Below are 54,831 nucleotides of genomic sequence, written 5' to 3' on the forward strand. Positions count from 1 at the left end.
GCCGCGTGCTCCAGGTCGTGCGCGGGTATGCTTCCTGGATCGCGGCCAGGCACTCCCAATGGATGCTGGCGTCATAACCGTTCAACAAACCGGCCTGGGCCAGGGCCCAGCTGCCGGTACACACCGAGCCGACCCGGCGCAGCTGGCGCTGGCGGCCCTGCAGCCAGGTCAGCAGCGCCGGCGTCACCGAGCGCTGCGGCGCAACACCACCGCAGACCACCAGCCAGTCGAGCCTCAGCGGTGAGTGAGCGCTGGCATCCGGCGTCACCTGCATACCGTCGCTCGCCCGCACGGGTGCCCCGTCCATGGTCATCACGTACCAGCGGTTCTCGATGTCGTTTTCAGAACAGATTGACGCCTTCGCGCCCTCGAAATGCCGGACGATATATCCTGCTTACCGGTCGGGCCCGAGCGCCGATACAGCCGATGCCTCGATTTCTCTGACGCGCTGCCGATCCTCCTCGAGCACAAGCCCCTGATCGAATCGCTTGATCACTAGCGTCATGTGTTCGCGGGCAATACGCTTGATGTGGTCGTCGCCCACCGCGGCCAGGGCTTTCAGCGCCTTCTGCAGACGAATGCCGATCTCGACCGTACTGGCACCGTCGCGAGCGATGGGAGTGAAAAAGTCGTCGAACAGATCCGCGCTGTCGAGCGCCTCGACGTAGACATGACGCACTGGCCGAGGCTTCTCTTCGATGCTGCCGGCGGCGTGCTGCAGCCAGGGGGTGAACACTCTCACCCCGCAGCCGATGACATCGATCGCCGTGCCGGGATCGTTGATCCCCGGTGAGAGCGCGCGGGAAGCCACCTCCGACAGCACGATGAGGCCAAACCGCGGATCCTGCTCGAAGCGTCGCGCCGGCCCGACGGTGAAGGCGCTCGTGATCTTCTCGGCACGCTCGTCGCCCAGCTTTGGCGTCAAGGCCAGCACCGCCTGGGTATCGACGAAGGTGCCCGGCAGCGCCTGGACATAGATCGACTCCGCCGCATCCTCCGCCAGCGAATCGAGCAGCGGCATATCGATGTGCTGCACGTAACCCACCTTGCCCGCCCGCACCGGCACCAGATCCGGTGGCAGGGTCGCCGGCATCGCCTGGCCGCCCAGGTAGGGATTTTCCATGCGCCTCTCGAACGCGCCGCGGGCAGCGGTTTCTATCTTGCCGATGGTGTCGCGGACCCGCCCCAGGCGGGTGAGATAGCCGGCCCACTTGATGAGCTGATAGACCACCAGCACGATGACCACGAGGGTGGCAGCGAACAGGAGCGTGCGGCCGTCTTCGTCGTAGATGCCGGCCGCCAGCGCGACGATGCCGACCAGGCTGAACAGAAAGGCGCCGATGAAGGTCGCCAGGGTGTTCTGCGTGACCCGATCCTCGATCAGCAAAAGCGTCGCCCGCGGGCTGACATTGCTGGTCGCCGAACCGTAGGAAGTGACCATGGCGCTCAACGAGAAGGTCGTCACCGCCAGCATGCTCGACGCGATGATATTGAGAATGCTGTCCACCGCGCTCGCCCCGACGCTGACCACCGCGGGGATGCCCAGCCAAGGCGTGGCGACCCAGGCGATCAACGCCGTGACGACGCCCGCGAGCGAATAGAGTGATGCGCGATACCACAGCGAACGATGCATTCGTCGCCACATCCATTGAAACCGCCCTGTCATCTCGCCCCCTGTCCACGAATCGAATCACGCCAAGTCTACGTCAAACGGGCCAACGGCGACCCTTTTGCCGAGGCTGGTCTATTCTGATCTCGAACCTGTTCCGCCACCGACGGCGGACGACATCGATCGGTTCCGGCAAAAGGAGCTTGCCATGACCACGACCTCCCCCCGGCGGGCGACCCGTCATCGCTGCGGCAAGGGTTTCACCTATCGCCTGCAGAATGGCAAGACGATGACCGACAAGGCCTGGCGCGACTGGATCGGCTCGCTGGCAATTCCACCGGCCTGGCGTGACGTCGAGATCGTGCTCGACAAGCGTCACCACATCCATGCCACCGGTCGCGACGCGGCCGGTCGCAAGCAGTACATCTACAACGCCAAATGGCGCGAGAAACGAGAGGCACTCAAGTTCGATCGGATGATCGAATTCGCGCAGCGCCTCACGCCCATGCGCCGAACGACCGGCCAGCACCTCGCGCTCGACGGCATGCCGCGGGAGAAAGTGCTCGCCTGCATGGTGAGGCTGATCGATGGCGCCTATTTTCGCCCCGGCAGCGAGCGCTATCGCGAGGAGAACCACTCCTACGGCCTGACCACCATGCGCTCGAAACACCTGACCATCGAAGGTGACGAACTGATCTTCGACTACCAGGGCAAGAGCGGGCAGCAACAGCACCGCGTGGTGGAAGACGAGCGTCTGGCGAAGATCGTCGCCGAGCTCGACGACATTCCCGGCTACGAGATATTCAAGTACTTCGACGCAGACGGCCACAAAGTCCGGGTCGACAGTCATGATCTCAACGACTACATCCATGAGGTCATGGGCGAACGCTTCAGCGCCAAGGATTTTCGTACCTGGGCCGGCACCTCGATCGCCGCATTGGCGCTGGAGGAGGTCGGCCCGGGCGAGAACGACAAGATCAACGAGAAAAACGTTCGCCAGGCCGTCGAGCGGGTCGCCAGGACGCTGGGCAATACGCCGAGCATCGCCAAGGCAAGCTACATCGATCCGCGTGTCGTGGAGAGCTATCTCGACGGACGCACGCTGGATCATTTCCGCAAGCTGGTGGAAACCGAACTGGAAAAGGACGACGAGCTGACCGGGCCGGACGAGCGCGCGATACTCAATCTGCTGCAGAGCCGGCTCGAGGCGAAGCGCTGACGATAACGGCGGGCACGACTTATCGGCAATCGACGCCGGCACGCCGGCGATGCTAAAAGGAAAGTTTGTCTATCAAGCTCTCTTCATAAAGATAAGGAAAGCGCCATGAACCCAGCCGAACCTGCTATCGATACCGTCGTCTACGCCGCCAACGCAGGCGACGGAACCATCGGCAGCTATCGCCTGGATCGCCAGACCGAACGGCTGATCCCGCTGGCCACGACAGAGGCGGCCGAAAACGTCATGCCGTTGGCCATCAGCCCCGACAAGCAGACGCTCTACGCCGCCATCCGCAGCGATCCGCTGCGCGTGCTGAGCTATCGCATCGAAGCGGGCACCGGCGCCCTGACCCCGCTCGGCAGTGGCGCGCTCTATGGCAGCATGGCTTATATCGCGACCGATCGCTCCGGGCGTTACCTGTTGGCGGCCTCCTACGGCGGCAATCTGGTCAGCGTAAGCCCCATCGATGACAACGGCGTCGCCGGCGATGCCACGCAGACATTGGAGACCGGCAGCCGCGCCCATGCGATCCTGGCCACGCCGGACAATCGCCATGTCTTCGCCACCAACCTGGGCGACGACCGGCTGGCCCAGTTCCATTTCGCCGATGGCGCCCTCGTCCCCAATGACCCGCCCGCGGCCAGCACGGCCGACGGCACCGGCCCGCGTCATTTCGTGTTCTCGCCCAACGGTCGGTTCGTCTATGTCCTGGGGGAATTCAGCGCTACCGTCACGACTTTCGAACTCGACGCGCAAAACGGAACCCTGACCCAGATCGCCATCTGCGAAGGGCTTCCCGAAGGGATGAATCTGGCGCCAGGCATGCCTCAGGAAGAGATTCCTGACGGCGACGAGACGCCACGCATCTGGGCGGCCGACCTGCACATCACTCCGGACGGCCGTCATCTGTACCTTTCCGAGCGCACCAGCAGCACGCTGAGTACGTTGCGGGCCAATCCGGATTCCGGCGAACTGCATTTCGTCGGTAACCAGCCCACCGTCAAGCAGCCTCGCGGCTTCGAGATCGACCCCACCGGCCGCTATCTGGTGGCCTCCGGGGAATTGAGCGATCACCTGGCGCTCTACCGCATCGAGCCGACCAGCGGCGAACTGGTTCATGTCAGCGACGCGCCGACCGGCAACAAGACCAACTGGGTGGAAATCGTTTCCTTCCCCTGAACGGAACGCGCCGCGCAGCGCCGCGTGAATGCGTTGGTCACGTGGCGCTGGTATACTCTGGCGCGACCGCAGGTTGTCGACAACTTTCGATCGTCGATGCCGCGACCGAGTTCAGATCGCGATGGCGCCCTTCACCAGGGTCTCGAAGGCCGCCATCGCGGTGCATCGCGCTCCACGGATCGAACCACCCATCGGTCCACCCAGGGAGCGCGACGCGCATTCACGTTTCCGTAAGCGCTCGACACTTCGTGCCATTGCCAAAGAGAGGTTAACGAATAGACATGTCCAATACGCCGAAGATCATCTATACCCTGACTGACGAAGCGCCTGCCCTGGCCACCTACTCTCTGCTGCCGATCATCGAAGCCTTCACCGGGACTGCCGGCATCACGGTCGAGACTCGCGATATTTCCCTGGCTGCGCGCGTCCTGGCGCAGTTCCCGGATCTGCTCAGCGACGAGCAGCGCGTCAGCGACGATCTGGCCGAGCTCGGCCAACTGGCCACGACGCCGGAAGCCAACATCATCAAGCTACCCAACATCAGCGCCTCCGGCCCCCAGCTCAAGGCCACGATCAAGGAGCTGCAGAGCCAGGGCTATCCCCTGCCGGACTACCCGGACGAGCCGAAGAACGACGAAGAGAAAGCGATCAAGGCGGCCTACGACAAGGCCAAGGGCAGCGCGGTCAACCCGGTGCTGCGTGAAGGCAACTCCGACCGTCGCGCGCCGAAGTCGGTCAAGAACTATGCCCGCAAATATCCGCATCGCATGGGCGAGTGGAGCAGCGAGTCGCAGTCTCATGTCGCCCACATGAACGAAGGCGACTTCTACGGTAGCGAGCAGTCCGCCGTGATCGCCAAGGCCGGCAAGCTCAAGATCGAACTGCAGCAGAAAGATGGCACCCGCATCACGCTGAAAGAAGGCCTCGCGGTCAAGGAAAGCGAAGTCGTCGACGCTGCACGCATGAGCAGCCGCCGCCTGCGCAACTTCATCGACAGCGAAATCAAGGACGCCAGGAAGCGCAACGTGCTGTTCTCGCTGCACCTGAAGGCAACCATGATGAAGGTCTCCGACCCGATCATGTTCGGCATCGTGGTCGAAGAGTTCTACAAGGACGTCCTCGAGAAGCATGCCGACGCCCTCAAGACGGCCGGCTTCAACCCCAACAGCGGTATCGGCGATCTCTACAGCGCCATCGAGTCGCTGCCGAGCGAACAGCGCGACGCGATCACGAGCGACATCGACGCCCTCTACAAAGAGCGCCCGCCGATGGCGATGGTCAACTCCCACAAGGGCATCACCAACCTGCACGTGCCGTCCGATGTGATCATCGACGCGTCCATGCCGGCGATGATTCGCGACTCCGGCAAGATGTGGGGCGCCGACGATCAGCTGCATGACACCAAGGCAGTGATTCCGGACCGTTGCTACGCCACGATCTACCAGACGGTGATCGAGGACTGCAAGAAGAACGGCGCCTTCGACCCGACCACCATGGGCAGCGTACCCAACGTCGGCCTGATGGCACAGAAGGCCGAAGAGTACGGTTCCCACGACAAGACGTTCCAGATTCCGGCCGACGGCACCGTCGTCGTCACCGACGAAAACGGCCAGACACTGTTCAGCCATGACGTCGAAGCCGGCGACATCTGGCGCATGTGCCAGACCAAGGACGCGCCGATCAAGGACTGGGTCAAGCTGGCCGTCAGCCGTGCCCGCGAAAGCGGCGCTCCGGCGATCTTCTGGCTCGACGCCAACCGCGCCCACGATGCCAAGCTGATCGAGAAGGTCGAGACCTACCTCAAGGATCACGACACCAGTGGCCTGGATATCCGCATCCTGGCGCCGGTCGAGGCCATGAAGGTCTCGCTGGAACGTATCCGCAAGGGCGAGGACACCATCTCGGTGACCGGCAACGTGCTGCGCGACTACCTGACCGACCTGTTCCCGATCATGGAACTCGGCACCAGCGCCAAGATGCTCTCCATCGTGCCGCTGATGAACGGCGGCGGCCTGTTCGAGACCGGTGCCGGCGGCTCCGCGCCCAAGCACGTCCAGCAGTTCCTGGAAGAGAACCACCTGCGCTGGGACTCGCTGGGTGAATTCCTGGCGCTGGCGGCCTCGCTCGAGCATCTCGGCAGCACCTTCGACAACGCTCGCGCCAAGATCCTGTCAGCCACGCTGGACCGCGCCAACGGCGAATTCCTCGACAGCGACAAGTCTCCCAAGCGCAAGGTCGGCGAGCTCGACAACCGCGGCAGCCACTTCTACCTGGCGCTCTACTGGGCGAAGGAACTGGCCGCGCAGACCGAGGACAGCGAGCTGAAGTCGCTGTTCGAAGAGATCGCCAGGACGCTCGGCGACAACGAGAAGACGATCGTCGACGAGCTCAATGCCGTGCAAGGCAAGCCGGTGGACATCAAGGGCTACTTCCACCCCAACGGCGAACTGGTCAGCGAAGCCATGCGTCCCAGCAAGACGCTCAACGCCGCGCTGAACAAGCTCTACCAGGCGTCGTGATCGACTGACCGGCTCGGTGTTGCCGAGCCGGTCATCGGCTCATCCTGCTTCGGCAGTACGAGACCAAGCAGTACAAGACCAAGCAGTACAAGACCAAGCAGTACGAGACCAAAAAGAAACGGGCCCGTGCCNNGGCACGGGCCCGTTTGCTTCAGCCGGTCTGCTGAGACGGCCTGTCGAATCAGTTGGCCGCCAGTGCCTCGGCCGGCTTGCCATCCTTGAAGGTCGGCACTTCCGGTTCGTCGACGGCGAAGAGGCCACCGCTCAGGCGGCGTACGCGCTTCATGAACAGCGCGATGCAGATCAACGTACCGATGGCAGCCACGACGTAACTCATCTGCAGCGACAGGCCGAAACCGATCGGTGCATAGGCGAGATAGGTAAAAGTCGCCATGGTCATGAACGTCGCCGGAATCGACGTGATCAGATGCGGTTTACGCGCCAGCACCAGGTACATGGTCGCAACCCACAGCGCGATGACGGCCGTGGTCTGGTTGGCCCAGGAGAAGTAGCGCCACAGCAGCGTGAAGTCCATGTGCGTCAACCCGTAGGAGACCACGAACAGCGGTGCAGCGATGAGCAGACGCTTCACCAGCGGACGCTGATCGATCTTCAGGTAGTCGGCGATGATCATGCGCGCACTACGAAATGCCGTGTCGCCGGAGGTGATCGGCAGCACGATGACGCCGAGAACCGCCAGCGTACCGCCAATGGCGCCCAGCATGGTGGTGGAAACTTCGCTGACCACCGCCGCCGGGCCGCCAGCCGCCAGCACGTCCGACAGCGACTGATCGCCATGGAACAGACTCATGGCGGCTGCCGCCCAGATCATCGCGATGACGCCTTCGGTGATCATCATGCCGTAGAAGATCTTGCGGCCATTGCCTTCGTTCTCGGTCGTCCGCGAAATGATCGGCGTCTGGGTAGCGTGGAAGCCCGACAGCGCCCCGCAGGAGATGGTCAGAAACAGCAGCGGGAAGATCGGAGCGCCCTGCGGATGCATGTTCTGGAACGACAGCTCGGGGATCGGCGCGCCAGTGAAGATCATGCCGAGACCGATACCCAGCGCGCTGAACAGCAGTAGCGCACCGAAGTAGGGATAGATGCGCCCGATGATCTTGTCGATCGGCAGCAGCGTTGCCAGCAGATAGTAGGCGAAGATCACCATGGTGATCAGCGTGATCGACAGCGGCGTCATGTTGGCCAGCAGTGCCGCAGGAGACGTCACGAACACGGTGCCCACCAGCAGCAGCAGCAGGATGGCGAAGCCGTTGACGACGTGCTTCATGACCTTGCCCAGGAACTTGCCGGCCAGTTGCGGCAGATGCGCGCCATGGTTGCGGATCGAGATCATGCCCGTCAGATAGTCGTGCACCGCGCCGGCGAAGATACAGCCGATCACGATCCAGAAGAACGCCACCGGCCCGTAGAGAGCGCCGAGAATAGGACCGAAAATCGGGCCCACACCAGCAATGTTGAGCAGTTGAATCAACGAGTTGCGCGTCGTGTTCATCGGCACGTAGTCGATGTTGTCGCGCATGGTGAACGCAGGCGTGCGGCGCTTGCGGTCGGTCACGAACACGCGTTCCACGAATTTTCCATACGTGAAGTAGCCCACTATCAATAGCAGGATCGATGCAATGAATGTGATCATCTAGGGTCCCTGGAGCAGAAAGAACGCCTTGTGGGCATCCGGCAGGTGCTTTTATCGGTACGTTTGGCGGACCGATAACGGTCGCGGCTTGGTTATCCGCGCCAATTTACGAAGAAGGCTAAGTAATGACATCTAGACTTTAGTGGCATAACCCCACCTCGCAGTGCTTGCCTAGCTTCGCATCGTCCCGCATGCTGAAGACCCTCCAGCGGCGCGGTTCGTCCTGCTTCGATGATCAATCTCTCTTTTTCGCTACCCCTGCCGACCTCGGTATCCCGCTCACTGGCTTCGGTATCCCGCTCGGTTGCCTTGTCCTTCCTGGTAGGCGGCATGGCGTCGATTCTGGCCGCACCCGCGGTCGCGGCGACACCACCAGCCTCATCCGACCTTCTGGCTCGTGCCGACACGGTGTCTCGGCTCACCGCGACATCGCTCGAGCGTCTCGCTCCGGATGCGGACCCGGATGTCATCGCCCTCGGGCTTGCGACCATGCAGTGCGCGCAGCGCCACGGCGTGGGCGAACAGGCACAGCGCCTCGCGGTCATCGATTACAGCCGTTCTTCGCTGACACCGCGTCTGTGGGTTTTCGACCTGAAGCACGACAAGCTTTTATACCGTGAAGTCGTGGCGCACGGCCAAGGCTCGGGCGGCGATATTCCGGACCGATTCTCCAATGAGGAAGGCTCGCATGCCTCGAGCCTGGGGTTGTTCGTCACTCGCCAGACCTATGAAGGCAAGAACGGCTACTCGCTGCGTCTGGACGGACTGGAACCCGGCTTCAACGACGCCGCCATGAGTCGCGCCATCGTGATCCATGGCGCCGATTACGTCGATCCTGAAAGCGGCGAACGCCAGGGCCGGCTGGGGCGAAGCTGGGGCTGTCCTGCCCTGCGCCCGGATGTCGCTGGTGACGTCATCGATGTTCTCAAGGAAGGCCAGTTCGTCTTCTCCTATTACCCCGAGCGGGAGTGGTTGATGCATTCGGCACTGGCGCAGTGCGCTCAGGCCCGTATCGACGATCGCGAAAGTCCTGACGACACTTTCCTCAGCTCGCGTTGACCCGATTCGCGCCAGCGGATTGCCAGACCGGCTAGCGCGTACGACATTGATAATGCGTACGACTCGAGAACACGCACGAGATCGAGAAAGAGAAGACCGTTGGGGGAGCCAGCATGTCGCGTCTTGGAACCATACTGCTACTGACCGCCGCCCTGCTGGTCTCGTCAACGAGCTTCGCGGTGCCCTTCTGGGGCGAGAAGCAGTCCAGCCCCGTCGACATACCGGTAGACCACCTCGCGCCGGGCGCCTGGATCTGGGGCGGCGACGACAAGCGCGGCGGGCCAATGGCCGTCATCGTCAGCCTGACCGAACAGCGCGCCTATGTTTATCGCAACGGCATCCTGATCGGTGTGACCACGATCAGCAGTGGTCGCGAAGGCTACGAAACGCCGACCGGTGTCTTTACCGTGCTGCAGAAAGACAAGGACCACCGCTCCAATCTCTACGGCAACGCGCCGATGCCTTATCAGCAACGCCTGACCTGGGACGGCGTGGCGCTACATGCCGGTGGCCTGCCGGGTTATCCCGAGTCTCACGGCTGTATTCATCTGCCGAGCGAATTTGCACGCCTGCTGTTCGATGCTTCCAATATCGGCATGACCGTTGTCGTGGCACAGGAGGGCCAGGCGCCCGTCTCCGTCGTTCATCCGGGCCCGTTGAGCCCCATCGACGCCGACACCGGTGCCGATATCGATATGCCGATGCTGGCCAGTGGAAGCAGTTGGCGCTGGGTCATGGATCCGCCCACCCAAGGCCCGGTCTCCATGGTATTGAGCCGCAGCGACCGCATGATCGTGGTCTATCGCAACGGCGTCGAGATCGGACGCTCGCGCGTCGAGCTTGGCCGCCCCGACATCATGACGGGTACCCGTGCCTATATCGTCGAGGGGCATTTCCAGCCCCCGAGCCCGCAGCAGAGCCTTCAAGAGAATGAAGCATATCTGCGTAAGCTACCCCTGCCGACGTGGATTGCGATTGGCGTACCGGGCTACGAAGCTGAAGCCGGCCAGGCGGTGCCGGCCGACATCGTCAATCAGGTGATCGTGCCGGAGGGTTTCAAACGGAAGGTGCTGCCCCTGCTGGAACCGGGCACCGTGCTGGTCGCCACCGACGCTCATCTCACCGCCGAAAGCAGTGGCGAGTCACTGCGCGTCATCGACAGCGTCGGCCCTCGCAGTTGGCTGGACGATGTCGCAACGCAGCGTCATGCCGGTACGGGCCGCTAGGGGCTTCGAGGCCGGTCAAGACGCGTCATGTCGTGCGACATTTATTCACTATGACATTCCTCGTGGATGGCATATGTTGATAGTCGCAAAGCAAGTCGGCGAGCCGCCGCGCGTCGACGATCAGAGACCAGGCGGTACCCGAGCGCTTTCGCTCGACGCTTTCACGACGGTGAGGTGCCCATGTTCAAGTCGCTGCTGGTCCCTATCGATGGTTCCGAGGATTCCCACATTGCGCTCAACGTCGCCTGCCAGTTGGCAGCACCGGTACAGGGGAAGCTATACCTGTTGAACGTTCGCGATCCCTACCCCCAGCTGCACGACGCCGAATTATTGAGTGTCGAAGCGGCGATCAAGGCTGCCTCGGTAGAGACTGCCAACCGGGAAGGCCGCGCCATTCTCGATGCCGCGCTGGATACCCTCCCCTCCTTCCCCGGCTATAACGGCGAGTTCGATCTCCTCGTCAAGCAGGGGTCGCCAGCGCGCGTTATCGTTTCCGAAGCCGAACGGCTGGGCGTCGATGCCATCGTGATGGGCAGCCGTGGCGTAGGACAGTTCAAAGGCCTGATGATCGGCAGCGTATCGCACAAGGTGACGCACGTTGCCAAGTGTCGCGTCATCTGTGTACATGAGACGCCGCACCAGCATGCCACTCGAGCGACCCATGAGTTCGTCGATGTCGACTGACCCCGGCGCTACGCGCGGGCGATATCATGGCGGTCTTGCGAAACATGACCCTCTGGCGCCATGGTCGATGAGACCAGAGCGTGCCGACAGGATTCAAAAGGAGAGCATTCATGGCTAGCGGCTGGGCGAAAGATGGCGCAGTGCAGGAGCAGATCGACAGCACCGTCGAAGACGGCATTCAGGAAGCCCGCCAACGACTGCAAAACCACGGCCCCAGCCTGGCGATCTGTGAAGCGTGCGAGGCGCCAATCCCGGAGGCTCGACGTCAGGCGGTACCTGGCGTTCGGCTGTGCATCGCCTGTCAGACTGAAGCGGACCGCCACCAGACCCATCGCACCAATTACAATCGTCGCGGTAGCAAAGACAGCCAGCTACGTTGACCGCTCCCCGATGGATCGCCGCCTGCACGATTGCCGAAAAAGCTTGCCGGCTCACGCTGGGCAATAAGCCAATATCTGTCAGCGGCAGCACGATGACTGCTGACAGGTATCGCGCTTTGCGACTGATTCGCTCCCCTCACTTCCCGCCTTGACCGCATGAGGATCGGATTCACGCCATTCTCGTGATGCCTCGCCAAGCACCCGCCACGCGGAATGCAAAAACAGTCCGGCAATGATCAGGCCGACCACCACGTCCGGCCAGCGCGTCTGGGTGGCACCAACCAGCACCGCTGCAATGATCACGCCCGTGTTGGCGATCAGGTCGTTGCGCGAGCAAAGCCAGGTCGAGCGCATGTTGATGTCGTCGCTGCGAAAGCGATAGAGCATCAAAAAGCAGATGCTGTTCGCCATCAGTGCAATCACCCCGACGACTCCCATCGCCTCTGCCGTGGGTGCGGCGCCCGCCACGCTCTTGTAGATGGCCTCGCCGATCACGGCGACACCGAATATCAGCATGAAGCCGCCCTTCACCAGGCTGGCCGTCGCTCTCTCCCGGTCGCTGCGATGCAGCGTATACAGCGTCAGCGCGTAGACGGTGGTATCGCCGAACATATCGAGCGAATCCCCCAGCAAGGCCGTCGAGCCGATGACCCAGCCGGCGATGAACTCGAACAGAAACATGAGCCCGTTGATCGCCAGTACGGCGTAAAGCACCTTTGCCTGACGCTCACGCAACAGGGCCAGTTCACTGGATTTGTTTTCGCAGCAGGCATCCATCATTACACTCACATTCATCACTCCTGATAGGATCGGGGTTATAGTCGCTATAGAGTCAAGCCGATGAATCATGCCTGTGCCACCCCGCCCGAGCCCTACACGATCGGCCAGCTTGCCAGGCTGACCGGCGTGAAAGCGGTCACCATTCGTTACTACGAGAAGGCGGATCTGTTGCCCGCCGCCACGCGTACGGCGTCGGGCTATCGGCTCTATTCGTCGGTCGAACGGGACCGTCTGCGCTTCATCAGGCGCTGTCGTCACCTGGGGCTGGGTCTCGACGACATCAGAGCGCTGCTGCGGCTCTCGGATGAACGCGAGGCCCCCTGCCACCAGGTGGATGCCATCATCCATCAGCAGCGCGAGCATGTCCGCGACCGCATTCGGGATCTCCAGGCGCTGGAGCAGGAGCTGGATCGTCTGGAAAGAGCCTGTCGGGCCGAGACCATCGGCGAATGCAAGATCATCGAGTCGCTGTCGCGACCCACCGAGCGCTGAAGGAACCCGATCCCATGCATTTCGATCTTGCTGACCTGCGCATCTTCGTTCATGTCGCCGAAGAGAACAGCCTGACGGCAGGCGCCCAGCGCGCGCATCTCTCGACGGCGGCGGTCAGTGGCCGAATCAAGTCGCTCGAGGCGCAACTGGAGAGTCGGCTGTTTTACCGCAGCAGCCAGGGGGTCGAACTGACGCCCGCCGGCGAGCGATTGCTGCAACATGCGCGCCTCATCCTGCGCCAGGTCGAGCGCGTCAAGAGCGAATTTTCCGGCTACGCCAGCGATACCGTCGGCCATCTGCGGATATTCGCCAACACGACGGCCGTCATCGAGTTCATGCCCGAGGTGCTCGCCGATTTCCTCGCGTCTCGCCCCGGCATCACTGTCGATCTGCAGGAGCGCCTGACCAACGACATCATTCGCGGCGTTCTCGACGGCACCGCCGACATGGGTATTCTCGGCATCATGGTCGGTGTCGACGTGCCCTCGCGGTTGAAGACCCTGCCGTTCAGCCGGGACAGGCTGGTACTGGCGACCCCGCTCGACCACCCCCTGGCCGAGCGCGAGGAAATCACCTACGAAGACGCCCTGGACTACCCGCATGTCACGCTGCATGAAGGCAGCACGCTCTTCCACTATCTGGAAAGCAAGGCGCTGGAGTTCGGCAAGCCGCTGCCGGTCAGGATTCAGGTGTTCGGTTTCGAATCGGCGTGCCGCATGATCGAGGCCGGCGTCGGCGTCGGGATTCTCCCGGAATCCTGCGCCTTGCGCTATCGGGACCACATGCGACTGAGCGTGCGCCACTTGAGCGACGCCTGGGCGTACCGGGAACGCAGCGTGCTGATCCGCGAAGATCATGTTCTACCCAGCTTTGGCCAGGAGCTGCTGGATATCATCACACAGTACCAGTCATCTCCGCCCCTCGCGGCGGCGCAACACGCGCCCGTCCAGCCATGAAAAAACGCCCCGCATTTCAGGTGCGAGGCGTCGGTACGGCGTGTCGTTCGTTCGAGATCAACTCAGCCGCTGCATGTAGTCCACGTAGCCGAAGGTCTTGACCGTGCGAATCTCCCGGCTCTTTTCGTCGATCCGGCAGATCGACGGTAACCGGATGCCGTTGAACGTCGTGGTCTTGACCATGGTGTAGTGCGCCATGTCGGTGAAGACCAAGCGATCGCCAATCTCGAGCGGCGCATCGAACGCGTAATCGCCGATCACGTCACCGGCCAGGCAGGTCGTGCCGCCCAGGCGATAGGTGTGCGCCTTCTCGCCAGGTCTGGCGGCACCGATGATTTCCGGCCGATACGGCATCTCCAACACGTCGGGCATATGCGCTGTCGCCGAGGTGTCCAGAATCGCGATGGGGCCGTCGTTCTCGACGATATCCAGCACGGTGCAGACGAGATAACCCGTGTTGAGGGCGATCGCTTCACCCGGCTCGAGATAGACTTCCAGATGCGGATAGCGCGACCGGAACTCGCGAATCACCCGTACCAGCCGCTCGACATCGTAGTCGGCACGCGTGATGTGGTGGCCGCCGCCGAAGTTTACCCAGCGAAGCTCGCCCAGATACTGCCCGAACCTGGCCTCGAACGCCGCCAGCGTCTCTTCCAGCGCATCGCTGTTCTGCTCGCACAGGGCGTGAAAATGCAGCCCCTCCAGCCCGACGAGATCTTCCGAGGAGAGATCCGCCGCCCGCGTGCCCAGACGCGAGCCCGCAGCACAGGGATCGTAGAGCGCAACCTCGCCGGTGGAGTGCTCGGGATTGACGCGCAGCCCGCACGATACCTTGCGCGGCGCCGCTTGCACGGTTTCGCGGAAATGACGCCACTGACGCGGCGAATTGAAGCTGAGATGATCGGCGTAACGCAGCACCACATCCATTTCCGGCGCGGTAAACGCCGGAGAATAGACATGCACCTCGCCGCCGAACGTCTCGGCGCCGAGGCGGGCCTCGTCCTGCCCGCTGGCGGTGGTCCCAACCAGATACTGGCTGACCAGCGGGAAGGTGTTCCACATGGCGAACCCCTTCAGCGCCAGCAGGATCCTGGCGCCACTGTCGGCCTGCACCCGGCCCAGCAGCTCCAGATTGCGGCGCAGCAAGGCGTCGTCGACCACGTAGGCCGGTGACGGGCAAGCGCTAATGTCGAAGGGATAGCCTTCGGCCTTGGAAATGTCAGTCATCTCGTGCTCAGGCCAGCGGGTCTTGGTCGGGGTCGAGCTCGACCATCTGCCACGGCAGCCCCATCTCGCCGATGCGCTCCATGAACGGGTCGGGGTCGAGCTGTTCGACGTTGAACACGCCCTCGCCTTTCCAGATGCCTTGCAGCATCAGCATCGCGCCCGTCACCGCCGGCACGCCGGTGGTGTAGGAGATCGCCTGGGATTTGACTTCCTCGTAGCACTTCTCGTGATCGCAGATATTGTAGATGTACACCTTGCGACGCTTGCCATCCTTGATGCCGTCGAGGATGACGCCGATGTTGGTCTTGCCCTTGGTGCGCGGGCCGAGCGAGGCCGGATCCGGCAGTACCTGCTTGAGGAATTGCAGCGGAGAGATCTCGACGCCATCGACCTTGATCGGTTCGATACTGGTCATGCCGACGTTCTCGAGCACCTTCAGATGCGTGATGTACTTCTCGGAAAAGGTCATCCAGAACCGAATGCGTTCCAGTCCCTTGATGTTCTGGGACAGCGATTCGAGCTCTTCGTGATAGAGCAGATACATGTCCTTCTCGCCGATGCCGTCGAAGTCGAACTTGCGCTTCTCGGCCAGCGGCGCGGTCTCGATCCATTCGCCTTTTTCCCAGTAACGGCCATTCGCGGTGATCTCGCGAATGTTGATCTCCGGGTTGAAGTTGGTCGCGAACGGATAGCCATGATCGCCACCGTTGGCATCCAGAATGTCGATGCGATGGATCTCGTCGAACAGGTTCTTCTGACCATAGGCGCAGTAGATGTTGGTCATGCCCGGATCGAAGCCGCAGCCCAGCGTGGCCATCGCGCCCGCCTTGGCATAGCGATCCTGGAACGCCCACTGCTCCTTGTATTCGAACTTGGCCTCGTCCGGATGCTCGTAGTTGGCGGTATCCAGATACGGCACGCCGGTCTGCAGGCAGGCTTCCATGATGGTCAGGTCCTGATACGGCAGGGCCACATGGATCAGAATGTCCGGCTTGAACGACTCGATCAGCGCGACCAGGGCTTCGACGCTGTCGGCATCGACCTGGGCGGTCTGGATCGGACGCGGCAACTGCTCGGCGATCGCCTTGCACTTGGCTTCGTTGCGGCTGGCAAGACAGATCTCGCTGAACACCTCGGGATGCTGTGCACACTTATGGGTCACGACACCACCGACGCCGCCGGCACCAACAATCAGGACTTTGCTCATGAATTCCTTCCAGATCGGGAAAAGTCAACAGTGATAAGGTCTTATCGGTAGTGGTCAAGGGCTTGTCAAATAAGTGGGCAACTCTTCAGCGCACCCCGACCCGATGCCACCCCGGTCTTGGTCCCCCGCCCGATCCACGGGGGACCGTCGAGAGGCCGCAGATAATGACCTCGTCAGAGACTGGCCTCAAGACTTTTTCGCGTCAAATGTCAGCGGATTTCAGTGGCGGCTCGTGACCACCGTATTGGGCGCCAACGTCCGGGCAATGCCATGCCTCCCGGCGCCTCTCAACCACGCGGCCCGAACAGTATGACACCTGCGCCGACCAGACAGATCGTCGCACCGGCCACGTCCCACCGATCGGGCATGCGCTGTTCGACAACCCATAGCCACAATAGCGACGTGAGTATATAGACGCCGCCATAGGCGGCATAAGCGCGGCCGGCGTAGTCGCTATCCACCAGGGTCAAGAGCCAGGCGAACAGCATCAGGCCCATGACGCCGGGAACCATCCACAGGGGCGATCGATCCAGCCGCCACCATGCCCAGAAGGCGAAACAGCCGGCGATTTCTGCCACTGCCGCGGCGAGATAAATGAGTGGGGTCAACACAGCGAACGGCCCATGTGGTAACGAGCAAGACACTTTCCAGTCTCATTCACGATCCTGCAAGCTCCGTTGGCTGGTGTACCGATAGCGAAAAGCTCGCGCGTCGTTGCCCGTTTCAAGCGACGAGTACACGATGAACTCAAACGGCGACCCCGGCCTGGCGCCGGGGTCGAAAGCCATCTGTTGGCAAACCATTCGGGGGCAGGTCTCAACGTCGACCGAGAAGAATCCCCAGAAAGACGCCTACGCCGCCAGCAATCGCCAACGCGCTGATCGGGTTCTTGACGGTAGCTTCACGGACTTCGTCGAGCTTCTCGCCGTAATTGGCCTGCAACTTCCCCGCAGTCTGGCGCGCCTTGCCCTCGTGACGCAGGTCGTCATCTTCGGTGAAGCTGCCGACAGCTTCCTGAGCATGGCCCTTGAGCTCTTCGGTGCGTCCTTTCACTTGATCTTCGTACATCTCGGCTCCTTGATCACGGTTATTGCAGCGGAGTCGTTCCGCTGATCCTTGAGCATAGTTGTCTTGCGGGATCTCGACAAAATTCTCCGATCGGCAATGAACCGTTCTCCGACCGCGTCGTGTCGGCAAACCCGATTACGCATCCATTGCCAGACGCCAATGCCGAAAACGACCAGACAGCGACGGACGACCCGGTTACGCTAGCCGCGATCACGTTCGGAGACCCTTTCGACATGCCATTATCATCGCTTGGCCGCCTGCTGCTGCTATCCGCTCTATGGGGCGCCAGCTTTCTGTTCATGCGTATCGCAACGCCAGCACTAGGGGCGTTCCCGACCGCCTTCTTTCGGGTGTTCCTGGGGACGCTGGGGCTGGTGATGATCCTGGTGCTCCTGCGCACGAGCTGGCGCTTCGACGGCAAGTTCAAGGCAACGCTGGCGATCGGCATGATCAATTCCGGCATCCCGTTTGGCATGTTCTGCATTGCGGCGCAGTATCTGCCCGCCGGCTATTCAGCGATGCTCAACGCCTCGACACCGTTGATGGGTGTCGTTATCGGCGCCATCCATTTTCATGAACCACTGACACGAGATCGACTGATAGGGGTTGCGGCGGGAATGCTTGGCGTCGGTGTGCTGGTGGGCACCGGCCCGGTGGCGATCAGCGGTGGACTGGTGATCGGCGCTGGGGCCTGCCTGGTGGCGGCTGGCTGCTACGGACTCAGCGGGTTCCTGGTGAAAGGCTGGATCGCGCAGCGAGGCGGCCTCGACTCCCGCCTGATCGCCCTGGGATCGCAGCTTGGTGCCACACTGCTGCTGAGCCCTTTCATGGTCGCGCAGTTATGGCTGGACGACAGTACACGCCTCTGGTCGTCGGCCAACGTCTGGTGGGCCGTCGTGGCGCTGGGCCTTGCCTGTACCTCTTTGGCCTACCTGCTCTACTTCCGGCTCGTCGAAGCGCTGGGGCCGATCAAGCCGCTGACGGTCACCATGCTGGTGCCGATGTTCGGGGTATTGTGGGGCACGCTCTTTCTCGGCGAGCAGGTCACCTGGGCCCATGCTGTCGGCGGTCTGTTCATCGGGATCGCGCTCTGGCTGATCCTGTTCAAGCGTCATCGGAGCCAGCCGGACTCGCCCAAGCCGGGCCTCAAGATTTCAGTGAACGATGCACATAGAGGTCATAGCGACTCGTCTTCCCCTCGATGACGTGCTGCGGCGGCGGCCCCTCGATGGGAGGCGCCTTGCGGGGGCGCTTGACCACCACGCGATGCGTGGCGACATCCAGCGCCGCTTCCAGCAAGCGCGGAGCGTCGTCGTCATCCCCGGCCAGTTCGCGAAAGACGCGCATCTCTTTCTTGACCAGCGCCGACTTCTCGCGATGCGGAAACATCGGATCGAGATGCACGACCTGGGGAGCGTGCGGCCAGTCGCGCACCGCCTCCGTCAGCGCCATTGCGCTATCGGCGTGCCGTAGCGAAAGACGCCCGGCGATCTCGGCGACTTCCTCGTCAGCCTTTGCCTGCGTCAATGCGGCATCCAGCAGGGCGTGAACCGCCGCCACGCGCTCGATCATCAAAACCTCGGCTCCCAGGGATGCCAGCACGAAAGCGTCCCGCCCAAGGCCGGCGGTGGCATCGACGATCCGGGGCACCACGCCCTTGCCGAAACCACAGGCCTTGGCGACGAGCTGGCCGCGACCGCCACCGAAGCGGCGGCGATGGGCCGCTGCACCGGAGACGAAATCCGCCCGTATCGGATGGCCATAGCGCTTGGGGTCGCCAGCGATCTCCAGGCCATGCTCGGCGCGCTGCAAGGCCAGCCCGCTCTCCGGCGCCGACGGCGCCCAGGGCAGCCCATAGCGTTCGGCCAGGTCGGTCAGCGACTCGCCAACCACGACCAACGGCACGTTGCCGCTCACGTCGCCCATACGAACAGCGCGACCCCGAGCAACAGGCGGTAGATCACGAACGGCATCATGCCGATCCTGTCCAGCGCGGCCAGGAACAGCTTGATGCAGAGCCAGGCGGCCACGAACGACAATGCCACGCCGAGCAGAATTTCATGCCATTGGGTTGGCGTACCGGACTGTACCAGTTCGAGCCCCTTGAGCGACCCGGCCGCCAGAATCAGCGGGATCGAGAGAAGGAACGAGAAACGTGCCGCGTCCTGACGTGTGAAACCGAGCATCAGCGCGGCAGTCATGGTGATGCCCGAACGCGAAGTGCCGGGAATCAGAGCGATGGCCTGAGCCAGTCCGATCAGCAGCGCGGTCTTGAGCGTCATCTTCTCGATCGGTCGTACCCGGCTGCCGCGCTTGTCGGCAATCCCCAGCAGCACGCCGAAAACGATCGTCGTCGTGGCGATGACCAGCACCGATCGCCCTGCGCTCTCGACCCAATCCTCGATCAGCAGACCGATGATCACCGCCGGAACGGTTGCGACGATGACCGCCCATCCCAGACGGCTTTCGGGCGTCTGCCCACGCTCGCCGAACTGGGTGAACCAGGCGTGGAGGATACGCCAGATCTCCTGACGAAAAGCGAACAGCACGGCGCCCAGAGAACCGATATGGACGGCGACATCGAAGGCCAGCCCCTGATCGGACCAGCCAAACAGCTGAGACGGTAAAATGAGATGAGCGGAAGAGGAAATGGGCAAAAATTCCGTCAAGCCCTGGATGATGGCAAGTACTGCCAGTTGAAAAGCATCCATTATCTTTCGATATCCTTGTACGAAGAGGCCATTCAAATGGGCCTCGAACTGTCACGCCTTACGCCACGCGACCTCATCGCGCAGATAGACGGGAATGACCTCGTGAGGCGCACTGCCTCGCGCGCCACGCTCCCATGACGTGGCAGCCAGACGAACGAGATCCTCCGCCGCCGGTAGTTCGTCGGGGAGGGTTTGCGCCAGTGCAGCCTGTACGTCGACAGGGATGCCGGACAAAAGTTGCCAACCGCTGCCTATCCCCAACCACTCGATGGCATGGTCGGTCTTGGGCAGCCGCAGCTGCGAAGGCGGCATGACTCGCTCCTCGAGGGCAACGGTCAGAACGCCATCGAGGCAGTGATAAGCGCCCACATAGATCTCGTCCATGCGGGCGTCGAGTGCCGCGATCACATGACGGGCGTGCCATTTGCGATGGGCCGCCAGCGCCAGCGCCTCCAGGGTCGAGATGCCCATCAGCGGCAGGTCGGCACCGTAGGCGAGCCCCTGAGCGATGCCGGCAGCAATCCGCAGGCCAGTGAACGAGCCCGGCCCCTGCCCATACGCAATAGCGTCGAGCTGACCGAGCGACACCCCCGCTTCCGCCAGCACCTCGTCGACCATCGGCAACAACAGGCGCGTATGCTCGCGCGGGGCGATTTCGAAACGCTGAACGATGAGCTGGTCCCGAATCAGCGCACAGGAACAGGCAGTGGAAGAGGCGTCCAGCGCCAGTAACGTCGGCATCGGCTTCTCGGAGAGTGGCAGCAAAAAGAAGTCGGCGAGTATATCGCCATCAGGAGATCAAAACGATCGCTCCGCCAGAAGGCGGAGCGAAAGACAGACGATCCTGCGTTCGTCTCTCAGGATTCCAGTGCGGCAAGCACCTGATCGCGAATCTCGTCGACGCTGCCGACACCCGCGATGCGATGATAGGCCGGCGCGGCTTCGGCATCCTTCGCCGCCCACTCCTGGTAATAGCCGATCAGCGGTTCGGTCTGATCGTGATAGACGGAGAGACGATGACGCACGGTCTTTTCGCTGTCGTCGTCGCGCTGGATCAGCGGTTCGCCGGTCACGTCATCCTTGCCCTCTTCCTGGGGCGGCTTGTAGTCGACGTGATAGACACGGCCGGAGTCGGGATGAACGCGACGCCCGGAGAGACGATTGACGATCTCCTCGTCGTCGACGGCGATTTCCACCACATGGTCTAGCTTGATGCCGGCATCCTTCATCGCATCCGCCTGCGGCAGGGTGCGCGGGAAGCCGTCGAACAGAAAACCGTTGGCACAGTCGGGCTGCGCAATGCGTTCCTTGACCAAGGCGATGATCAGATCGTCCGACACCAGGCCGCCGCTGTTCATCGTCTCCTTGACCTTGAGCCCCAGCTCGCTGCCTTCCTTCACCGCGGCGCGCAGCATGTCGCCGGTGGAAATCTGCGGGATGTGGAAATGCTCGCAGATGAACTGGGCTTGGGTACCCTTGCCAGCGCCAGGGGCGCCCAAGAGGATCAAACGCATTGATACAGCTCCTTGAAGTGAAGAATGGTATCGATTTTCAGACCGGCAGCGGCGTTAAAGGCGCAACGCAGACGACACTGTCAATGGCTCAAGACGATACCTGCCGATCGGTTGGCGCACAAGACTCGCTTGGCCTAACACACTGTCGACACGGCGGTATGACAGAGTGCATCGACGACTTCCACCCTATCGATGTTCGCGCCGCAATCCACGAAAAATGCCAATGGCTCACGAAAAACGCCAACGGCCCCCGAAGGAGCCGTTGGCGTTCGATGGATCCGCTCGCTGAATCAGACCAGCATACGGCGGATATCGGACAGCACCTGTGCCAGGAAGGCGGTAAAGCGTGCCGCATCGGCACCGTTGACCGCCCGGTGGTCATAGGAGAGCGACAGCGGCAGCATCAGCCGCGGCGCGAACTCGCTGCCATTCCAGACCGGCTTCATCGACGACTTGGAGACACCCAGAATCGCCACCTCCGGCGTGTTGACGATCGGCGTGAAGGCCGTGCCCCCGATCGAGCCCAGGCTCGAGATGGTGAAGCTGGCACCGCTCATCTCCTCGCGAGACAGCTTCTTGTTCTGGGCCTTCTTCGCCAGCTCGACCGACTCCTTGGCCAGGTCGATCAGCGACTTCTTGTCGGCGTCGCGAATCACCGGCACCATCAGCCCATCCGGCGTATCGACCGCCACGCCGATGTGCACGTAATGCTTGATGATCAGCTTGTCGCCGTCCGGATGCAGGCTCGAGTTGAACTGCGGGAACTTGCGCAGCGCATAGGCACACGCCTTGATCATGAACGGCAGCGGCGTCAGCTTGGCACCCTGAGACTCCGCCTCGGCCTTCATCGACTTGCGGAAAGCCTCGAGCTCGGTGATGTCCGCTTCGTCGAACTGCGTGACGTGCGGCACATTGAGCCAGCTGCGATGCAGGTTGTTGGCACCTGCCTTCATCAGACGACTCATCGGCTTCTCTTCGATCTCGCCGAACTGGCTGAAATCGATCGCCGGCACCTGCGGAATGCCCGCCCCACCGGTGGCCGCTGCAGGCGCAGCACCGCCGCCGCTCTTGCGCTGCTTCATCACCTGCTTGACGAAGCCATCGACATCATCCTTCAGGATGCGGCCCTTGGGACCGGAGCCTTTGACCTCGCTCAGCTCGACTCCCAACTCGCGAGCCAGCTTGCGCACGGCTGGCCCAGCGTGAACGTGGGCGCCTTCGGTCTTGTCGTCACCATGCTTGTGACGGGCTTCCGGGCTCGGTTCACCGCTGACGTCCTTCTGCGGCTTGGCGTCGGACTGCTTGCCGGCGTCGGATTTGGCCGGGGCCGGCTTCGATTCACCGCCCTTCTTGGCACCGCTTTCGGCCGGCTTCTTCGCCGGCTTCTTGGCGCCCGCCCCCGGAGCGCCGGCCACCTCGACATAGCCGATCAGGTCGCCTTCCGAGACACTGTCGCCTTCCTTGACCGACACTTCGACGACCTTGCCCTTGTAAGGGCTCGGCACGTCCATGGAGGCCTTGTCGGACTCCAGCGTGATCAAGGTGTCTTCTTCGTTGATCTCGTCGCCTTCGCTGATCGCGACCTCGATGATCTCGACGCCTTCGCTGCCACCGATGTCAGGGACGCGAATTTCCTTGCGGCCACCTTCGTCACCGCCTTCTTCTTCGCCCTGATCTTCGGCGTCCTGTTCCGCGCTGCCCTGTTCCTCGGCACCGTCGGTGCTATCGGATTCCTCTGTCGAGGCAGTTTCGTCGGCGTCGTCTTCATCGTCGCCTTCGCCGGCGATTTCCATGGTGCCGATCAGGTCGCCCTCGGAGACGCTATCGCCTTCCTTGACCGACAGCGAAACGATCTTGCCGCTGTAGGGGCTCGGCACGTCCATGGAGGCCTTGTCGGACTCCAGCGTGATCAAGGTGTCTTCTTCGCTGATCTCGTCGCCTTCGCTGATGGCGACTTCGATGATCTCGACACCTTCGCTGCCACCGATGTCCGGCACCTTGATCTCGACGGTACGCTTGCCGCCGCCGGAAGACTTTTTCGACTTTCCGTGCGGCTTTTCCGATTTCTCGGCTTCGCCGCTGGCATCGTCGGTTTCGGCTTCTTCGGCACTCTTGCCGGAGGACGCTTCTTCGGCGTCATCCTGGCCAGCGTCGTCACCCTCGCCTTCCGCTTCGAGCTCGAGGATGTCGTCGCCTTCGGAGACGGTGTCGCCTTCCTTCACCAGAATCTTGACGACCTTGCCGCCTTTCGGCGCGGGAACGTCCATGCTGGCCTTGTCGGATTCCAGCGTGATCATGGTGTCTTCGGCGGAGATGACATCGCCGACGCTCACCGCGATCTCGATGATTTCGACATCGTCGCTGCCGCCGATGTCGGGAACTTTGATGATTTCGCTACTCAAGGTCGCGCTCCTTTATCATCTGTCGACCTGCCCGGGGGCAGGTCGACTCACTCAGGCAATCTGGCTACCGCCCCGCAGGGCGGCAGCGCCTTGACGTGATACTCCGGTCCAGACCAACCGCAGGGCTCAAGACAACAGAGGGCTGGGCTTGGCGGGATCGATGCCGTACTTCTTCATGGCATCGTTGACGACCTTGACGTCGATTTCGCCGCGTTTGGCCAGCGCACGCAGTGCCTGAATCGTCACGTAGTAGCGGTCGACTTCGAAGAAGCGACGCAGCTGCTCACGGGTATCCGACCGGCCGAAGCCATCGGTTCCGAGGACATGGAAGTCGGTCGGCACCCAGGCGCGGATCTGATCGGCGTAGAGCTTCATGTAGTCGGTCGAGGCGATGACCGGCCCTTCGACACCGTCGAACTGCTGGACGACCCACGGCTTCTCGCGCTTCTCATCGTAGTCGAGGAATTGCTGGCGATCGTATTCCAGCGCTTCGCGACGCAGTTCGTTGAAGCTGGTCACGCTCCAGACATCGGCCACCACGCCGTGGTCTTCCGCCAGCAGCTCGGCCGCCGCTTCGACTTCGCGCAGGATAGTGCCGCTGCCCATGAGCTGAACCCGCGGCGCCTTCTTCTTGCCGGCGTTCTCGCCCGACTTGAGCAGATACATGCCGCGAACGATGCCCTCTTCGCTACCTTCCGGCATCTGCGGGTGCGAGTAGTTCTCGTTCATCACGGTCAGGTAGTAGAAGCAGTTTTCCTTGTCCTGGAACATCCGCTTCAGACCGTCCTGCATGATGACCGCCAGCTCGTGACCGTAGCACGGATCGTAAGCGCGGCAGGTCGGCACGGTGGACATCAGGATATGGCTGTGACCGTCCTGGTGCTGCAGGCCTTCACCGTTGATGGTGGTACGGCCAGCGGTGCCGCCGACCATGAAGCCGCGCGCCTGAAGGTCACCCGCGGCCCAGACCAGATCGCCGATTCGCTGATAGCCGAACATCGAGTAGTAGATATAGAACGGAATCAACGGCAGGTGATGGTTGGCATAGGACGTGGCCGCCGCGATCCAGGCGGACATGGAACCGGCCTCGGTGATGCCTTCCTCGAGGATCTGGCCTTTCCGGTCCTCGCGGTAATACATGATCTGGCCGGCATCCATCGGCTCGTACTTCTGCCCTTCGGCGGCATAGATACCGAGCTGACGGAACATGCCTTCCATCCCGAACGTACGCGCTTCGTCGGGGATGATCGGCACGATGCGAGAGCCCAGCTGCTTGTGCTTGACCAGGCCATTGAGCACGCGCACGAACGACATCGTGGTCGAGACTTCGCGATCGCCGGTACCCTTGAGCTGCGTCGCGAACATCTTGTCGTCGAGAGCGGGGATCTCCATCGCCTCGAAGTCCGCCTTGCGCGCCGGCAGGAAACCGCCGAGCTTCTCGCGCTGGAGATGCAGGTACTTCATCTCCGGGCTGTCGTCCGCGGGCTTGTAGTAAGGGATGTCGCCGCTTTCGATCTGCTCGTCGGAAACCGGGATGCCGAAGCGATCACGGAACGCCTTCAGCGCATCGACGTCCATCGACTTGATCTGGTGGGCTTCCATGTCGGCTTCGCCGTGGCCGCCGCCCATGCCGTAACCCTTGACGGTATGCGCCAGGATGACCGTCGGCCGGCCGTTGGCATTGTTGACCGCTTCATGGTAGGCCGCGTAGACCTTCTGCGGATCGTGGCCACCGCGGTTGAGACGGAAGATCTCCTCGTCGGAGTAGCCCTTGACCATCTCGGCGGTCTCTTCGTACTTGCCGAAGAAGTTGTCGCGGGTGTACTTGCCGCCCTGCGCCTTGTAGTTCTGGTATTCGCCGTCGACCGCCTCGTCCATGCGCTTCTGCAGCATGCCCTTGGTGTCCTGCTCGAACAGCGGATCCCACAGACCGCCCCAGACTACCTTGATCACGTTCCAGCCGGCACCGCGGAAAACGCCCTCGAGCTCGTCGATCACGCGGGAGTTGCCGCGTACCGGGCCGTCGAGACGCTGCAGGTTGCAGTTGATGACGAAGATCAGGTTGTCGAGCTTCTCGCGGCTCGCCAGGTGCAGCGCGCCCAGGGATTCCGGCTCGTCGCACTCGCCGTCGCCCAGGAATGCCCAGACCTTGCGGTCCTTCATGTCTTCCAGCTCACGCGAATGCAGATACTTCATCACGTGGGCCTGATAGATCGACTGGATCGGCCCCAGACCCATGGAAACGGTCGGGAACTGCCAGTAATCCGGCATCAGATAGGGGTGCGGATAGGACGGCAGCGAATTGCCGTCGACTTCCTGACGGAAGTTGTCCATCTGCTCCTGAGTCAGACGACCTTCCAGGAACGAACGCGCATAGATACCCGGCGTCACGTGCCCCTGGATGTAGAGGAGATCACCCTTGTGGTCGCCGTTGTCGGCGCGGAAGAAGTGGTTGAAGCCCACTTCGTAGAGCGTGGCGCTCGACTGGTAGCTGGCGATGTGACCGCCCAGCCCCTTGTGCTTCTTGTTGGCCCGCAGGACCTGCACCATGGCGTTCCAGCGAATCGCCGAGCGGATCTTGCGCTCGATGAACATGTCGCCGGGAATCTTGGCTTCACGATGCTTGGGGATGGTGTTGCGGTGCGGCGTGGTACCGGAAAACGGCGGTGAAGAGCCATCGCGACGCAGGCGGTCCGCCAGCCGACTCAGAATGTATCGAGCGCGCTCTTCGCCCTCATGCTCGACGACCGAAGCCAGGGAATCCAACCACTCCGTGGTTTCGACCGGATCGAGATCTTCTCGTGTCTCCAGACTCATAGACAACTCTCCGAATGGGAAAAGGTTTGCCATTCGCCCGACCGGGGCGGGTAGCCGCAGCGGGGCTTGGGAATATGCGCTCTTCGGTGCCGGCACGGCTCTTTTGGGGCCGTTTTCCGAGATTTATTGGCCGTAATGAAATTACAGCAGGCGTGCGTGACGCGAGAAATCAGGCGAAGAAGATACCGCAAACGCCCGCATCTGCCAATTCGCGGACACATCGATTGTGCTAGAGGCGGCGCGTAAATGCCCCAACTTCAGCGACTTGAAGGTCAATCTCGCCCAGGAAGCGAGTACCGTTCCTGTAGCCAAATGCCCAACGTCAGGATCGCAGGCAATCCATGCGCACGACACCCCCCACAAAAGCATAGCATTCAAACGATCTCCGCCAGGCAACGCCGCAGATAGGCCCAGTCGAACGCAGGGCCGGGATCGGTCTTGCGCAGCGGCGCAATGTGCGCGTGGCTGGTAATCCGCGCGCTCGAGATCGCGGGATAGCGCTGCTTCAGCGCGCCCAGAACCCTCGCCAGCGCACGGTACTGCGCCTCTCGATAGGGTATCTCGTCAGTGCCTTCGAGTTCGATGCCGACCGTAAAGTCATTGAGCCCTTCGCGCAGCTGCCTCTGGCGCTGGATGAGAGACTTCCCCTGGCGCGGCAGCCTTTCATCCAGCCAGCGTGACTTGCCGGCATGCCAGGCACGTCGGTCGAACGGCACGAACTGGACACACTCGCCATCGCGCCGAATCAGCAGGTGCGCCGAGACCCGCAGCGAGGCGATCGCAGCAAAGGCCGGATGCGCCTTCGGGTCCAGCGTATTGGTGAACAACCGTTCGATGGCATCGCCGCCAAACTCCCCCGGCGGCAGGCTGATCCCGTGCAGCACCACGGCAGATATCTCGCCCGCCGGCCGCTCATTGGCGTTGGGTGATATCACCCGGCGAGCGGAGCCCAGCCAATGGCCATCGATCACGGCGCTGTCGCCACCCCCGACGTTCTGATATTTCATGACTCCCCTCCGCCCTGCCCCAGCCGCTCATCGCGCGGACTGATGCCGAAATGATGGCGATAGGCGGTAGAAAAATGCGCCCCCGACGAGAATCCGTGGGCCAGCGCGATCTCCCCCACCGCCTGGTCGCTTTCACGGAGCAGCCGGCGCGCCTGTTGCAGGCGCAGGTTCAGATAGTAACGGCTGGGCACGGCCTGCAGGTGCTTCTTGAACAACCGCTCCAGCTGGCGGCGCGACAGGCCCAGGTGCGCCGACAGTTCATGCGTGGTCAGCGGCTCCTCGATGTTGGCCTCCATCAGCGCCACGGCATCGATGAGACTCTGCGGCGCGTGCCCCAGACGCGAGCGCAGCGGCAACTGCTGCGGCTCGTCGGCCATGCGAATCCGCTCGCAGACGAAATGCTCGGAGATCCGCTGCGCCAGCCTGGCGCCCTGCTGCTGCCCGATCAGCGTCATCAGCATGTCCATCGCCGCGGTACCGCCGCCGCAGGTGAGGCGGTCACGGTCGATCTCGAACAGCTGATGCGAGACATGGATCGTCGGGAACGCCCGCATGAACGCATCGGCACTGGCATAGGGGATCGAGGCCCGATAGCCATCCAGCACGCCGGCTCTTGCCAGCCAGTGGGTGCCGCCGGCGATACCGCCCAGCGTCACGCCCCGGCTCGCCAGCCGGTGCAGCCAGTGGATCAACGGCTCGCCCGCCTCTTCCGCCGCGCCCATGCCGTTCGGCGTAGGCGCGCAGACGAACAGCATGTCGAGATGGCGCGCATCGCTGCCGGCCACGCTCTCCGGCGAGAGCGCCAGTTCTGTCACGCTCTTCACCGGCCGGCCGTCGAGCCCGAACGTGGTGGCGGTATAGAGCCGCCGTTCCGCCAGCATATTGGCGATGATCAACGGCTCCATGGCGCAGGCCTGCGCCAGCAGGGAGAACCCCGGCAGCATGACGAACCCCACCTGGCGCGGGGTGCCCTGTGCATTCATGACCGATTCATGACCGATGTTTCATGCGGTGAGGTCGCGCGCGATCAAACCTGAACGACGTCGAATTTCACCAGCGGGTCGACCTCGGCATCGTAGTCCACGTCATCGCGCTCGAAGCCGAACAGCTTGAGGAACTCATGCTTGTAGCCAGCGTAATCGGTCAGCGTGAACAGGTTGTCGCTGGTGACCTGCGGCCACAGATCCTTGCAGGCCTGCTGGATATCGTCGCGCAGCTCCCAGTCGTCCAGGCGCAGACGCCCGGCTTCGTCCACTTCCGGCTCGCCATCGGCGTAAAGACGCTCGGCGAACAGGCGGTTGAGCTGGTCGATGGTGCCCTCGTGAACGCCCTGCTCCTTCATCACCTTGTAGACCATGGAGATGTAGAGCGGCATGACCGGGATCGCGGCGCTGGCCTGTGTCACCACGGACTTGAGCACGGCCACGTTGGCACCGCCGCCGGTCGCCTTGAGGCGCTGGTCGATTTCGCCGGCGGCGCGATCGAGATCTTCCTTCGCCTTGCCCAGCGCACCGTGCCAGTAGATCGGCCAGGTGATATCGGTGCCGATATAGCTGAACGCCACGGACTTGGCACCCGGCGCCAGTACGCCCGCCTTGTCCAGCGCATCCATCCACAGCTCCCAGTCCTGGCCGCCCATGACTTCGATGGTATCGGCCACTTCCTGCTCGGTCGCCGGCTCGACGGAAGCCTCGGTGATGGTGTCCTTGTTGGTATCGATGGCGGTCGCCGTGTAGGTCTCGCCGATCGGCTTGAGACTGGAGCGCTTGACTTCGCCGCTGTCCGGCAGCTTGCGCACCGGCGATGCCAGCGAATAGACCACCAGATCGATCTGTCCCATGTCTTCACGGATCAGCTCGATCGCCTTGTCGCGGACTTCATGGGAAAACGCATCGCCATTGATCGACTTGCTGTAGAGCCCCTCGGCCTTGGCGAACTTGTCGAACGCCGCCGAGTTGTACCAGCCGGCAGTGCCGGGCTTGGTCTCGGTCGCGGGCTTTTCGAAGAATACGCCCAGCGTATCGGCGCCGTAGCCGAAAGCCGCCGTAATACGCGCCGCCAGCCCGTAGCCGCTGGATGCGCCGATGACCAGCACGTTGCGAGGGCCAGCTTTGCCATCGCTCAGGTTGGCGCGGGTGGTCTCGATCTGTTCGAGTACGTTGCGCTCGCAGCCGAGCGGATGCGTCGTGGTACAGATGAAACCGCGAACCTTGGGCTTGATGATCACGTCTAACCTCGTCTTCTACTGCGAAACGGAAAGCCCGGCGAGTCTTGCCGGGAAATGGCATGGGTCGAATTCTAGCAGGTCGAATGCTATCCGGGCGCATTCTAACAGGGTGGTAAAGACGAACTCGCTTGGCCAGCTATGATCCAGTTCGCAGCGCGCCGTTATTCGACAACCAGCGCCCAAGCTTGTCTCGCCGCTGCGGGTATTCGAAGATAACCACCGGCAAGCCGAGCCAGCCCAGAAAGCCCAGAAAGCCCAGAAAGCAGAGAAAGCCCCATGCACCACGAGCAAGAAATCGAAGACCTGGTCGTCCGGCGCGGCGCGCTGTGGCTGGCGCTGTCGCCGCTATGGCTCGAGCGCGAGCCGCGCGAGTCCGAATACGCCCGCATGATCCGCGAGATCGAAGCCAGCGCGCTGACGCTGCAACAGCTGGAGTGGGTCTATCGGCTGGAAATGTCGCCGGTCATGGCGCGCAATCAGCTCTCCATGGCGGGCGAATGGCGCGCGTTCGACGAAACGGCGCTGCTGACGCGGCTGGTTCGCCACAACCGCAAGCTCGGCGGCTGGCGCAAGGCCCTATGGTCGCTGTTCTCGGGATTGACCACGATGATGAGCCGGCCGCGCTTCAATGAACTGGCGATCCGGGTCATGGTGGCCCGAGGCGAACGCCCGCCCGGCTAGCGATACCCAAGGGTGCGCCGACTCAAGCCGAGAACGGCGTTTCCAGCGCGTCCTCGATGGCATGACGCAGCGATCGCGGCGCGGCGCGCGGCCCGAAGCGACGGATGACCTGCCCGTCACGCCCCACCAGAAACTTGGTGAAATTCCACTTGATCGGCGTACTTCCCAGCACGCCGGGGGCGTGACGTCGCAAATGCACGAACAGCGGATGTGCCTCGCGCCCGTTGACCTTGATCTTTTCCATCATCGGAAACGTGACCGCGTAGCGCTGTTCGCAGAACGTGGCGAACATGGCCGAGGATTCCGGCGACTGGCGTCCGAACTGGTTGCAGGGAAACGCCAGTACGGTGAACCCCTGGTCGCGATATTGCCGATAGAGCTTTTCCAACCCCTCCATCTGGGGCGTGAACCCGCAGCGGCTGGCAACGTTGACGACCAGCAGCACCTGGCCGCGCAGCGCGCGCAGATTGAAGGGTTCGCCGGCGTGTGTCCGGCAATCTTGCGTATATAACGACATCGATGAGTCGACCCGAGAAACGCTAGTGTCAAATCGTTGGGACCGAAGCGCGAGCGCAAGGCATCGCGCTTTCTCTGCACATCCCTCTGAACACGGTGGCTGATCAGAAAGCCGGTCCGGCCAAGGATTCAGGAAGCCGGTCCGGCCAAAAGAGTGCCACGCCAGCCGCGACTTCACCAGTGATCGAGCGAGACGGCCTTCGACAATGCCACCCGCGTGTCCGGCGTCGCCTTTTCCAGCGCCAGCGCCTCCGGGATCGGCAACCAGCGCACGGCGGCGACCTCCTCCGGCTGCAGGCGAAGCGGCCCGTCGTAATTAACCCAGTAGAGGCTGCCGTAGAGATTCAGCCCGGCCTCCTGGAACATGAATTCGCCACCGGACATCAGCTTGACGCCGCGAATGCCGAGTTCCTCGAACAGCTCCCGCCGCGCCGCCGGCCGGGACGCCTCGCCCGCCCCCACCACGCCGCCCGCGGCCAGGTCGAACCAGCCCGGATGCGTCTCCTTGATCGATGTTCGCTCCTGCACGCAGATTTCGCCTTTTCCATTGCGCACGATGATGTATGTCGCCCGATGCCAGCAGTTCAACCGCCGCATCGTGGCTCGCGAGACGCTGCCGCAGGGCCGGTTGCGCGGATCGACGAGCTGGACCTGCTCGTCCGCGATGATCCGCTTATTCATGGAAAGCGGGCTCATTGAACACGGACTCGTTGAAAACGGGCTCATGGAAAACCTGCCTGTAGAAGAGCGGAACCGCAGCGTATCACGGGTGGCTTCGACCCGGTCCACTGGCGGTACGAGTGGCGCCGTCGGCATGCCGCATTGGTCGAAGGAAGCCCACGGCGCCGAATGTCCGGTTTATGCTCGAGTCAGCCCACTCGGAGAATTCACATGGCCGACTATGCACCCCGCACCGAACTGACCACGCACCGGGTCGAGAATCAGCCAGCCCCCGAGCCCGAACGCGACCTGTGGCGAGACGATCGCCCATTGCGCGAGGCGGTGTCGCACTTCGCACCGGACTGGGTGAGCGAGCGTCTGGCCCCGCTGGGCCAGCGCCTGGGCTCGGCAGAAGTCGAACGCTGGGGCGAGCAGGCCAACCGATTCCCGCCCCAGTTGCACGCCTTCGACCGTCATGGGCGGCGCCTGGACGAGGTCGACTACCACCCTGGCTATCACGCACTGATGGCGCTCGCGATTGGCGAGGGCTGGCACGCCGTCGCCTGGGAGCGCGAGCATGACGGCGGGCACCAGGCGCATGTCGCCGCGCTCTATCTGTTGACCCAGGCCGAACCCGGCTTCTGCTGCCCGATCACCATGACCCACGCCGCCATGCCCGTGCTGCGCCATCTGCGCGACGGCGAGGCATGGCGGACCCGGCTGCTGGGCCGAGCGTACGAACCGGCGGCCCTCCCCGCCTGGCACAAGACGACCAACACCTTCGGCATGGCCATGACCGAAAAGCAGGGTGGCAGCGACGTGCGCCGCAACAGCACGCGGGCGCGGCCGGTCGCGTCGCCCGGCCCCGGCGAATGGTATCGGCTCGAGGGGCACAAGTGGTTCTGCAGCGCGCCAATGTCGGACGCCTTCCTGACGCTGGCCCAGACCGACGATGGGCTCTCCTGCTTTCTGGCGCCGCGATTCACGCCGGAGGGCCAGCGCAACGCCATCGAGATTCAGCGGCTCAAGGACAAATGCGGCAATCGCGCCAACGCCTCGGCGGAGATCGAATACGTCGGCGCCTGGGCACAGCTCGTCGGCGAGCCCGGTCGCGGCGTGCCGGCCATTCTGGAAATGGTGCAGCAGACGCGGCTCGATGCCGCCACCGCGCCGGCGGGCATGATGCGTCAGGCAGTAAGAGAAGTCTGGAACCACGTGCAGAAGCGACAGGTCTTCGATCGCCGGCTGGCCGACCAGCCCCTGATGCAGCGTGTCGTCGCCGACCTGGAGATCGAAACCGAGGCCAGCCTGCTGCTGGCGATGCGAGGCGCCCGTGCCATGGACCGTGCCGCGGACGACGAGCATGAAGCCGCCCTGGCACGCCTGCTCCCCGCGCTGGCCAAGTTCTGGCACAACAAGCGCGGCCCCGCGTTCATGGCCGAGGCGATGGAATGTCTCGGCGGCATCGGTTACGTCGAGGAAACGCCGCTGGCGCGGCTCTATCGCGAAGCCCCGGTCAACTCGATCTGGGAAGGTTCCGGCAACGTCATCTGCCTGGACGTGCTGAGAATCCTGGAACGGCACCCGGCCAGCATCGAAGCGTTGCAACGGGAACTCAACCTGGCCCGGGGCCACCATTCCGCCTTCGATGCCGCCGTCGACTCGCTCGGCGATCGACTGACGGCCAGCGCCGAACGGCTGCAGGCCGAGGCGCGCTGGCTAGCGCAGAGCATGGCGCAGACGCTGCAGGCCGCCCTGCTGATTCGTCATGCTCCTCATGCCATCGCCGACACCTTCTGCACCACGAGGCTTGCCAGCGCGTCGCCGATTTTCGGTGTACTGCCGGCCAACGCTCCCGTGCCCGCGATCCTCGAGCGTCTGAAGGAAAGTGTCTGAATGAAAAGGAAAGCGTCTGAATGAAGTGAGCCGCCCGGACGCAGACTCAGCCCAGCGCCACACGAGCCGCCAACCCCAGCAGGACGATGCCCGTCAGGCGGTGTATCCACGCCGCGTGTCGCTGCAGCCACGGCAGCACGCGGGAGTGGGATAGCAACAGCGCCACCAGCACGTACCAGCCGCCGTCCACCAGCGTGGCGGTGGCCACGATCAGCCAGCGCCCGGCCATACTCAGATCGGCGCTGACGAACTGACTCAACAGTGCGACGAAGAACACGATCAGCTTGGGATTGCCCAGCGCCACCAGCAGGCCATCGCGCATGGCGCGGCGCCAGTCGCTCGCCCGCTCGGCAACGTTGAAGCCGCCGTTACCGCTGGCCCGGAGAGCCTGAATGCCCATCCAGGCCAGATAGAGCGCGCCGCCCCAGGTCACCAGCCGATACAGCCAGGGCTGGTGAACGATGACCGCCGCCAGCCCCAGCACGGTCAACCCCGCGTAGAGACCGACCCCCAACGCATGGGTGACACCGGCGATCACGCCACACCAGCGGCCGCCACCGACCGTGTTCTGCATGACCATGGCCAGGCTGGGACCCGGCGACATGGCACCCAGAGCGCAAACCGCCAAGAGAGACAACCAGAGTTGCAACGACACGTCGACTTCCTGTTTCCGCCATTGAAATCCGCGCATCGACTATACCTGACGCTTGCCGCCCGGCCGACTCCGCGAGGCACCGACCAACGAGCGATCGCAGGATTTCCGGCGGCACGGGCACTTTACAGCGTCTACGCTGTCATACGCACTCAGGCCCATAATCCATCAGGGAGGTGAAACATGAGCCTATTCAAGCGTGAAGACCGTGAAGCCCGTACCGATCGCATTCGTGCCGATCTGGACGATATCGGCGATCAGGCCCAGGCACTGGGACGTGACCTGCGAGACGACACACAAGACGCGATCGAAGAGGCACGACTGCAGAGCGAAGCGCAATATGCTCGCATGGCGGACCAGGCCCGCCAGCGCAATCGCCGGGTCAAGCGTTCCGCCAATCAGTCGGTCAACGAGTGCGACCGTTACGTGCGTGAACATCCGTGGTCCAGTATCGGGGCAGCCACGCTGGCTGGCGCCGTGATCGGCTTGTTGATCGGCCGCCGCTAGCCTGTCCGACGCCCCGCCATGCGGGGCGTTCTGCTTCCTGTTCATGCCTAAACCATAGTTTCAATCTTTAACTGCTATTAAACATTCCAATCAAGGCTGTGGAAACTTGAGAACGATAGTCGTTTAATCGCATGACACCTGAATTCAGGAGACCGAGATGAACGCTAACAAGTGGCAAACGATCGATGTCAAAAACATCGATAAATCAGCGAGATCACTGCACGCCTGCTCACTGGATCCGTCCATTCGCTGCCTGGCGGAATTGCGCGCTTCGCAGATCAACGGTTGCTTGAGCTGCACTCATTTCCGTCGCGAGCAGGCCGAAGCGCTGGGTATCTCCCCCAGCAAGCTGCAGGCGCTGGCCGCTTGGGCAGAGTCCGACGAGTTCAATGAGCGCGAAAAAGCCGCACTGGCCTGGTGTGAGTCCTTCACCCACTTTCGTCCCGCCAATCCGGCCACGCGCAAACTGGCGCTGAATGCGTTCTCCCCGCGGGAACTGGCGGATCTGACCATGGCGATCGAAATGACCAGCGCACTGAGCCGCGCCACGCGCCGCGCAGCGGTCTAGCAGGACTCGACGCCAAGCTTCATCTCGGCTCGCTCTCGTCACCACGGGAGCGAGTTTTGGCGTTTGGTTTTTGGCATTCGCTTCCGGACGCCAATGCCGCATTTCTACCTCTCTACCTGCTTTACCTTTACCTCTGCCCCTCGCCCCCCCCGCACATCGCCCTTGAAGCCGAATCCTGAGATAAAAAGGATCGATCAGGCAGTGTGAGCGATGCGATCCTGCAGACATCCCACCACACCGCCTTCGCTCGCCAACGCGGGCCTATCGAGCACCGTCACCCAGCCTCGGGCAAGCTTGATCACCCCTTCCTGTCGGAACGCCGTCAACGTCCGGCTGACATGAACCGGCGAAAGACCAAGTGCATCGGCAAGCTGCTGTTGGGACAACGGCAAGCGAAAGCTCTCGCTCGAATCGTCATCGTTATACTGCAGGCGACAGAATATCTTGAGCAGCAAATAGGCAACGCGTTGGCGAGCACTGCGACGCGAGAGATGCACCAGCCGCTCGCTCAGCACGGCCTGCCGATAGGAACAGACCGCGAAGCAGACCGACATGAGGCTCGATGATTCGCGAAACAGACTCAGCAGCTGGCGGTTGGCGACCGTGCGGATCTCGCCATCTTCCAGCATGGCGACGCTGGAGAGCCGATACTTGAACGAGAATTCATGTAAACCGATGATATCGCCGGGCAGGAATATCTCGAGGATGTGCCGCGTGCCATCCTCCATGTAGCGAAACGAATAAGCCCACCCTCGTCGCAATGCGCAGAAATCACGCACAAGGTCGCCCTCGTGCCAAATCACCTGTCCCTTGGTGGCATCAATCGCAGTACCTTCCAGTGCGTCGAGCTGACGACGGTCATTTTCAGAAAGTGTTGCGTAGCGACTGAAATGGTGGGCAATACAGCCTTCCTGCTGACCCATTCACTCGTGCCTTCTTAAATTTTTCAAGCATGACAGCATGTTAGCGAAGGGAGTTACATAACACCGGTTAGATAGGCAGGGTAAATCCGGCAATGGGATTGTTCGAGGCGTCAACTGGGAGGCTTTCTTCACCACTGTTCGACAATTTCAGTACTAACCAACAGTGACTCAGTACTACCCGACAGCGATTCAGTACCATTCAAGAGTGAAGGGTACGTGGGGTTATATTTTTGAAACGAGATACCTTCCGATACATTAATCAATAACAACTCAGGAATCGGGCCGCCCAAAGACGCCCCTCATCGACTGGCCGCCAGAGTATGTACGGAAAGCCGACGAGCGAGGGTCAGGCTCGCCGAGCATCGAAAAGACCGCTACCCCACCGTGCGGTTCAAGGTACCGATCAGATAGAGATCATGCAGGTAGGCATCGAGCCAGGAAATGCCGTGCGTCAAGGCGATCACGACGTAGATGAGCAACATCAGAATCCATTCGCTGTTCATCCAAGCCAACGACGCCATGGGAACCTGATAGGCAATCGTATAGAGACTGAGCCCACCGAAGAACATCACCACCAGGCAATTGATCAGCACCAGCGACAACAGCACCGGGCGGCTATCGCTGGCGGGCGGGCTGGTCTGCCAGGAGAGCGGATGGCGCACGCGAACCCGGCCGTTGGAGACGATCCGGCGCTGGCGGCGCAGCAACGCCGCCAGATACTGCGATGCATCGGGGCGGGAAGCCGCAGAAAGTGCGAGGCGCTTGTCGAAGCGCGCGCCGAACTGCCGGCCCACGAGATCCAGAAACCCCTCGGACTCCCCCGTTGTCGCATACTGCTCTGCCTGTCGCGACAGCTGACCAAGCGGGCTGTCGCCATGCGTACGGCGCTCGTCATCCTCGAAATTCTGGGCGTAGTAGATGTCGTAGACCTGATAGACGGAAATAGCGACCCCCAAGAAAATCAGCAGGTACATCAATGCGCTCAGCATGCTCGTCTACTCTCCCCAGCCTTCCCGTCGAGACCGTCATCATAGCAAGTCGACTCGGGACAAGCCATGCACATCAAGTGCGGCAATGGGTCACTGTGATCGTCACCTGTCAGGCAGGCATCGACGCGACACCTGCGATGCTCCTCCGAGCCTCGTTCGGCTTCAGTTGATCTCGATGAGGCCGTCGCTTGCCAGCAGATGACGATAACGTTGCATGCCCCCACGCGAACGCGCGTGTCCGTTCGTGAAGCATCCATGCGAAGACCCTGCAGCCAAGGCGGTGTCTTTCCCGCGAGTGGACGATCGAAATTCTGAACGTGGAGCCGTGCAGGTTGCGATGCCTTTGCCGATCGGATTCGACACAGGCCCCCACCTCCTTCCTTTATGCTACCTCCATGGTTTTTCTCCATGTTCATGATGGTTAAATATCGTCCTGTTTTTCACTCGCGCAACAATTAACCTGGATTATCTTTTAAATGGCCTGCGCAATTCTGTTACTTAAACAATCACTTGCACTTAATTAAACCGAGCATGACCATCGGTAAATAAAGAAACATCGTTTCCTAATCACACTTAATAACACTTTAAAACCTGATTAGCTCGACCATTAATCAGATTCCACTATCTTGATTACTGACGGCGATACGCCATCATTTGTACCAAACCTAAGGAAAGGGAGAGTTGAAATGACTAACCGTAATCCCGGCAATTTTCAGAATGATCGCGAAAAGGCTTCGGAAGCTGGTCATAAAGGCGGCCAGAAAAGCTCAGGCAACTTCAAGAACGATCCCGACAAGGCCGCAGAAGCTGGCCATAAGGGTGGTCAGGAGAGTTCCGGCAACTTCAAGAACGATCCTGAAAGGGCTGCGGAAGCTGGTCACAAGGGCGGTCAGGAGAGTTCCGGCAACTTCAAGAACGATCCTGAAAGGGCCGCGGAAGCTGGCCACAAGGGTGGTCAGGAGAGTTCCGGTAACTTCAAGAACGATCCGAAGAAGGCCTCCGAGGCTGGCCACAAGGGTGGCAAAAGCCAAGGCCATTGAGCTTGGCCGAAGCGCAAAAAGGCAGCGCTTCAGGGCGCTGCCTTGAAACAGGGTGCTTTCGATAGCCTGAGGGGCACGGCACGGTCTTTTGAACAGCCTGATGAAGAATAAGGTTATGAATCCTTTATCCTATTCTTCCCATGTGGCGGATAGTGAAATTCTGTCGACTATATCGCCAAGATGCAAAGGCAAGCGACGATCAGTCGTGTCGTCGTTTCGCATGGGGACGCCATTGAGCAGATCAACGAGGCCAAAACGATTCCGAAGAAAGACTTAAAGCCAATCCTGCCGGATTATCTGACAGAACATTTGCCGAGGTAAATCACTATGTCTTCGCTAGCCGAAGTTCCTGGCCGAACATCCAAGCTTTCCCGACGAGTCTCGGCGAACTCTCATTTGTGGCACGACTATTCACTCTATTTCGAAATTTTCTCTCATCATGCACCGCTGTCGATCAGCAATCGTGAAACATTGGCCGAGCTACAGCAGGCACCTCGCCGCTTCAAAAAGGGAAGCGTCGTCAAGAACCACAGCCTGAACGCCAAATATCTGCTGGCGATTCAAGATGGTTGGGCGTGTTCCTGCCGCGTCACAGAAGAGGGCAAACGCCAGATCATCGATCTCTATCTGCCAGGCGACATCGTCGGCCTGCGTGATTATCACACCGGCGGTCGTTTCGACGAGGTCACCATGCTGACCGACGGTCTGGTCATTCCGATGCACAAGTCCCAGCTCGATCAGGCGATGCAGAAGGATCACAGCCTAGTGAATGCGATGCTTGCCGCTACCATGCATCAGTGCAACATCATGGCAGATCGACTCAATAATCTGATCAGTCATGATGCAACGACACGACTCGCCTATTTCATTCTCGAGCTGCATGCACGTCTCAATTTTTCTCGCTCTGAAATGAGGGACCTGACCATTCCTCTGTCCCAGCAGGTCATCGGTGATCTGCTGGGTATGACCAACGTACATGTGTGCCGCTGTCTGAGCCAGCTCGAAGCCAAAGGCCTATTAACCCGGGACAAAGACTCACGCAACATTCGCCTTCTCGATTATCCGGCGCTACTGGCATTAGCCGGTTTCAATACGGCCTATCTGCATAGCTGCAGTCGCGCCAGGCAACGTGCCGCCACGGCATCCAAATCGCACTGACGCGATAGCCGTTTTCGCTGATTGCCGCCTTGACGGCGTTGGATAACGAGCATCCACGGTTCAGCAAGAGCGAACCGTGGATTGCCGTTCTTGCAACGCTCCTTAGCCAAGATATCTCGATCGGGATGCATGAATGAGCCGTTACCAGGAAGCTCCCCGGGCAAACGGGGACTGTACGCTCGCGTTGATACAGGAAGGGTACGGCTATATCGGATCGCAGTGTGACCGACTGGGCAGCGATGTATTCCGTTCCCGACTGATGTTGCAGAAAACCCTGTTCCTGCGGGGCGAGGAAGCCGCCCGGCTGTTCTACGACCAGAATCGATTGACCCGAGAGCAGGCGGCCCCCAAACGGATGCAGAAGACGCTGTTTGGCGTTGGCGGCGTTCAGGGGCTCGAAGGCGAATCCCATCGGCGGCGCAAGGCCATGTTCCTCGCCTTCATGTCCCAGGCGAGAATCGACGACCTGCTCCATCTCGTCGAACAGACCTGGCAGGCGAAAATGCCGCATTGGCAATCCGGTGCGTCTCTCGTATTGCTCGACGAGTTCCACCGGATTCTCTGTCGCGCCGCCTGCGACTGGTGCGGTATCGCGTTGAAAGAGAAGCATGTGGCGGGATTGACGCAAAGCCTCGTGCTGATGATAGAGGGAGGAGGCAGCGTCGGCCCCAGGCACTGGAAAGCCCGTCGCGCCCGCCACCAGACCGAAAACACCTTGATGTCGATGATCGACGACTATCGGCGCCGCCCCGAATCGGCGGATTCCGCCCTTCCCCTGCCTGCCTTTGCCGATTTCCGGGACGAGACCGGCGCACGTCTTCCCAGCCGGATCGTGGCCGTCGAGCTTCTCAACCTGATTCGCCCGATCGTGGCCGTCGCGCGCTACATGGTCTTCACCGTGCTGGCGATGCACGAGCATCCCGACAGTCTCGGGAAACTGAAGCAGACTTCAGGAAGCAGCCTCTATCGCCGTGGTTTCATCGAGGAGGTTCGGCGCTACTATCCCTTCTTCCCCTTCCTCATCGCGCGGGTCAGGCAGGATTTCGTCTGGCGTGACTACCGTTTCCATCGCGGCTGGCAAGTCGTGCTGGATCTCTATGGCACCAATCACGATCCCAGCCGCTGGGACGACCCCGATCGCTTCCTGCCGGAGCGCTTCGAGCAGGAAGACGAAGATTGCCATCGTTTTGCCACGATCCCGCAAGGCGGCGGCGAGCATGCGACCGGCCATCGTTGCCCCGGAGAGTGGATCACGCTGGCGCTGATCGATCTGACCATCGACAAGTTCGCGCACCAACTCAGCTATCGCATCCCGGACCAGGACCTGTCGATAGCCCTGACTCGCATGCCCGCCAGGCCAAGCAGTGGCCTCGTCATTGATCAGGTCGGTCGCCTTGACTGACGATACTCACCAACCGCTGGCGCCCTTGCGCATACACGTCGCGTCGAGCCCCCTTCAGCGCCCATTAAAAAAACTAATCCATGTTATGGGTAACGTCATAATTTGAAACTATCATTTACAGGTTGCCAATTAAATCAACCTCTTTTGATAGATTTCCATGAAATATGCCATCCAAGTATCAAAAGACAATGCTGGTTATATCGCGCTATGCCGAGAATTTCCCAAGTTCGTTGCCACCTCTAAAAATCTCGAAGATCTGTCTCAGCTCACCGTTAAAAACCTGAGCGCAATCATCAGGGATTGTCTCGCCAATGCAGAATACGTTCCGCACAGCATGGAGGCGGATGAGGCAAGGCATGTCTGGTACCCACCCATCGGCATTCGTTTCAAGGTAGCTATCTCGAACGGCCTCATCGATAAAGGCTGGTCACGGGATGACTTCGCCGGTGCCATGGGGTTGACGCTTTCGAGCATGAACAATTTCTTCGATATCGCGGTCAGTACGCGCCTGTCTACCTTCGATAAAGCCTTTCATGTTCTCGGTCTGTATCCGCACCTCGATGTCATCGAATCGCCAGGCGACCTGTTCCTGGATCCGTGAGCTTTTTACGCTGGCAACCAGACCCAACGCTGCCTTAATCCAGATCAACCTTCGCCCGCTCGCATCCTCGCCTATCAGTGAATCCTGACTAGGCTGAGCGTAGTCAAGGAAGCACTGAGTCAAAGCCTGCGGACAAGTGATCGAGGATACGACCGGGCGCGACACCGGGGCGGGGGCTCGCTCTGCCCCTCCCTGCCTGCCCGCGACAGGCGCCGGTTGCTGCGCTCCGTACATCTGGCATTCATCCGTATCCCTTGTGATTGCGCCGCCCGCTCATTGATTCAGCGCCTCCTCTTCCTACAAAAGTGCTAAACGACCGTGACTGGGTGGACGAGCAATGGCGCAGTGCATGTTATATGTCAACGACAAGATGCTGACGGGAGAATCGGGCGTCTCTCTCGTCGATTTCCTTGAGCAACATGACGTCGATATTCCTCACGTTTGTTATCTCAAGACGCTAGGCCCTTTGCAGACCTGCGACACTTGCTGGGTAGAGGTCAACGGGGAACTCCAGCGAAGCTGCGCCGTGAAAAGCGAAGCAGAAATGGAGATCGCGACCGATTCCCCGAAGGCAAGAGCGGCGCGCGAAGAGGGGATGGATCGCCTGCTGTCGAAGCATGAGCTCTACTGCACGGTATGCGAGAACAACAACGGCGACTGCACCTTGCACAATACGGTCGCCGACATGGGAATCGACATCCAGCGCTACGACTACCAGCGCAAGCCCTATCAAAAGGACACTTCCAGCCCGTTCTACACCTACGATCCCGACCAGTGCATTCTTTGCGGTCGCTGTGTCGAAGCGTGTCAGAACATCGAAGTCAACGAGACGCTATCGATCGATTACAGCATGGAGAATCCGCGCGTGCTGTGGGACGGCGGCGAACCGATCGATGAATCGAGCTGCGTTCACTGCGGCCACTGCGTCACGGTCTGCCCGTGCAACGCCCTGCTGGAAAACACCATGCACGAGAACACCGGCCCGTTCACGTTCATGCCCAAGCCGCTCAAGCGCTCGATGATCGACCTGACCAAGCAGGTCGAGAAGACCACCGGTGCCCAGCTGATCACCGGCATTTCGGTCATGGACATGGAATGGCGCCAGCCGGAGATCAAGCGCACCAAGACCGTCTGCACCTATTGCGGCGTGGGCTGCTCTTTCGAAATGTGGACCCGGGATCGTCACATTCTCAAGATCCAGCCGGTGGAGGATGCCCCGGTCAACGGCATCTCGACCTGCATCAAGGGCAAATTCGCCTGGGATTTCGTCAACTCGGACAGGCGCCTGAAGACGCCGCTGATTCGTGAAAACGGCGCCTTTCGCGAAGCGAGCTGGGAAGAGGCGTTGAACCTGGTGGCACGCCGCCTGCTCGAGGTACGCGATACCTACGGCCCGGACAGTATCGGCATCATCGGCTCCAGCAAGGCCAGCAACGAAGAGGCGTACCTGGCGCAAAAGCTGGCCCGCCAGATTATCGGCACCAACAACATCGACAATTCGTCGCGCTACTGCCAGAGCCCTGCCTCCACCGGTCTCAAGCGCACCACGGGCTACGGCGCGGATGCCGGCCGGGTCGAGGATCTGCAACTGGCCGATGTGGTGATCATGGTGGGCAGCAATACCGCCGAGAGCCATCCGGTGATCGCCTCGCGCCTGAAGTCGGCGCACAAGCAGGGCAAGCAAAAGCATATCGTCGTCGACACCCGTAAACACGAGATGGCGGAACGCGCCGACCGCTTTTTGCAGCCCCATGCCGGCACCGATCTCGCCTGGGTACTAGCGATCACGCGTTACCAGTTCGATCATGGCTACGCCGATCTCGACTTCCTCGAACGCCGCGTCTCGGGCCTCGACGAATTTCGTCGCTCGCTCGAACCCTACTCGCTCGAATTCGCCGCCGAGGTCACCGGGCTTTCGCTGGAAACACTGACCGAACTGGCGGAAACCGTCGGCCGTGCCGAGCGGCTCTGCATCGTCTGGGCGATGGGCATTACCCAGCACGTTCACGGCACGGACACCAGCTCGGCCTTCGCCAATCTGCTGCTGACCACCGGCAACTATGGCCGTCCGGGTACCGGCGGCTATCCCATGCGCGGTCACAACAACGTGCAGGGCGCGAGCGACTTCGGCTGCCTGCGCAATACCTACCCCGGCTACGACTCGGTCACCGAAGATTCGGTACGCGAGCGTTGGGCCAAGGGCTGGGGCGTCGACAAGGAGACGCTCCCCGGCGAGGTGGGCGAAGGCAACTTCCTGATGGTGCAGGCGGCCGACAAGGGCGAGCTCAAGGCGATGTACGTGATGGGCGAGGAGACGGCCTTTTCCGACGCCGACACCAACAACGTCCACGAGGCTTTCAGCAAGCTCGATTTTCTCGTCGTCCAGGACATGTTCGTCAGCCGCACGGCGCAGTTCGCCGATGTGGTGCTGCCAGCCTGCCCCAGCGTCGAAAAGGAAGGCACCTTCGTCAATACCGAGCGCCGGATCCAGCGCTTCTACGAAGTCATGCCGCCGCTGGGTGACAGCCGCCCCGACTGGCGGATATTGACCGAGCTGGCCAACAAGATGGGCTACGCCTGGGACTACAGCCACCCTTCCGAGATCATGGCCGAGTGCGCGTCCATCTCGCCGCTCTTTGCCGGCGTCACCTATGAACGCCTGGCCGGCTGGAACTCCCTGCTGTGGCCGGTCGACGCCGACGGCACCGACTCCCCTTACCTCTTCCGCGACAGTTTTCCGCAGGAAGGCGGCAAGGCCAAGCTCTACCCGCTCGAGTGGCGTCCCCCGGCGGAATCCAACGATGACGACTACCCGTTCATGCTCGACAACGGCCGCCTGCTGGAGCACTTCCAGAGCATGAACCAGAGCGGCCAGACGGAAGGCACCGTCAAACAGGTTCCCGAGTGGTTCGTCGAAGTCGGTGTGGACACGGCACGCGAGATGGATCTCGAAGACGGGAACTGGGTCCGCGTCTCGTCCCGTCGCGGCAGTCTGGAAGTGAAGGTCTGCGTCACCGACCGGGTCAGTGGCCATACATTGTTCATGCCGATTCATCAGGGCAAACCGGGCCTGAATCTGCTGACGGGCGAACACCACGACCCTGACGTCGATACGCCGGCCTACAAGGAAACCGCGGTCAGGCTGGAGCCGCTGCCCCGAGAGAAAGGCGAGCCTCCTCTCCCCCATAACAACTTTCGCTACGGCCATCGCACGCCGATCGAAGGCGTCCCGGTCGAGGTCAAATGGATGCAGGAGGACTATCGTCAGCCACCGCAACACCAATCGCATCCGGAGAAGAGCTGATGGCAGAACGTATCGACTACACGCCCCCGCCCAACGGTGATCTCGATCCCAGCGCCCAGCAGGAGTGGGAACGCCTGCTCGAAGGCCTCCACGAGCATGGCTTCCTGCGCTTTGCCAACGATCTGGTCCGCAGCAATACCCAGCTGGCGCAGATTCTCACCAACGCGCTCAGCCGCGAGGGATCGCTGAATGCCATTCAGAATCTCTCTTCACTGCTGATCGCGCTTTCCAGCATCCCGCCCGGGCAGTTCCACAAGACGGTCTACGCCGCGCGGGATGCGTTCGTCGCCATGGAGACCGAGATTCGCTCGGAGCGCGAACACGACAAGGCGCCCGGTTTCAGTGGCGCCTTCCGCCTGCTCAAGGACGAGGAACTGTGGCAGGCGCTGACCCCATTGATCGGCGGGTTGAAGACGTTCACTGCGGGCCTTGACCGTGATGTCGAACGGCCGGTTTCCGATCGCACGGGCAAACCCAGTGACTTTCAATAGGCGACCAATGCGCCGTTCCTGAAAGGGTAACCAGCCATGTTCCCGTTGGACACGCTCGATCTCGCTCGCCTGCAGTTCGCCAGTACCCTGCTGTTTCACATCATCTTTCTGGCACTGAGCATCGGCTTGTCCACCTATCTCGCCTTTCTGCGCTGCATGGCGGCGTGGAAAGGCGATGCCATCTACATGGCGCTGTACCGCTATTGGCTGCCCCACTTCACCGCCAACTACGGCGCCGGTGTGGTATCCGGTGTGGTCATGGCCTTCGAACTGGGCCTCAACTGGCAAGGGTTCACCCGCGCCGCCGGCGGTATCAACGGGGTGCTGCTGAGCTACGAAGTGGTGACGGCATTCTTCCTGGAAGCGACGTTCTTCGGCCTGATGATCTTCGGCGAAGGCAAGATCGGCACGCGCATGCACTGCTTCTCGGCGATCATGGTGGCGGTTGGCGCCTATCTCTCCTCGTTCTGGATTCTGGCTTCCAACAGCTGGATGCAGACACCGGCCGGTTTCCTGCACGAGGCCGGCACCTACGTGCCCGTCGACTGGCTGGCCGTCGTCTTCAACCCCTCGTCTCTCTACCGGCTCGTCCACATGTCGCTGGCCGCGATGATCGCCACGGCATTCGTCGTCGCCAGCATCGCAGCCTGGCACCTGCTCAAGGACCGCACCGACCCCGTCTCTCGCAAGATGCTGTCGATGGCGTTATGGATGCTGACCTTCGTGGTGCCGCTGCAGATCGCGGCGGGCGATCTCCACGGGCTGAACACGCTCGAGAACCAGCCGGTCAAGGTGGCAGCCATGGAAGCCTACTGGGAACACAAGCCCGAGCAAGGGGGCATGCCGATGGTGGTTGCCGCCTGGCCGGACAGCGCCAGCGAAAGCAACCGCTTCGCGCTGGAGATCCCCCGACTCAGCAGCCTCTATCTCACCCATAGCCTGACCGAAAAGATCCAGCCGCTGACGGCCTGGCCCGAGACGGAACGCCCCAACGTCCCGCTGGTCTTCTGGTCCTTCCGGCTCATGGTCTATACCGGCTTCGCCATGCTCGGCATCGTCGCGGTGTCGCTCTATCTCCGCCATCGGCGGTCGCTTTTCGATACCCGCTGGTTCCTGCGGGCGATGACCTTGACCCTGCCGATGGGTCTCATCGCCATCGAGGCCGGCTGGATCACCACCGAAGCCGGCCGCCAGCCCTGGATCATCTACGGCGAAATGACGACACGGGAAGCCGTGACCCCCTATGGCACCTGGCAGCTCATCGCCAGTCTGGCCGTGCTGTGGACGATCTACACGCTGGTCTCCGTGGCGGGGACCTACCTGTTCTTCAAGCTCACCCGGCGTTCACCGCGCGCCATGCTGGCTAAAGACGATAACGGGGTCTCCTGATGGATACGCTGGCAACGGTACTCTACATCCTGATCGCCCTGGCGCTTTCCATCTATTTCCTGCTGGACGGCTATACGCTGGGCGTGGGTCTGAACATGCCCTTTCTCCGCCACAAGCAGACGCGGGAACACGCCATCCATTCCGTCACACCGTTCTGGGATGCCAACCAGACCTGGCTGGTCTTCGCGGTTTCGGCGCTGTACGGCGCCTTTCCGGCACTCTATTCGGCGATACTGCCAGCCTTCTACATCGAGATCGTCGTGCTGCTGATGCTGCTGTTCGTGCGCGGCATCGTGTTCGAATTCTATGAAAAATTCTCCCACCCCGAACGCTTTCACGCGCTGCTGTTCGTGGCTGCCCTGACCGCCGCCTTTCTCCAGGGCGCCATCGCCACGCAGATTCTCATGGGCCAGGGGCTCTCGGACGAACCCAGCCATGGTGACATCTGGCAGTATGAAAGCGCCCTTGGCGGCGCCGTGTTCATCCTGGGCTATGCCGTGCTGGGCAGTGCCTGGCTGCGCATGACGCTCCCCCGGGCCAGCACCGACTCGCAGTCGACCTATCGGCTGATATTGGGCATCGTGGCGTTTCTCTTGCTCGTTCTCTGGATCGTCACCTGCCTGATCGAGCAACCGCTGCTCGCCTCTCGGGTAGGCGAACGAGGCGGAATCATCGCCGGCTTCGCCGCCACCGGCATCGTGGGCGCTGTGCTCGCCAGAAACCTTGTCAATACCCGTACAGCGGCCTTTCTATGGGCCGCGTGCATATTGATGGTGCTGACGGCTATCGTCTATGTCTGTATCTACCCCGACCTTCTGATTGGCAGCCCGGCGGATGAAGGTGCGATCGCCCCGCATGCCAGCCTGCTGTTTCTTCTCGTCGGGCTCGCGATAGCCCTGCCGCTGATCGTGACTTATACCCTGTACAGCTATCGCTCTCTCTTGAAGTCTTGAGACATTTATCGAAGCCGTAATCCATGGCTTTTCAGGCTTCGTACGAAAAGTCGGCGAGCGATCATCAGACAAGGCAACACTCAGCAGCATCAGTCGCGGACACTGACTCACCGACATGGGCCGATTCTTTTTATCTGGCATGCCACAGACGGGATACCCGCCAGGAAACCCGAACGACATTGATGCCGGTTAATCCCGCCTTCCGCGTTGGGATTAAACTGGAAAACAAGATGATCAGGCTTGATTCAGATGGTGATCGAGCCTGGTTCAGGAAATGCCTTCCGTTCAGGAGAAACGCGATGAGTCGTGAAACAGATAACGCCGAGGGCTCTGCCAAAGAGCGCCAGCAGGCCAAAAAGGCGATGGACAAGGATACCCCGGATGCCGCCGAAAGCCGGCAAGCGTCGGGCTCGCATCACGAGGAGCCAAAACCCTATCGTCCGGATGAAAACGTCGACAACCAGAAGTCCGCCAAGTCACGACACACGCCAGCCCACAACGACACGGTAAAGGAGACGCCCGTTCCCGGTGCCCAGCTCGCCAAGGAGAAGAAGGCCCACAAGTCCAATATCAACGACAAGGCCGACAAAGCCGACCCCAAGGCAAGCGGCTAGCGAATCGTTGGGCGCTCCTTATCCAGACAAGCCACATCGAGTCAAGCCACAACGAGTCAAGCCACAACGAGCCGAATCGAGCCATTCCGTCGTCCAGCACGAGATAACTCATGAACGAAGAAACCCGTCAGAATCTTGCCCTGGGCCTGATCTCCGTCCGCGACAATCAAAGTTCGCCGGTAGCACCCGGTGTGACGCAACTGACGCTCAAGTTCGTCAACGTCTGCTTCGTGGCGGAGCCGAGCCAGGATCGCTGGGTGCTGGTCGACGCCGCCCTCCCCAGGCAGGAGGGAAAAATCATCGCCTGGGCCAAGCGGCTCTTCGGCGATCGGCCGCCCGCGGCGATCATTCTGACGCATGGCCACTTCGACCATATCGGCTCGGCGCTGGCGCTCAGTCGCCACTGGCAGGTGCCGCTGTATGCGCATCCGCTGGAGTTCCCGTATCTGACCGGCTCGCAACCTTACCCGCCGGCGGACGCCTCGGCGGGAGGCGGCGTCATCTCGCGCCTCTCCCCGCTGTTCTCGCGAGGCCCTTATCATTTCAACGACGTTCTCTCTCCGCTACCGGAGGACGGCTCGGTTCCCGGGCTGGATTCTTGGCGCTGGCTGGCGACGCCGGGCCATTCGCCGGGGCATGTCTCGCTATTCAGGCAGGAAGACAAGACGTTGATCGCGGGGGATGCCTTCGTGACCGTACAGCAGGAATCTCTCGGCCAGGTCATCCTGCAACGGGCCAAACTGAGCGGGCCACCGCGCTACTTCACCCACGACTGGGGGCAGGCCTTCGAGTCCATCAGGCGGCTCGCGAAGCTGTCACCGGCAATGGCGACGACGGGTCATGGCCCGCCGGTCGGTGGTGCCCTTCTGACCAACGGGCTGGAGCATATTCTCAATCATTTCCATGCCGATCACATGCCGAAGCACACGTTCATGCACTAATTTGTCGAGAATCTGCCGAGCCGGGACTGCGTCATGGGTCCCGGTTCCGCGAGCCAGGCGAGTCAAATGCGTTAGGTGTCAGATGAGCCAGGCGAGTACTCCAGGACGACGCGCTCCTCTTCATCCACGATCGTCAATTTACAGGGCGTCGACTTCTTGACCTTGCCGATCATCCCTTCCCATTTCGGGGAGGATTTCGACGTACCCATGATGATCGTATCGACCTCCAGCCGCCGGGCCTCTTCAGCGATCGTCTCGGAAAGCTTCCCAGCCTTTACGACAAAATTCACGGCCGCCATGGGTTCGTTTAAACGGTCCCACCGAGCTTCCAGAAACGCTTCGGCACGCGCGACATCTTCTTTGTCCAGAGTATGCGTAGCGGCGCCTGTCGCAGCGCCCAGAACATCTCCCGTCTCGCTGGGCTCGACGACATGCAGCAGATAAAGTCGAGTATGTTCATGTTGGGCAATGCCCCTCGCCCTTCGCAAGGCCGCCATGGATGCCGGATTTTTTCCCATGGGAATGAGGATCGAATTCTGCATTGTCGCCTCTCGTTGTCATCTCGTTATCGAGTATAGCGAGCGTCCTTTCCTCCTCGTTAATCCGGATTAACCGCATAAAACCCTTCCCCGCTTTCCGTTACGCTTCGGCACACACCACGACGCCATTCGCCACGGCGACTTCCTGTCGCTACGGTTCTGCTTCCGTTTGCTACTGCCCGCTGCAACCCATACCGGCAGCCACGGAGCATTGCTCGACCAACGGGCCATTGCTCGGCTAACGGAGCCTTGCTCGACTGACGAGGCCTGGCTCGGCCAACGTCTCGCGGGCCGAGGATATCGCCGTGCTCGTGGTGGTGGTCGGCGGATTCACGTTACGCTATCCGGATCTTCAGGCATCGAGAGACGTCTTATGCAAGGCCGAAACATGACGCGCTGGCGCGATCCCAAGAAAGACCCGCGTCAGGAAAAGAAAAGCAACCTGATCACCCCGCAGGGATTCGATCGACTGCAGGGCATCCACGACCATCTGTCACGTGTCAAACGGCCCCAGCTATCGGCGAAAGTCGGTGAGGCCGCCGCCCTGGGCGACCGTAGCGAAAACGCGGATTACACCTACAACAAGAAAGAGCTCAATCGCGTCATCGCACGGATTCGTTACCTGCGTAAACGCCTGGACGAGCTGCAGGTCGTCGACCGTTTGCCGGCCGATACCGGCAAGGTCTACTTCGGTGCCTACGTGACGCTGGAAGACGACGAGGGCGAAGAACTGTCGATACGCCTGGTCGGCCACGACGAGACCGATACCGACAAGCACTGGATCAGCGTCGACGCCCCCCTCGCCCGGGCATTGCTGGGGAAAGGGCTCGATGATGATGTCGTGGTCGCTGCACCGGGTGGCGAGACCCACTATATCGTGACCGACATCGCCTACTCGGATCGCGACCATTGAAACGAGAAGACGCTGAAAACGCGCCGGTAATTCAACAAATCCCCGAGGCGGTCGATAGAGGGTCAAAGGGCCAGCCAAACCTGGCCCGACAGATCAAAATGACAGGGACCCACTGAGGACAGCCATGCCGAACGCCTCCGACTCTCAAGCTGCCTCGGTGTTGTTCGCACGGCAGCCGATCTTCGACACCTCGCTCGAAATCGTCGCCTTCGAGTTGCTGTTTCGGCCGACCGATGGCGGGCCGATGCCGATATCATTCGATGGCAACCGAGCGACCAGCACGGTCCTGCTGAACGCCTTCACCCAGGGCGATCTGGAGACGGTCAGCCAGGGGAAGCCTTTGTTCGTCAACTTCACTGCCGCGACACTGCTCGATGACCTCCCCTTCGACCCCGCCTATCTGGTCATCGAGCTACTCGAGGACATCCCGTTCGACGACACCATCCGTGACCGGCTGGCGCTGCTACGCCAACAAGGCTTCAGGATCGCCCTGGATGACTACGCCGAAGGGGATATCGAGCACCCCTGCCTGCCTCTGGTGGATATCGTCAAGCTCGAGTACCCGCACTACTGCGACGATGCTTTCGTGCATATCGTGCAGCAACTGCGCCAACGCTACCCGCATCTCAAGATACTGGCCGAAAAGCTGGAGACGGCAACCGAGCTCAACTGTTGCCAGCGCGCCGGTTGCGACCTGTTTCAAGGCTACTTTCTTGCCCGGCCCCAGCTCGTTCACGGCAACACCGTGGTCGCCGACCGCATCGCCATACTCGAGCTCATCGCCACGCTCAGCAAGCCGGACGTGAGCGCGGACGACATTTTCGCCGCCATCGAGCGGGATCCCGTGCTTGGCGTGCGACTGCTCAGGCTGGTCAACAACACCAAGCAGCGCGAGGTAGAGATCACCTCCCTGGAACAGGCCGTTGCCCTGGTCGGCCCGCAGCGCATCCGCAGCCTGGCGACGCTGCTGGCACTCTCCGAGGTGGAAGACAAGCCGGCGTCACTGCCGCAATCGGCGCTGGCGCGCGCCTGCCTGTGCCGGGAACTCGCGGCGAGCAACCCCGCGCTGGCCGAGAAAGCCTTCATCTCGGGACTGTTTTCCTACCTGGAAGCCTTCTTCGATCGTCCGCTGGTGGAGCTTCTCGAGTCGCTGCCGCTACACGCCTCGATCACCACGGCGCTGCTGACCCGCGCCGGCCCGGTGGGTGCGCTGCTGGAGACCGCCATCCGGCTGGAAAGCGAGTCATGGGAGGAGATCCCCTGGCCCCGGCTGGAGCTGATCGGCATTCAGCTCGAAGACGTCCGGGCCGCCAATCGACGCGCCCGCCAGGCCGTCCGCGAGCTGCAGGCTAACGCCGCGCCTTGATGGCGCGATAGACCCGAAAGCGCCGGTTGTCGGCCAGGATCTCGAAGCTGCCGAATGCGGCTTCCAGCCAGTCCGGGTATGGCAGGAACGCGTTGGCGACCAGCGTCAGGCTGCCGCCTTCGACCAGATGCGCCGGCGCCTCGCGAATCAACCGCTCGGCGGGGCCATAATCGACCGCACGCTGCTGATGGAACGGCGGGTTGCTGACGATGGCCTCGAAGGTGTCTTCCAACTGGCGATAGACATCGCTCTGGACGACCGTTCCGGTCAACTGATTGGCCGCCAGTGTGCGGCGCGTCGCCTCGACCGCGAACTCGTTGATGTCCACCGCCGTGACCTCGCAGCCCTGCCGTGCCAGCCACGCCGCCAGAATGCCGTCGCCACAGCCCGCATCCAGCGCGCGAAGCGGTGCATTGCCGCGCGCCGGTAACGGCGACTGCTGCAACGCCTCCATCAACAGCCGCGTGCCCTCGTCGAGCTTGCCGTGGCCGAAGACGCCGGGATGGGTCTCAAGCGTCAGCCCCTCTGCCGTGAACGTCTGCCAGGCGGCATCCGGATCGCGAACGGGTTCGACCGTGCGGGTGGCGAACAGCGTGCAGCGACGCGCCGTATCCAGCTTGCGGCACGCCTGCTGAAAGCCTTCCAGTATCTTCGGCACCCGCTTGATGCCGCCCTGGTTCTCGCCGACGACCTGCACCGGCGTGCCGACAGGCAAGGATGCATTCAGTGCCGCCAGCCACCATTCCCCCAGGGCATGACTCTTGGGCCAGAACAGCACTGCGCCCGGCACCTCGGCCGGCGGCGCGCTCAGGGCGCCGTAGGCCGGTCGCCCGACCTGACGCCAGGCGTCGCAGACATCCAGCTCCGCGCTCCAGACGCTGCCCTCGCCGGACTCGAGCCAGCCATCGCGGGGCGGCGCCACCCACAGCCAGCCGCGATAATCCGCATCCTGGCGGGCAAGCAGTTGACACGCCGGGGGTTGCGTCGACATCAGTACGTCTCCTCTGGGCCCGCGCTGTCGGCGTGCCGAATCATGTAGTGAAGGTAGCGCCCCAGGCGCCAGTGGGGCTCGACCTGACAGTAGCGCTTCTCCAGCTCGATGATCGTCGCGAGCCGTTCTTCGCTCGGCGAGCGTTCCCGCAGATAGTCGTGAAAGATCCGGATGCCGGCGACGCTTTCGATCACCAGCCCCTCTTCCCGACACCAGCGTTCGATATCGGCATGCGTCAGCGGCGAGATCGGTGTCAACCGCTGGCGCTGGCCGGTGCCCGAAAGCCGGTCCTCCAGCGCCTTGTCGAGGTTGCCCTTGACCACGTTGGAAAAACGCAGCGCATCGCGGTTGAACACCATCAGCGAAAGGCGACCGCCCGGCGCCAGCAGGGATTTCAGCATGGCAACCGCCTGACGCGGCTGGGCCAGCCACTCCAGCACCGCGTGACACACGACCAGCGGCCATGGCCCCGGCGCCAGCTCCGGCAACGCCTGGATCGGCGCCTGCAGCGCCCGGATGGGCAACTCGCCGAATCCGGCTCGCGCACGCGCCAGCATCTCCGTGGAAGGCTCCGCCAGGGTGACGCGATGCCCCCGCTCGGCCAGCCACACGCTCATCTGGCCGAGGCCGCCGCCCACATCCAGCGCGGGCGCACCGTCCTGCGGCAACGAACGCGACAGCACCTGATCGAGCACCGCCAGGCGGATCTGGCCGCGCGCCGTGGCATAGAGGCTGTTGGCGAACTTGTCGGCCAGACCGTCGAAGATCCGGTCCTGCCCCACGGGGATATCGTTGCCGTGTCGCGGGCTCGCGGCGGGCAGCTTGGAAGCCTCATCAGAACTAGGCATGAGAACACGGCATGAGATAGGGATGGCTCGAAGCGGAAAGGCGGCATTGTATCAACGCCAACGCAGAGCGTCCCGACGCAATGGCTCCAGCGGGTTTATCTCGGCGAATCCGGCGCTTATACTATGCGCCGCTCGAGACACATGCTTCGCTCGACGAAACAGCGGTAGTGCTGTCCTGCCTTCCGCCCCCATAGCTCAGCTGGATAGAGCGGTCCCCTCCTAAGGGACAGGTCTCAGGTTCGAATCCTGATGGGGGCACCAAATCTTCTTCCTCGACACTCCCCGGAACGCCACCAAGCGCCTAAATCATGGCGTTACGCCCATTTCCGGCTCCCGTAATTCCCGATTCTTCCCCCTCGAATCCGGTGCGAATGGCATGCTCAGGGGAATACTCCTGTTCGATTTTCCCCTCGTATGACACCACGCCACCAGCCCTATGAAAGACCGAAACCACCAAGCCTAACCCCACAAGCAATCGCCCGCCCACCAGCCGGACGCGCCATGCGCTGTTCATGGCCGAAGCGCACGAGCATCGTTCAAGCCTGGCCTTCACATGCCGATAGGAAAAGAAAGGCTCGGGTTTCCTTGCGCCCCGCCTGCGCGCTAGAGGGGCTATTTTTATGCAGCGCTACAGAGTGCGCTGAGCCGCGTCGTTGTTGGGCTGCGGGCGGTTTCTTAGCCCCGAAAAATCATGCGAATGTTGCATTTTGCAGCCTCTCCAACGAAAAACGGGAGGCGACGGATAGAGAAATGAAACGAAGTGCGCCAGAGATTGATACAAAAGGTATTCCTAATAGAGCTTGAGAAAGCTGACGGGTTCCGACCCAAAGTGGCCCCACTAGTAAAGGCAGATAGCACGTTCTTCGGTTGTTATATAGCATGTACAATGATTAGCACTTATTGACAAGTTATCGTTAGCATAAAGGTGCTTAACAAGATTACGCTCTGTCTG

The 54,831-nt window shown here is 61.7% G+C and carries 51 protein-coding genes and 1 tRNA gene; 27 read left to right on the top strand and 25 right to left on the bottom strand.

Going from position 1 to position 54,831, the window contains the following annotated elements:
* A partial coding sequence (locus tag DOM32_RS16580) for an AraC family transcriptional regulator (RefSeq protein WP_338095140.1) occupies window positions 1-307 on the bottom strand: 307 nt, incomplete at its 3' end.
* A gap of 87 nt (window positions 308-394) precedes the next feature.
* On the bottom strand, window positions 395-1,633 hold the full coding sequence (locus DOM32_RS16585; RefSeq protein WP_208625403.1) for a DUF2254 domain-containing protein: 1,239 nt from the start codon (window positions 1,631-1,633) through the stop codon (window positions 395-397).
* A 184-nt stretch (window positions 1,634-1,817) separates the two neighbouring features.
* On the opposite strand from DOM32_RS16585, the gene DOM32_RS16590 reads away from it, so the two are divergent.
* The 3 genes from DOM32_RS16590 to DOM32_RS16600 all read left to right on the top strand — a co-directional run bounded on the left by DOM32_RS16590 (window position 1,818) and on the right by DOM32_RS16600 (window position 6,526).
* Window positions 1,818-2,828, top strand: coding sequence for a DNA topoisomerase IB (locus DOM32_RS16590; protein WP_071230286.1), 1,011 nt, complete (start codon window positions 1,818-1,820; stop codon window positions 2,826-2,828).
* Window positions 2,829-2,933: 105 nt separating this feature from the next.
* Window positions 2,934-4,007, top strand: a complete 1,074-nt coding sequence (locus DOM32_RS16595; protein WP_110636619.1) for a lactonase family protein — start codon at window positions 2,934-2,936, stop codon at window positions 4,005-4,007.
* 281 nt (window positions 4,008-4,288) lie between these two features.
* The gene (locus DOM32_RS16600; RefSeq protein ID WP_071230284.1) at window positions 4,289-6,526 is read left to right on the top strand and encodes an NADP-dependent isocitrate dehydrogenase; all 2,238 of its coding nucleotides are present in this window, start codon (window positions 4,289-4,291) and stop codon (window positions 6,524-6,526) included.
* Between the two features lie 181 nt (window positions 6,527-6,707).
* Here the strand turns inward: DOM32_RS16600 and DOM32_RS16605 are convergent, their stop codons facing one another.
* Window positions 6,708-8,180, bottom strand: coding sequence for a carbon starvation CstA family protein (locus tag DOM32_RS16605; RefSeq protein WP_071230283.1), 1,473 nt, complete (start codon window positions 8,178-8,180; stop codon window positions 6,708-6,710).
* 231 nt (window positions 8,181-8,411) lie between these two features.
* Between DOM32_RS16605 and DOM32_RS16610 the strand changes: the two genes are divergently transcribed.
* The 4 genes from DOM32_RS16610 (at window position 8,412) to DOM32_RS16625 (ending at window position 11,529) form a co-directional block, all read left to right on the top strand.
* Window positions 8,412-9,239, top strand: a complete 828-nt coding sequence (locus DOM32_RS16610) for a murein L,D-transpeptidase catalytic domain family protein (RefSeq protein ID WP_244179960.1) — start codon at window positions 8,412-8,414, stop codon at window positions 9,237-9,239.
* Between the two features lie 113 nt (window positions 9,240-9,352).
* Window positions 9,353-10,465 carry a L,D-transpeptidase gene (locus DOM32_RS16615; RefSeq protein WP_110636622.1) on the top strand — a complete coding sequence of 371 codons (1,113 nt, stop codon included), beginning with the start codon at window positions 9,353-9,355 and terminating at the stop codon, window positions 10,463-10,465.
* A gap of 180 nt (window positions 10,466-10,645) precedes the next feature.
* Entirely contained in the window at window positions 10,646-11,149 is a 504-nt protein-coding gene (locus DOM32_RS16620; RefSeq protein WP_071230280.1) for a universal stress protein, read from the top strand.
* A 110-nt stretch (window positions 11,150-11,259) separates the two neighbouring features.
* Window positions 11,260-11,529, top strand: a complete 270-nt coding sequence (locus DOM32_RS16625; protein WP_110636625.1) for a DksA/TraR family C4-type zinc finger protein — start codon at window positions 11,260-11,262, stop codon at window positions 11,527-11,529.
* A gap of 78 nt (window positions 11,530-11,607) precedes the next feature.
* Here DOM32_RS16625 and DOM32_RS16630 read toward each other — a convergent pair whose 3' ends face one another.
* Window positions 11,608-12,309, bottom strand: coding sequence for a cation efflux transmembrane domain-containing protein (locus DOM32_RS16630; protein WP_244179963.1), 702 nt, complete (start codon window positions 12,307-12,309; stop codon window positions 11,608-11,610).
* Window positions 12,310-12,369: 60 nt separating this feature from the next.
* Here DOM32_RS16630 and DOM32_RS16635 point away from each other — a divergent pair, with 60 nt between their 5' ends.
* A complete protein-coding gene (locus DOM32_RS16635; protein WP_110636628.1) occupies window positions 12,370-12,801 on the top strand; it encodes a MerR family transcriptional regulator in 432 nt (143 codons plus the stop codon).
* Window positions 12,802-12,815: 14 nt separating this feature from the next.
* Window positions 12,816-13,757 (top strand): LysR family transcriptional regulator, encoded by a 942-nt coding sequence (locus DOM32_RS16640; protein ID WP_110636631.1) that lies wholly within the window; start codon window positions 12,816-12,818, stop codon window positions 13,755-13,757.
* A 57-nt stretch (window positions 13,758-13,814) separates the two neighbouring features.
* Here the strand turns inward: DOM32_RS16640 and nspC are convergent, their stop codons facing one another.
* The 4 genes from nspC to DOM32_RS16660 form a co-directional block, all read right to left on the bottom strand.
* Window positions 13,815-14,984 (bottom strand): carboxynorspermidine decarboxylase, encoded by a 1,170-nt coding sequence (gene nspC, locus DOM32_RS16645; protein WP_110636633.1) that lies wholly within the window; start codon window positions 14,982-14,984, stop codon window positions 13,815-13,817.
* A 7-nt stretch (window positions 14,985-14,991) separates the two neighbouring features.
* Window positions 14,992-16,191 (bottom strand): saccharopine dehydrogenase family protein, encoded by a 1,200-nt coding sequence (locus tag DOM32_RS16650; RefSeq protein WP_110636636.1) that lies wholly within the window; start codon window positions 16,189-16,191, stop codon window positions 14,992-14,994.
* A gap of 287 nt (window positions 16,192-16,478) precedes the next feature.
* Entirely contained in the window at window positions 16,479-16,802 is a 324-nt protein-coding gene (locus DOM32_RS16655; protein WP_110636639.1) for a YnfA family protein, read from the bottom strand.
* 205 nt (window positions 16,803-17,007) lie between these two features.
* Complete coding sequence (locus DOM32_RS16660) at window positions 17,008-17,259, bottom strand: CsbD family protein (protein WP_071230273.1); 252 nt, start codon at window positions 17,257-17,259, stop codon at window positions 17,008-17,010.
* A 233-nt stretch (window positions 17,260-17,492) separates the two neighbouring features.
* Between DOM32_RS16660 and DOM32_RS16665 the strand changes: the two genes are divergently transcribed.
* Window positions 17,493-18,464 (top strand): DMT family transporter, encoded by a 972-nt coding sequence (locus DOM32_RS16665; protein ID WP_110636727.1) that lies wholly within the window; start codon window positions 17,493-17,495, stop codon window positions 18,462-18,464.
* Here DOM32_RS16665 and DOM32_RS16670 read toward each other — a convergent pair.
* The 9 genes from DOM32_RS16670 to fabV form a co-directional block, all read right to left on the bottom strand.
* A complete protein-coding gene (locus DOM32_RS16670; protein ID WP_110636642.1) occupies window positions 18,406-19,185 on the bottom strand; it encodes a class I SAM-dependent methyltransferase in 780 nt (259 codons plus the stop codon). The two genes, DOM32_RS16665 and DOM32_RS16670, sit on opposite strands and share 59 nt — an antisense overlap.
* On the bottom strand, window positions 19,173-19,970 hold the full coding sequence (locus DOM32_RS16675; protein WP_110636646.1) for an undecaprenyl-diphosphate phosphatase: 798 nt from the start codon (window positions 19,968-19,970) through the stop codon (window positions 19,173-19,175). The genes DOM32_RS16670 and DOM32_RS16675 overlap by 13 nt, the downstream gene beginning before the upstream one ends.
* Before the next feature lie 51 nt (window positions 19,971-20,021).
* Window positions 20,022-20,711 carry a tRNA (adenosine(37)-N6)-threonylcarbamoyltransferase complex dimerization subunit type 1 TsaB gene (tsaB, locus tag DOM32_RS16680; protein ID WP_071230269.1) on the bottom strand — a complete coding sequence of 230 codons (690 nt, stop codon included), beginning with the start codon at window positions 20,709-20,711 and terminating at the stop codon, window positions 20,022-20,024.
* A gap of 116 nt (window positions 20,712-20,827) precedes the next feature.
* On the bottom strand, window positions 20,828-21,484 hold the full coding sequence (gene adk, locus DOM32_RS16685; protein WP_071230268.1) for an adenylate kinase: 657 nt from the start codon (window positions 21,482-21,484) through the stop codon (window positions 20,828-20,830).
* Window positions 21,485-21,774: 290 nt separating this feature from the next.
* Complete coding sequence (aceF, locus tag DOM32_RS16690; protein ID WP_110636648.1) at window positions 21,775-23,886, bottom strand: dihydrolipoyllysine-residue acetyltransferase; 2,112 nt, start codon at window positions 23,884-23,886, stop codon at window positions 21,775-21,777.
* A 126-nt stretch (window positions 23,887-24,012) separates the two neighbouring features.
* Window positions 24,013-26,703, bottom strand: a complete 2,691-nt coding sequence (gene aceE, locus DOM32_RS16695; protein ID WP_110636651.1) for a pyruvate dehydrogenase (acetyl-transferring), homodimeric type — start codon at window positions 26,701-26,703, stop codon at window positions 24,013-24,015.
* Between the two features lie 374 nt (window positions 26,704-27,077).
* Window positions 27,078-27,710 carry a 1,6-anhydro-N-acetylmuramyl-L-alanine amidase AmpD gene (gene ampD / locus DOM32_RS16700; protein WP_110636654.1) on the bottom strand — a complete coding sequence of 211 codons (633 nt, stop codon included), beginning with the start codon at window positions 27,708-27,710 and terminating at the stop codon, window positions 27,078-27,080.
* The gene (locus tag DOM32_RS16705) at window positions 27,707-28,693 is read right to left on the bottom strand and encodes a GlxA family transcriptional regulator (protein ID WP_110636656.1); all 987 of its coding nucleotides are present in this window, start codon (window positions 28,691-28,693) and stop codon (window positions 27,707-27,709) included. The genes ampD and DOM32_RS16705 overlap by 4 nt, the downstream gene beginning before the upstream one ends.
* 44 nt (window positions 28,694-28,737) lie before the next feature.
* Window positions 28,738-29,937 (bottom strand): enoyl-ACP reductase FabV, encoded by a 1,200-nt coding sequence (fabV, locus tag DOM32_RS16710; RefSeq protein ID WP_110636659.1) that lies wholly within the window; start codon window positions 29,935-29,937, stop codon window positions 28,738-28,740.
* Window positions 29,938-30,213: 276 nt separating this feature from the next.
* Between fabV and DOM32_RS16715 the strand changes: the two genes are divergently transcribed.
* On the top strand, window positions 30,214-30,618 hold the full coding sequence (locus tag DOM32_RS16715) for a DUF7079 family protein (protein WP_110636662.1): 405 nt from the start codon (window positions 30,214-30,216) through the stop codon (window positions 30,616-30,618).
* A gap of 22 nt (window positions 30,619-30,640) precedes the next feature.
* On the opposite strand, the gene DOM32_RS16720 is transcribed toward DOM32_RS16715, so the two are convergent.
* The gene (locus DOM32_RS16720; RefSeq protein ID WP_071230260.1) at window positions 30,641-31,135 is read right to left on the bottom strand and encodes a glutathione peroxidase; all 495 of its coding nucleotides are present in this window, start codon (window positions 31,133-31,135) and stop codon (window positions 30,641-30,643) included.
* Window positions 31,136-31,308: 173 nt separating this feature from the next.
* Window positions 31,309-31,815 carry an NUDIX hydrolase gene (locus tag DOM32_RS16725; protein WP_071230337.1) on the bottom strand — a complete coding sequence of 169 codons (507 nt, stop codon included), beginning with the start codon at window positions 31,813-31,815 and terminating at the stop codon, window positions 31,309-31,311.
* 210 nt (window positions 31,816-32,025) lie between these two features.
* On the opposite strand from DOM32_RS16725, the gene DOM32_RS16730 reads away from it, so the two are divergent.
* Complete coding sequence (locus tag DOM32_RS16730) at window positions 32,026-33,690, top strand: acyl-CoA dehydrogenase family protein (RefSeq protein ID WP_110636667.1); 1,665 nt, start codon at window positions 32,026-32,028, stop codon at window positions 33,688-33,690.
* A gap of 46 nt (window positions 33,691-33,736) precedes the next feature.
* On the opposite strand, the gene DOM32_RS16735 is transcribed toward DOM32_RS16730, so the two are convergent.
* Window positions 33,737-34,345 (bottom strand): LysE family translocator, encoded by a 609-nt coding sequence (locus DOM32_RS16735; protein WP_071230258.1) that lies wholly within the window; start codon window positions 34,343-34,345, stop codon window positions 33,737-33,739.
* Between the two features lie 180 nt (window positions 34,346-34,525).
* Here DOM32_RS16735 and DOM32_RS16740 point away from each other — a divergent pair, with 180 nt between their 5' ends.
* Both DOM32_RS16740 and DOM32_RS16745 read left to right on the top strand, forming a co-directional pair.
* On the top strand, window positions 34,526-34,849 hold the full coding sequence (locus DOM32_RS16740; RefSeq protein WP_071230257.1) for an ElaB/YgaM/YqjD family protein: 324 nt from the start codon (window positions 34,526-34,528) through the stop codon (window positions 34,847-34,849).
* A 157-nt stretch (window positions 34,850-35,006) separates the two neighbouring features.
* On the top strand, window positions 35,007-35,417 hold the full coding sequence (locus tag DOM32_RS16745) for a carboxymuconolactone decarboxylase family protein (protein WP_110636670.1): 411 nt from the start codon (window positions 35,007-35,009) through the stop codon (window positions 35,415-35,417).
* Between the two features lie 194 nt (window positions 35,418-35,611).
* Here DOM32_RS16745 and DOM32_RS16750 read toward each other — a convergent pair whose 3' ends face one another.
* Together DOM32_RS16750 and DOM32_RS16755 are read right to left on the bottom strand one after the other, a co-directional pair.
* A complete protein-coding gene (locus DOM32_RS16750) occupies window positions 35,612-36,340 on the bottom strand; it encodes a Crp/Fnr family transcriptional regulator (protein WP_110636673.1) in 729 nt (242 codons plus the stop codon).
* 374 nt (window positions 36,341-36,714) lie between these two features.
* Entirely contained in the window at window positions 36,715-37,329 is a 615-nt protein-coding gene (locus DOM32_RS16755) for a hypothetical protein (protein ID WP_110636676.1), read from the bottom strand.
* A gap of 686 nt (window positions 37,330-38,015) precedes the next feature.
* Between DOM32_RS16755 and DOM32_RS18405 the strand changes: the two genes are divergently transcribed.
* The 10 genes from DOM32_RS18405 (at window position 38,016) to DOM32_RS16805 (ending at window position 49,222) form a co-directional block, all read left to right on the top strand.
* Window positions 38,016-38,369, top strand: coding sequence for a con-10 family general stress protein (locus DOM32_RS18405; RefSeq protein WP_110636679.1), 354 nt, complete (start codon window positions 38,016-38,018; stop codon window positions 38,367-38,369).
* 327 nt (window positions 38,370-38,696) lie between these two features.
* Window positions 38,697-39,527 carry a Crp/Fnr family transcriptional regulator gene (locus DOM32_RS16765; protein ID WP_110636682.1) on the top strand — a complete coding sequence of 277 codons (831 nt, stop codon included), beginning with the start codon at window positions 38,697-38,699 and terminating at the stop codon, window positions 39,525-39,527.
* 133 nt (window positions 39,528-39,660) lie between these two features.
* Entirely contained in the window at window positions 39,661-40,929 is a 1,269-nt protein-coding gene (locus DOM32_RS16770; RefSeq protein WP_110636685.1) for a cytochrome P450, read from the top strand.
* Between the two features lie 157 nt (window positions 40,930-41,086).
* Complete coding sequence (locus DOM32_RS17835; RefSeq protein ID WP_157957110.1) at window positions 41,087-41,530, top strand: hypothetical protein; 444 nt, start codon at window positions 41,087-41,089, stop codon at window positions 41,528-41,530.
* A 349-nt stretch (window positions 41,531-41,879) separates the two neighbouring features.
* On the top strand, window positions 41,880-44,834 hold the full coding sequence (gene fdhF, locus DOM32_RS16780; protein WP_244179962.1) for a formate dehydrogenase subunit alpha: 2,955 nt from the start codon (window positions 41,880-41,882) through the stop codon (window positions 44,832-44,834).
* The gene (locus DOM32_RS16785; protein ID WP_110636694.1) at window positions 44,834-45,325 is read left to right on the top strand and encodes a DUF1641 domain-containing protein; all 492 of its coding nucleotides are present in this window, start codon (window positions 44,834-44,836) and stop codon (window positions 45,323-45,325) included. Before fdhF ends, DOM32_RS16785 begins: the two co-directional genes overlap by 1 nt.
* Before the next feature lie 36 nt (window positions 45,326-45,361).
* Complete coding sequence (locus tag DOM32_RS16790) at window positions 45,362-46,714, top strand: cytochrome ubiquinol oxidase subunit I (protein ID WP_110636697.1); 1,353 nt, start codon at window positions 45,362-45,364, stop codon at window positions 46,712-46,714.
* On the top strand, window positions 46,714-47,667 hold the full coding sequence (locus DOM32_RS16795) for a cytochrome d ubiquinol oxidase subunit II (protein ID WP_110636699.1): 954 nt from the start codon (window positions 46,714-46,716) through the stop codon (window positions 47,665-47,667). The genes DOM32_RS16790 and DOM32_RS16795 overlap by 1 nt, the downstream gene beginning before the upstream one ends.
* A 299-nt stretch (window positions 47,668-47,966) precedes the next feature.
* The gene (locus DOM32_RS16800) at window positions 47,967-48,281 is read left to right on the top strand and encodes a hypothetical protein (RefSeq protein WP_110636702.1); all 315 of its coding nucleotides are present in this window, start codon (window positions 47,967-47,969) and stop codon (window positions 48,279-48,281) included.
* Between the two features lie 110 nt (window positions 48,282-48,391).
* On the top strand, window positions 48,392-49,222 hold the full coding sequence (locus DOM32_RS16805) for an MBL fold metallo-hydrolase (protein WP_110636705.1): 831 nt from the start codon (window positions 48,392-48,394) through the stop codon (window positions 49,220-49,222).
* Between the two features lie 71 nt (window positions 49,223-49,293).
* Here the strand turns inward: DOM32_RS16805 and DOM32_RS16810 are convergent, their stop codons facing one another.
* Window positions 49,294-49,764, bottom strand: coding sequence for a universal stress protein (locus DOM32_RS16810; RefSeq protein WP_110636708.1), 471 nt, complete (start codon window positions 49,762-49,764; stop codon window positions 49,294-49,296).
* Between the two features lie 370 nt (window positions 49,765-50,134).
* On the opposite strand from DOM32_RS16810, the gene greB reads away from it, so the two are divergent.
* Together greB and DOM32_RS16820 are read left to right on the top strand one after the other, a co-directional pair.
* Entirely contained in the window at window positions 50,135-50,674 is a 540-nt protein-coding gene (greB, locus tag DOM32_RS16815; RefSeq protein WP_087720020.1) for a transcription elongation factor GreB, read from the top strand.
* A gap of 124 nt (window positions 50,675-50,798) precedes the next feature.
* The gene (locus DOM32_RS16820) at window positions 50,799-52,040 is read left to right on the top strand and encodes an EAL and HDOD domain-containing protein (protein WP_110636710.1); all 1,242 of its coding nucleotides are present in this window, start codon (window positions 50,799-50,801) and stop codon (window positions 52,038-52,040) included.
* Here the strand turns inward: DOM32_RS16820 and DOM32_RS16825 are convergent.
* Together DOM32_RS16825 and DOM32_RS16830 are read right to left on the bottom strand one after the other, a co-directional pair.
* Window positions 52,024-53,031, bottom strand: coding sequence for a methyltransferase (locus tag DOM32_RS16825; protein ID WP_110636713.1), 1,008 nt, complete (start codon window positions 53,029-53,031; stop codon window positions 52,024-52,026). The genes DOM32_RS16820 and DOM32_RS16825 overlap by 17 nt on opposite strands.
* Window positions 53,031-53,879, bottom strand: a complete 849-nt coding sequence (locus DOM32_RS16830) for a methyltransferase domain-containing protein (RefSeq protein WP_110636715.1) — start codon at window positions 53,877-53,879, stop codon at window positions 53,031-53,033. Before DOM32_RS16830 ends, DOM32_RS16825 begins: the two co-directional genes overlap by 1 nt.
* 184 nt (window positions 53,880-54,063) lie before the next feature.
* On the opposite strand from DOM32_RS16830, the gene DOM32_RS16835 reads away from it, so the two are divergent.
* Window positions 54,064-54,140 (top strand) — tRNA-Arg (locus DOM32_RS16835).
* Window positions 54,141-54,831 lie beyond the last annotated feature (691 nt).

It is taken from the genome of Salinicola salarius, from assembly GCF_003206135.1.
Classification (GTDB): domain Bacteria; phylum Pseudomonadota; class Gammaproteobacteria; order Pseudomonadales; family Halomonadaceae; genus Salinicola; species Salinicola salarius.

What these genes read in the sequence shown, in the direction of transcription:
- aceE (WP_110636651.1), bottom strand. Translation starts at nt 26,703, where the DNA reads ATGAGTCTGGAGACACGAGAAGATCTCGATCCGGTCGAAACCACGGAG.
- DOM32_RS16635 (WP_110636628.1), top strand. Translation starts at nt 12,370, where the DNA reads ATGAATCATGCCTGTGCCACCCCGCCCGAGCCCTACACGATCGGCCAG.
- DOM32_RS16595 (WP_110636619.1), top strand. Translation starts at nt 2,934, where the DNA reads ATGAACCCAGCCGAACCTGCTATCGATACCGTCGTCTACGCCGCCAAC.
- DOM32_RS16705 (WP_110636656.1), bottom strand. Translation starts at nt 28,693, where the DNA reads ATGAATGCACAGGGCACCCCGCGCCAGGTGGGGTTCGTCATGCTGCCG.
- DOM32_RS16730 (WP_110636667.1), top strand. Translation starts at nt 32,026, where the DNA reads ATGGCCGACTATGCACCCCGCACCGAACTGACCACGCACCGGGTCGAG.
- DOM32_RS16610 (WP_244179960.1), top strand. Translation starts at nt 8,412, where the DNA reads ATGATCAATCTCTCTTTTTCGCTACCCCTGCCGACCTCGGTATCCCGC.
- DOM32_RS16740 (WP_071230257.1), top strand. Translation starts at nt 34,526, where the DNA reads ATGAGCCTATTCAAGCGTGAAGACCGTGAAGCCCGTACCGATCGCATT.
- DOM32_RS16640 (WP_110636631.1), top strand. Translation starts at nt 12,816, where the DNA reads ATGCATTTCGATCTTGCTGACCTGCGCATCTTCGTTCATGTCGCCGAA.
- DOM32_RS16615 (WP_110636622.1), top strand. Translation starts at nt 9,353, where the DNA reads ATGTCGCGTCTTGGAACCATACTGCTACTGACCGCCGCCCTGCTGGTC.
- DOM32_RS16745 (WP_110636670.1), top strand. Translation starts at nt 35,007, where the DNA reads ATGAACGCTAACAAGTGGCAAACGATCGATGTCAAAAACATCGATAAA.
- DOM32_RS16585 (WP_208625403.1), bottom strand. Translation starts at nt 1,633, where the DNA reads ATGCATCGTTCGCTGTGGTATCGCGCATCACTCTATTCGCTCGCGGGC.
- DOM32_RS17835 (WP_157957110.1), top strand. Translation starts at nt 41,087, where the DNA reads ATGAAATATGCCATCCAAGTATCAAAAGACAATGCTGGTTATATCGCG.
- DOM32_RS16765 (WP_110636682.1), top strand. Translation starts at nt 38,697, where the DNA reads ATGTCTTCGCTAGCCGAAGTTCCTGGCCGAACATCCAAGCTTTCCCGA.
- DOM32_RS16810 (WP_110636708.1), bottom strand. Translation starts at nt 49,764, where the DNA reads ATGCAGAATTCGATCCTCATTCCCATGGGAAAAAATCCGGCATCCATG.
- DOM32_RS16600 (WP_071230284.1), top strand. Translation starts at nt 4,289, where the DNA reads ATGTCCAATACGCCGAAGATCATCTATACCCTGACTGACGAAGCGCCT.
- DOM32_RS16660 (WP_071230273.1), bottom strand. Translation starts at nt 17,259, where the DNA reads ATGTACGAAGATCAAGTGAAAGGACGCACCGAAGAGCTCAAGGGCCAT.
- greB (WP_087720020.1), top strand. Translation starts at nt 50,135, where the DNA reads ATGCAAGGCCGAAACATGACGCGCTGGCGCGATCCCAAGAAAGACCCG.
- DOM32_RS16830 (WP_110636715.1), bottom strand. Translation starts at nt 53,879, where the DNA reads ATGCCTAGTTCTGATGAGGCTTCCAAGCTGCCCGCCGCGAGCCCGCGA.
- adk (WP_071230268.1), bottom strand. Translation starts at nt 21,484, where the DNA reads ATGCGTTTGATCCTCTTGGGCGCCCCTGGCGCTGGCAAGGGTACCCAA.
- DOM32_RS16620 (WP_071230280.1), top strand. Translation starts at nt 10,646, where the DNA reads ATGTTCAAGTCGCTGCTGGTCCCTATCGATGGTTCCGAGGATTCCCAC.
- DOM32_RS16675 (WP_110636646.1), bottom strand. Translation starts at nt 19,970, where the DNA reads ATGGATGCTTTTCAACTGGCAGTACTTGCCATCATCCAGGGCTTGACG.
- DOM32_RS16670 (WP_110636642.1), bottom strand. Translation starts at nt 19,185, where the DNA reads ATGGGCGACGTGAGCGGCAACGTGCCGTTGGTCGTGGTTGGCGAGTCG.
- ampD (WP_110636654.1), bottom strand. Translation starts at nt 27,710, where the DNA reads ATGAAATATCAGAACGTCGGGGGTGGCGACAGCGCCGTGATCGATGGC.
- DOM32_RS16725 (WP_071230337.1), bottom strand. Translation starts at nt 31,815, where the DNA reads ATGAATAAGCGGATCATCGCGGACGAGCAGGTCCAGCTCGTCGATCCG.
- fdhF (WP_244179962.1), top strand. Translation starts at nt 41,880, where the DNA reads ATGTTATATGTCAACGACAAGATGCTGACGGGAGAATCGGGCGTCTCT.
- nspC (WP_110636633.1), bottom strand. Translation starts at nt 14,984, where the DNA reads ATGACTGACATTTCCAAGGCCGAAGGCTATCCCTTCGACATTAGCGCT.
- DOM32_RS16590 (WP_071230286.1), top strand. Translation starts at nt 1,818, where the DNA reads ATGACCACGACCTCCCCCCGGCGGGCGACCCGTCATCGCTGCGGCAAG.
- DOM32_RS16825 (WP_110636713.1), bottom strand. Translation starts at nt 53,031, where the DNA reads ATGTCGACGCAACCCCCGGCGTGTCAACTGCTTGCCCGCCAGGATGCG.
- DOM32_RS16630 (WP_244179963.1), bottom strand. Translation starts at nt 12,309, where the DNA reads ATGATGGATGCCTGCTGCGAAAACAAATCCAGTGAACTGGCCCTGTTG.
- DOM32_RS16720 (WP_071230260.1), bottom strand. Translation starts at nt 31,135, where the DNA reads ATGTCGTTATATACGCAAGATTGCCGGACACACGCCGGCGAACCCTTC.
- DOM32_RS16795 (WP_110636699.1), top strand. Translation starts at nt 46,714, where the DNA reads ATGGATACGCTGGCAACGGTACTCTACATCCTGATCGCCCTGGCGCTT.
- DOM32_RS16715 (WP_110636662.1), top strand. Translation starts at nt 30,214, where the DNA reads ATGCACCACGAGCAAGAAATCGAAGACCTGGTCGTCCGGCGCGGCGCG.
- DOM32_RS16820 (WP_110636710.1), top strand. Translation starts at nt 50,799, where the DNA reads ATGCCGAACGCCTCCGACTCTCAAGCTGCCTCGGTGTTGTTCGCACGG.
- DOM32_RS16785 (WP_110636694.1), top strand. Translation starts at nt 44,834, where the DNA reads ATGGCAGAACGTATCGACTACACGCCCCCGCCCAACGGTGATCTCGAT.
- tsaB (WP_071230269.1), bottom strand. Translation starts at nt 20,711, where the DNA reads ATGCCGACGTTACTGGCGCTGGACGCCTCTTCCACTGCCTGTTCCTGT.
- DOM32_RS16790 (WP_110636697.1), top strand. Translation starts at nt 45,362, where the DNA reads ATGTTCCCGTTGGACACGCTCGATCTCGCTCGCCTGCAGTTCGCCAGT.
- DOM32_RS16770 (WP_110636685.1), top strand. Translation starts at nt 39,661, where the DNA reads ATGAGCCGTTACCAGGAAGCTCCCCGGGCAAACGGGGACTGTACGCTC.
- DOM32_RS16755 (WP_110636676.1), bottom strand. Translation starts at nt 37,329, where the DNA reads ATGCTGAGCGCATTGATGTACCTGCTGATTTTCTTGGGGGTCGCTATT.
- DOM32_RS16805 (WP_110636705.1), top strand. Translation starts at nt 48,392, where the DNA reads ATGAACGAAGAAACCCGTCAGAATCTTGCCCTGGGCCTGATCTCCGTC.
- DOM32_RS16650 (WP_110636636.1), bottom strand. Translation starts at nt 16,191, where the DNA reads ATGAGCAAAGTCCTGATTGTTGGTGCCGGCGGCGTCGGTGGTGTCGTG.
- DOM32_RS16800 (WP_110636702.1), top strand. Translation starts at nt 47,967, where the DNA reads ATGAGTCGTGAAACAGATAACGCCGAGGGCTCTGCCAAAGAGCGCCAG.
- DOM32_RS16605 (WP_071230283.1), bottom strand. Translation starts at nt 8,180, where the DNA reads ATGATCACATTCATTGCATCGATCCTGCTATTGATAGTGGGCTACTTC.
- DOM32_RS18405 (WP_110636679.1), top strand. Translation starts at nt 38,016, where the DNA reads ATGACTAACCGTAATCCCGGCAATTTTCAGAATGATCGCGAAAAGGCT.
- DOM32_RS16750 (WP_110636673.1), bottom strand. Translation starts at nt 36,340, where the DNA reads ATGGGTCAGCAGGAAGGCTGTATTGCCCACCATTTCAGTCGCTACGCA.
- DOM32_RS16665 (WP_110636727.1), top strand. Translation starts at nt 17,493, where the DNA reads ATGCCATTATCATCGCTTGGCCGCCTGCTGCTGCTATCCGCTCTATGG.
- DOM32_RS16625 (WP_110636625.1), top strand. Translation starts at nt 11,260, where the DNA reads ATGGCTAGCGGCTGGGCGAAAGATGGCGCAGTGCAGGAGCAGATCGAC.